Source organism: Lysinibacillus fusiformis (assembly GCF_003049525.1).
Taxonomy (GTDB): Bacteria; Bacillota; Bacilli; order Bacillales_A; family Planococcaceae; genus Lysinibacillus; species Lysinibacillus fusiformis.
Genome location: NZ_PYWL01000002.1, coordinates 519044 through 575847, shown reverse-complemented (window position 1 = coordinate 575847; position 56804 = coordinate 519044). Strand labels below are relative to the sequence as shown.

Genomic DNA, 56804 nt, shown 5'->3' with positions numbered 1-56804 from the left:
AGCATTCCGCTCGCTTTCCGCGGGCGAGCGCCGAGTCTCCTCCTACGCTTCGCTTCGTGCGGGGTCTCGTCTGTCTCGCTTTCCCGCAGGAGTCGAGCGATGCTTCTCCAAACAACGCAATGTATCATTCTATTATTTTAGTCACACTTTCCTTTATAATAAAAGAATGAATATGTAGGTGGTGCCCCAATGATTTCAAATCAGGAAACCAATGGACGTAATGCCATTCCTCCAATTCGCATGTTTAAGTACTTATTATTAAAAGTGATGAATGATGTATCAGACGTCGACCTAGTAGAGCGCTCAAAGTATGATATGTCATTCAACTATTTCTTGGATATGGCAACAGAAGATCCAGTGAGACAGAAATAAGGCACTTCCTGTTCAAAATTGAACAAGAAATGCCTTATTTTTATTTGAAAAAGTTCGCTTTTATGAAAACATAAGTTTTTCAGTGCCCTCGTCTATTCATGGAGGTCGCTTTAAATGATTCTTGTACCGCTCGTTGGATTATTTTCAAGGCAGTCTTTTTGCTCTAAACATACCCTATTGCATGGGCTTATCCGTAGTTTTTCAAAATTTCTTTGGAAAAATTGGTGGGCCAACTGCTCTTTCTCGGGATGAACACCAAGTAAAATAACTGTACTTGGTCCGGCTGATTTGGTCATATGATGAGAACACTCCACTACTTGCTCGCCAAAAAGGCGCACACATTCACCTTGAAGTCCCTTTGATCCGACAGGCCACACTTGCTGAACGATTTCCGCCAGCCATGCCTGATAAACAGGTTGCAACTGCGCCACATCATCAGGCTGTGCTAATAGTTCCTCGCCAACAAGTGGTAAGCCGTATGTGTACCAACTAAGCTGTTCAGGGTCCCATGCTTTTCGCTGTTGTATTTCCCCAAGCATAGTAATTGCTAGACCTGACTGTAATGTTGGCATATTGGATTCCGAACTACCAGCAATAGCTGGACAGGATAGTCCCGTTTCCTCGAACACTTGCTGAATGCCACTTTCATAGCGTGACCATGCCGCATCCCCTGAAAAATTAGCAAGTAGAATTTGAACAGGAAGTGCCTGTGCAGCCAGCTGTTCTAGAAATGTCACACGAGCTGTCATATAGGCTGTCAATTGATCGGATGCCGGCACAATATCTTGTGGCTTTTCCCCGATGGCTGCCGCATTATCCATTGTCGCAATTAATCCGCCCACTTTCATAGCATTTCTCACTAAACTCGACCTGCCTTACGCACAAAAACTTTTGACAGAATGGGCATGACTACCGCGACAATCATTAAATTAATAGCGGTTGCTATGAAAATACTCGCTAAAGCACCCCAGAAAAAGGCAGGACTGATAATAAAATAAAATGGCAGTGGTGCTACGATGCCGTTTAATATGAGGGCAACTGGCCATTTCCATACATGCATGCCTTTTTTATGCATGACCCCAAAAATCCAGACAACGATAAACATTTCTATAGCAATAATTACATGGAGTGGGCCAAGTGGGAAGCCAGCAGTTAATGCGCTAATAAAATGACCAATGAGACCAGCTACCCCAGCTAATAATGGCGATAAAAAGACCACACCTAAAAAGGCAGGTGCTGAATCAAGAGCTGCCGTTGAAATAAAAGCGGGTACTTTAATGGCGGCTCCTACAGCACAAATGGCCGCTACCATAGCCGTTAGTATCCATTTCATTAATTTTTGTCGATCCATTGCATTTCCTCTTTTCCGTTAGTATGTTGACCTCACTTGAGTTGCTCGCCAATCCCGTACCAAATACGCACAACTTGCTCCGCTTCAGCAAATAATGCTTGGTATAGGCGGCCACATGTATCACGTAATAAACGTGCTTGTTTTTCCATCGGTACAACACCGCGGCCCATATCTGTCACAATAAGTGCCAGCGAACAATGTTGGGCAAGGGCTGATAACTTAGTGAGGGCGGATTGTACGACCAGCTCATCTTCCTCAAGGTTTTGTGTCATAAGCCATTTCTCCATATGTTGAATGACTAGGATTTCACAGGCTGGTGCAACATCCGGTAGTTCGCCATCGATAAGTACCACCTCGTGTTGTTCATATAAACGCATTACATAATCGGTTTTTCCGCTATAGGCGCCTCCGATAAAAACATGCATCTAGCTCCCTCCTCCCAAGCCTTTCTAGTAAATGTTAAATTAAATTGATGATCATGTGGCACTTGGTATGACCAAAACGGCTGCTCTATTGGCGCATAGGCAACGAGTAAGGCACGAATCACCCCGCCATGAACGACTAAAACATAGCAATCCTCATTCTTTGGTAAATGGTTGAAGCCTTCTACCACTCTTGCCACAAAATCATCAAAAGCCTCGCCTTGTGGCGGTGGCGAATGAATAGGGTCATCCAACCATGCACGGTAACGAGCATCCTTCTTTAACTCCTCATAGGTTTTCCCCTCAAATTCACCAAAATTGGATTCACGAAACCGTTCATCTGCTTCATAGCTAGCATTCGGAAAATAATGGGCGGCTGTGACTCGACAGCGTTGTAAATCGCTGCCATATACCTTTTCGACACCTGCATCCACTACAGAGAGCTTGGAGATATCAGCTAATGGTGCGTCCGTCCACCCCAAATAACGCTTTTCTAAATTGGCCTTTGTGGGCGCATGCCGCATTAAGCACACAGTAACAATGTCACCCATAGAACAACCTCCACCCCTTCAATCGATGCACCTAGTAGATCACCCGAGACACCGCCAAAATTACGCAATGTAAATTGTCGAAAAATAACGAGCGCAAATGCTAAAACGATCACTAATAGTATTGGTAGCATCGAGAACTTTGTGATGATCAGCACAACCGGCATGACCAATAAAAGAGACAGTAGCATCATTATTTTTAATAATTTCACGTTGATATGCGACTGAAAGAAATAGGCAAGGCCTTTTTCCTTTGAACAGTTAAGTGACATAAAATAAAAGCTCATGCCGACCCTTGTTAAAAAAGGAATGAATACGACCATCCATAGTGCAAATTTATTTTGCACAAAAAGCTCATGTAAAACGACAAATTTCCCAAATAACAAAAAAAGTATTGATAGCACTCCGAAAGCACCAACCCGAGGATCATCTAAAATCTCAAGTCGTTTGTCCCGATCGCGATAAGAAAAATATGCATCTCCCATATCAATAAAGCCATCCAAATGTAAACCGCCTGTCCATAAAGCAAACAGCCCGATAACGATAAAGGCAAGCATGACCTCGCTACTAGCCGTCCATTGTGTAAGGCAGTAAAGAACTCCGGCTACAGTTGTGCCCATCAATGCCCCTAGCCATGGCAAGCAAGCAAACATCCCTGTAATCGTTGACCTTGTTAAAGGTAATTCCTTATGTACGGGCAAAACCGTAAAAAATTGAAATGCCAACAGCAGGCTATGCCAAAAACTTTTCATCGTCTTGCCTTCCTTCTCGATTATTTCCATCTCTTTACGATACCATAATTCATTTCATACGCCACTTGGGCCGACGCTACGAACCATTGGTGGAGCTGTCCTAATGTTCTTCGATACAGCTCCACCTCTTCGTTCTGATAAGGTGGCTCATCAAACAGCTCATTCGACACCACTAATAATGTCACGTTCTTCGTTTGCAGGGATTGAATGGCCTGTTTAACAGTTCGAAGCTTAGATGCTAAACAGCCAGGCTTCGTTACACAGGGTGCTCCACAATCATAACCTTCATAAAAAGCATTCGTCAGCCAAGTAGTGACGCAATCCCATAGCACTACATCCCCATCCTTGAGTGTCTCAAATACGGGTGCGATGTCATAAGGGGCCTCCACTGTTAACCATTTTATTGGCTGGGCTAGTCGATCAGCTTGATGACGATCAATTCGCTTCTCCATTTCATCATCCAAAGCAATACCAGAAGCTATATATATTAAACGTTTTTCTATATTAGGCTGTGCTTGGAAGTGCTGTATGGCGGCTTGTTCTGCAAAATGAGATTTGCCACTACGCACACCACCAGTAATAAAAATGAGGGGCATTCGTAATACCTCCTATTGTAAATGATGTAGAGTACCAATCTCTTGGATTACCCACTGCTGTCCCTGACGTTCAATCACGGTGACACTTGTCCCATGAATATAAGGAGCTGTCCAAAGCTCACTAATATTGCGTTGTAAAATAGCATTAATCATGCATTTAATCGTCACCGCATGGGAAACGATCAAAATAGGCTCATCACGATGTTGCTCCGCTATTTTTTTCAACGTATACATCGCTCTTTCTGTGACAGCGCCAAAACTTTCCGTATGGGTTGCGATAAATTGCGCAGGGTATTTCGTATACAATTCATAATCAAGCCCATTTGTCATCAAAATGTCCTCAATTCGCTTACCTTGCCAATTCCCTAAAAAAATTTCCCGTAAATTATCCTCATAGTAAACCGGTAATTGGCGATGAGCCGTCAGAATATCCATCGTCTCCTTCGCACGACCACTTGAACTACAATAAGCTGCCGCAAATGGGATTAACTGTAGTTGCTGCTGTAATTTAGCAGCCGCTTCCCTACCATTGTCCGTTAACGGAGAGTCCAACCATCCTTGTAGTCTTTGCTCCTGATTCCATTGTGTTTCCCCATGTCTTACTAGATAAAAAGTTGTCACTTTTCTCTCCCCTTATTTGCGTTAAACCACGCCTGCAGACAATTATGTAAATACGTCATGGCCGCAATATCTTTAATCCCAATACGAAACCATTCGCCCTGTAACCCTTTAAAGTTTTTCGTATGACGCAGGACAACTCCTTGTGCTAAACAATACGTAAAAAAGGCATCCGACTGCTGTTCCTTTGGCAAGGAAAAGCACACGTAATTCGTCACACTATTAGTGACAACACAGCCGTTTTCTTGTAAATAACGATGCAACTGCTCTCTTTGCGTTGTCGCATAGGCAATTGCCTGCTGACTATATTGCTGCTCATCCAAACAGCCTGCACCAATGACCAGTGCAAAGGCATTTAAATTCCAATGGGGCAGCATGTCCTTTAGCTCACTGACAATAGAGGCATGAGCAACTAAATAGCCAAGACGTAAGCCAGGTATTGCGTACATTTTAGTCATCGAACGCACAACGAGGACATGTGAATTTTCCATACTTTCATGCATGAGAGAATTCGCCTCATCGACCCAATCCATAAAGGCTTCATCGATGACAAGCTCACATTTGACAGCACGACCATGCTCTAATAACGCTAGTAAAACTTCCTTTTTGGGCAATACACCTGTTGGATTATTCGGTGTACAAATATAAAGTGCATCCGCTTCCACCATTTCTTGTTTAAGTCGTTCCATTGGCAATGTGTATTGGATAAAGTCCGTCACCAAAACCGGAATAATAATAGCTCCTGCGGCTAGCAATGTTCGCTCATATTCTGAAAAAGTAGGATGGACGACAATAACGCGCTTTTGCGCATAACGTCTCGCAATAACACTAAAGAGCTCTGACGCCCCGTTGCCTAGTAAAACCATATCCTTCGCCACTTGATGAAAAGCAGCAACCTTTGATAGAAAAGGCTCTCCATCTGGATCTGGATAGCGTTGAATGAGCGGGTAAAATGTACGCCAACGTGCCTCGACAAAGGATGGTGGTCCTGCCGCATTGACATTTTCACTAAAATCATATACCTCTTCAGGCATCGTTAAACCTAATTGCTGATAAACATTTTGCGGATTTGCTCCGTGATTAGGTAATAGCATAAATGAACACCTCCACTGCTAACATGACAAGCGTAAAGAGCACCATGGCAATACGCATATGAATAATAGATGCCATTATATGTTCCTTTGTTAACGGAACTAATTTTTCTCCCATAATCGCCCGATGCGAAACAACGCCTTGATAAGTATTTTTCCCACCTAGTTGGACGCCAAGCTGCACTGCTGTTGCGGCCTCTAAATAACCACTATTTGGACTAGGATGCTTTTTAGCGTCTTGCGCCCAACGCTTTAATCGTTGTCCAAATGAGTAACTCGTTTCATTTTTTGTACCTAGCACGATAAGAAAGCCCGTAATACGACTTGGAATAAAATTCAGGACATCATCAAGTTTGGCAGAAAACATGCCAAAATCTTTGTATGTTTCATTTTTATAGCCGACCATGGAATCTAACGTATTGACAGCCTTGTAGCCCCATAAACCGATAGCACCAAATAAAAAGGCATAAAATAGTGGGGCGGTCACTCCATCACTTGTATTTTCTGAAACGGTCTCTACTACACCACGCACAATCTCATCTTCCCCCAGCTTTTCTGTATCACGCCCAACAATCCATGATAACTTGACGCGCGCTTCCGCAAAATCACCTTTTACAAGGGGCTCATAAACTGCCAGTGCCGCCTCCTTTAAGCTACGTTGTGCAAGCCCAATACCTATTAGAAGCCCTTCGACTAAAACACCAAAAATCAAGCTTACCTGATAGCTGAGTAGTAAAATAAGTGTGACCACAAACATCGTTGTCCCTACAACGGCAAGTGCCATCACCATACCACGCAGTTTCCGCCATTTGCCTTGATTCCATAAAGCTGTTTGTGATTGAATCAGCTTGCCAATCCATCGCACAGGATGCGGAAGCTTCGGAGGGTCTCCTACTAAAGTATCGAATATAATTCCTATGATACAGGCAATCACTATGGCAATCATAACGCCTTCTCCTCTTTATCCTTTTTGTATTTACGAATAGCCTCACGCATCGTTTCATAGACACCGTAGCCAATGACCTTGCCTAGCATTGTGATAGGACCGGCATATTGATGGTAGTCCCCTTCTTCTGTAGCAGCAATGAGTAAGCTATCAGTGGATGTTCCGGTTGCTTGCGTGCCTGTTGTAGGATCAGTTATACCTTCATCCGCTAACGCCTTCACCTTCGCCTCCGTTGTCGAAATCATAGCCTGAAATAACGCTTCATCAGACAATCTCCCGTTAATAAGCACCCATGTATTAATCGTTCCTGCATGGTATTGCTCCGCACGATGAAAAGCACGTGTAATATCTACGGCATTGCCTAGACCCGCAGTAATCATAATGACTAGATGAATACCTTCATATGTAAAATCACGAATGGTCGCAAATTTGGCTTGGACTGCCGTCATCATCGCCACTGTGTTATCGACTGGAAAATCATGCGCCTGCAAAAAATGCTGTAAATCACGATGTGGCTGTCGATCATCATACGTAATGGGCACAGTCCGATTCATCAGATGAGTAAAATAACCAAAGCCTGGATTATGCATAGCAGAAGATACAACCTTCATAGGTGAAACCGCTTGAAGTGCTACATATTGGTCAGAAATTTGAATATGATCCTTTGAAAGTATGGGCATTCAATCGCCTCCTGACGATAAATAGATTATGAACATAAAAAAACAAATTCTTACAAAGAAGAATTTGTACTGTCGATTCTTTATTAAAATTTGAACCTTCTGAACGTTTGTACAGAATAACAACTTCATAATACTCAAATTATTTATTTTCTTTGAAATTGTATCATAAGTTTGCCTGTTGCCACAATTCCATTTTGACGTGTTGTTACTGCTTTTGTTTAAGATTTTTAAAGCGGATTACGGAGCCAATGATGATAAAGACCCAACCAATAGCTATGTAAACTACTTTCATTGTTTTTGTCGATGACGGTAAAATATCCATAATCGTTAAACAGACAAAAAGTATCCCAACAACCGAAAAAAGCATACCAATCGTTAAATTCTTCACGAAAAACCCTCCCAACTATGTATGCCCTCGATTTTACCGTATTCTTAGCAAAAAGAAAACACTAATCCAAGTATGGAACCCTTGGATTAGTGATAATTGTGTCATTAAGCTTTCGCATGGGCAAAAAATTCTTCATATAACGCCTGTAAAATGCGGTTTTCAAATTCCTGAAGTACTCCAAAAACGAGACTTACTTCAGAAGAGCCTTGATTGATCATTTCAATGTTTGCGCCGGTTCTTGAAATCGCTGTAGCAGCACGCGCAGCTAGACCTGTGTTATGGCGCATACCTTCACCAACAATCACGATCATCGAAAAACCATGACGCATTTCTACATATTCAGCATGTAGCTCTTCTTTCACTCGACTAATAATACGCTCTTCATTATCAGGTGATATCTGATTCGAACGCATAATGACTGAAATATCGTCTAAGCCAGAAGGTGTGTGTTCATAAGAAATATTTTCATCTTCTAAAATTTGTAGTAGCTTTCGTCCAAAGCCTACTTCACGATTCATCAAATATTTAGAGACATATAAAGTTGAAAAACCACTGTCTGCCGAGATACCTGTAACGGGACGACCTGTTGCAGGACGACTTGGTACGATACGAGTACCTGGGGCTGATGGATTATTTGTATTTTTTATGTTAACGGGCACCCCAATCTTGTAGACAGGCATTAATGCTTCATCATGGAACACTGAAAAGCCTGCATATGATAATTCGCGCATTTCGCGATACGTAATTTCTTTAATTTCCACTGGATCATTGACAACCTTCGGATTCGCGGAGAACACACAATCCACATCCGTAAAGTTTTCATATAACTCCGCTTCAACAGCTGCTGCTAAAATGGAGCCAGTAATATCAGAGCCTCCGCGGTCAAATGTCCGCAATACGCCCGCTTTAGTGTAACCGAAGAACCCTGGGAACACAATAATTTCTTTTGTGTGTTTTAAAGGGGCTAAATTAGCATACGCTTCGGGTAAAGCAAATGTTCGTTCAGGTAAATCATTGACCACTAATCCATCCTTAGGACTTACATAGCGTGCGGGCATTCCAATTGCATTAAAATAAGCGGCAATAAGCTTGGCGTTATTATCTTCACCTGCTGCTTTAATGCTATCAATGAATAATTCCACGTTTGTTTTGTCACCTTGTACACGTTCACGTAAATCTTCCGCAATCACGTCACAAATGGCATCATCTAACCCTAAACCATCTGCAATTGCTCGAAAACGATCGACTACAATATGCAATTTGTCTTCGGTATCTTCATGTTGTAACGCGGCAGTTGCTAATTGTATTAATAGATCGGTTACTTTTATATCGTCACCAGATCGTTTACCTGGTGCTGAAACGGCAACGATTTTACGTGCCGGATTAGATTTCACAATATTTGCTACTTTTTGAATTTGTTCTGCGTTTGCTACAGATGTTCCACCAAATTTACACACGATCATATCTATCAAATCCTAACTTTTTCAAATTAATTGTATTCCTCCAAAAAACAATTGACTGTACACAGTGTACAAATTATCGATTCCTACGTCAATACAATTTAAAAAATTCGCGCAATTTACTGAGAAATATGGACAATTTTCGTACTGTTTGATTTATTATACGGATTTCGTATGAAATAGTTAAGGTTTTTATGAATTTTTTTTCGTGATATTCACAGATTCGTGAAATTTTCCGTTTTGACTTTCTTCTATATAAAGAGGAAAACGCTTACTCCCCACTATGATATGCACAAACATCCTCGGTGTTTGTGCTAATTTGCAGGCGAAAGGAGGGTTTTGAGTAGGAGGACGAATGCTTCTGGACAGGTTTTTTTCTAGAAAATAGCTACATCACTTTTTTGCCAGTATGTAAAACTTCATGACGAGTATGCTTGAACTGTGGATGACTTTATCCATCTCTCCCTCACATGCAAAAAAACTAGGATCACATGTAATTAGTGAAACCTAGTTTTTCCAAGCTATTTTCGTTTAAATTGCCGTCCAGCCGCCGTCAATGACTAATTCTGCGCCTGTCATAAAGCGTGATTCGTCAGAGGCAAGGAAGACTACTCCATAGGCTACGTCCTCTGGTGAACCAAAGTACGGTAGCTGTGTATAGGTTTTGTAGAAAGGTAAAGCGCCCCCTTCTTCCATCGTTGGCGCTGTCATAGGCGTAACGATGATGCCTGGGTGAACAGAATTTACACGAATATGATCTTTCCCATACTCTACCGCAGCCGATTTAGATAACACCCGAAGTGCTCCTTTTGCTGCTGTATAAGGACTTGTCCCTGCCATTCCCACGATTCCACCAATGGAAGAAATATTGACAATAGATCCGCCACCAGCCTTTTGCATTTCTGGAATCACATATTTCATACCAATGATACAGCCATTTAAGTTAATATCCATCACTTTATTCCATTCGTCCATTTCCATGTTGGCAATCGTTTTTGGTGATGAAATTCCTGCATTGTTGACTAGTACATCGACTTTACCATATGCCTTCACTGCCTCTGCAATTACGGCTTTCCACTCGTCCTCAGACGTTACATTATGTGAAAGACCAATAATATCTCCACCATTTTCTTTAATTTCTTTCACTAAGTTATTCAATGGCTCGATTTGCACATCTGTTGCAATCACCTTTGCCCCTTCTTGTGCAAATAGCTTTGCCTCAGAAGCTCCCATGCCCATCGCTGCTCCCGTAATAATCGCTACTTTCCCATTTAAACGTCCCATCTATAAAACTCCCTTTCTATTATCAATCCATTTCCTCCGAGCAAATGTCACCAGATGTTTTCAATCCGCTACAGAAGCTAGAGGCTTCATTTTGCTTCAGCAGATGTTTGAACACCCTCTAAAAAGAGCATCACAAGCATACATCCTCCCCCATAGAAAAGGGACATTTCCGTATGTTTGATATAAAATTGCTGAATCAAATAAATGAATAATTCGTGAAAACATTAACAACTAGTTGTATTATCGACACCGTGTCGTTAATATAATTATAACTGTCTGTTCAAAAAGGGCAAACAACATAAGAGCATGAATTGATGTATTGACAACATGTAAGGCTACTATGTTGTGTAAACGATAAATTTAATACAAGGAGCTTAAAAATGTCGAAAAAGATGGACCCTCGTGTCATAAGAACGCGCCAACTATTAAGAGATGCATTAGTGGAGTTAATAGATGAACAAGGCTATGAGAAGATTACTGTGCAAGATATTACTCAACGGGCAACCTTGAACCGTGCCACTTTCTATTTACATTACCGTGACAAATTAGATTTACTGTACCAGAGCTCTGAGGAAATCTTACATGAATTAGTAGGAAGTATTCACCCAACGTTTGAAGAGAAGAGAGATTTTGATTTATTGCCTCATTATGATCAGCCTCATGAGACATTTATGCATTTGTTTGAACAAATTGCGCTGAATAGTAAGCTTTACAAAGTCTACCTCACAGAAAAAGATATCCCTTATTTTTCTGCAGGCTTAAAAAAGATAATTATCGATTTTGTATCAAGTGGTATTCAATTGATGGAGCCTGATGATCAAAAATTAACCGTACCGCGTGAGATGGCTATCCGTTTTTATGCCGCTGCCTTTCTTGAGGTGATCGTCTGGTGGTTAGAAAATGATATGCCCTATACGCCAAAATTTATGGCGACTCAGTTAATGCGTATTACCATTAAAGGACCCTACTTGGATAACCCCTTTCAGCAATCTTAAAAGCTGACATTTCCTATATGCCAGCTTTATTGGTTCACTACGTATTTTTTTGCCTGTACATGTCTTATGCATTGGATGGAGATTTACAAACAACGGACCATACCTGTTCAAATAATGCTTGATGGTCACTGTTGCTCCATCTTTCAGCAAAATACGGGTTGTGGAAGTACGTAAATGCTGTCATAAGGGGTTATTTTGGCTGTACCTCAGCGGATAGGTTTCTCAAAATTCCAGTTCGTATAAATGACAGCCGCCGTTACTGGCTCTGTAGTCTTATCTTCCGTGAAACCGCCTATTAGATTACCTACTCTAAATGTCGGCTCAAAAAATTGTTCTTCCTTAGGGGGTGCGGTTGGACCATCTATCCCCAATTTCGTCTCATCTGTAACGACTACTTTCATGCCGTTATCCAACGTAAAGCTCAGTCCATCTTCTCCAACTTCTGTGATCACTCCTTCGATATTGACTACTGCACTTGCCGCAGGAGCTGAATGATCCACCATAATTCTATCTGTTAAATCGATTGTTGTGTCATTGTTTACATTGACTAAAGAAGCGACTACCGCTATTACTGCACAGGCAACTAAACTTCCCACACTTATTCGTACTTTTTTCATAAAGACCCTCTTTTCTTTTTGTTGAAATTCCATCATCTCGTTTTCCATCTTTATCTTAAATTCTTCGGAAGCATGAATCTGCTTCATCACGTTTTTATAAGCATTCATCAGACCGTACTCCCTTCTTCTAATATGATTTTCAATTTCATTCGTGCCCGTCTTAGCTTTGAGCCGATCGTGTTGACGTTCATTCCTAATAGATTGGCGATTTCTGCAGTTGTATAGCCTTCATAATAATGTAAATAAACAATGACTCTCTCTTTTGGATTCAGCTCAAAAATTTCCGTAAGCACCATTTGCTCCTCTTTGGCGATAAAGGACATTTCTTCGGTAATTGGTACCGTCTTCTTCACAAGGGCAGACTTAAAGTAATCCTTACATTTATTGAAAGTTACTTTGATGAGCCAAGCCTTTAAATGATCTTCATGATCGAAGGGCTTTTTCTGTTTCATAAGAGTCATATAAACCTCTTGGACAATATCCTCCGCCTCAGACATATTTTTTGTCTGATGCACAGCAATACGGATTAAGGTGTCACTATATGTTTGAACAATCTCTTGAACACATAAGCCAGCAAACTTTTTCATATTTCCTATCGAGCCTCCTTCTTTTCATAATACGATTCATCTTTTAAAATTCGTGCAATAGGCCATTTTTTTACTGGTATGAATTATTGGTGACAGTCCAAAACGAAAAAAGAAGGGAAAATAAATCCCCCTCTCCTTAAATTTTCATAACAGATTTCATCACCATCTCAGGAAGGATTTCATAATAAATATCAAATAGATCGACAAAATGTTTGGTATAACCGTTATACTGAATATTAATTTATAATGATATGACAAGAGTTGGAATGATTAGTTACAGGAGAATGATAGATGAAAATAGTAATTGCAGAAAAACCAGATCAGGCTGCCAAGTTAGCTGCTCCCTTTTCTTTTACTAAAAAGACAGGATACTTTGAAGTCAAAGCCAACTCATATTTTCCCAATGGAGCCATTATTACTTGGGCAATTGGGCATTTATGTGAATTAAAAACACCAGAAGAATATGATCCAACATGGAAAAAGTGGAAATTAGAAACATTACCCATTATTCCCGATCGATTTGAATATAAAGTTTCTAAATCTAAGTATAAACAATTTACTATCATAAAAAATCTAGTTAAAAGACCAGACATTCAAGAAATTATAATCGGTGGAGACGCCGGGCGTGAAGGAGAATTAATCATTCGTACCATTTTAAGGGTATGTGGTGTAAACAAACCGATGAAACGATTATGGATATCGTCCTTAACGGAAAACTCGGTCAAAAATGGCTTCTCAAATTTACTGCCCGAAGCGAAAACGAAGGATATTTATTACGAAGCATTAAGTCGTTCCTGCGCAGATTGGTTAATTGGCATGAATACGTCGAGATTATATACGGTCCTACTTAAGAAAAACGGTGTCAAAGATGTCTTTTCCATTGGCAGAGTTCAGACCCCAACCCTTGCGTTAATTGTTCATAGGGAACATGAAATCGCGAATTTCAAATCAGAACCTTTTTGGGAAGTCGAAGCAGTCTTTCATTTCGCAGGTAAAATGCTAAAAGCAAAATGGCATAAAAATAATATGTCAAGAGTATCGGAGGAAAAACAAGCGATAGCCATTGCTAATTTCTGTCTACATAAAAATGTAGAAATAACGAAAATAAATAAAGAGACGAAGGAATACGCACCGCCTCTGTTATTTAATTTGTCCGCGTTACAGGCTACAGCAAATAAGTCTTATAAGTTTTCGCCACAAAAAACTCTTGATATTTTACAAAAGCTTTATGTAAAAGGTTTAGTTTCATACCCAAGATCAGATTCGCAATTTTTAACAAGTGAAGAAGCCAAAACACTACCAACTATATTAAACAATTTTAGCAAAATAGATAAATATAAAAACCTTCTTCCTCCCCCAACAAACTCAATTATGCATAACAAAAGATATGTTAACGAGAAGAAGGTTACGGACCACCATGCAATCATTGTGACAGATCAAGTACCTAACCTGGCTAAGCTAAGCATGGAAGAAGAGAAAATTTACGATTTAGTAGCGAGACAAGTCATTGCAGCACATTATAACCATGCCATTTTTGCTTACACAACCATTCATTCGCTTGTCGATAAACGAGCTGAGTTCATTTCGAAGGGGAAGGAGCAAATCGAGGAGGGTTGGCGTAAAGTCATTTATCTATCTAAAGAAAATGCATCTCAAGAGGAAGAAGAAATGCTTCCGCTTCTTCATGAAAATGAGCTCGGGACTGTGGCTCAAGCTACCGTTAAAAAAGGGGCAACACAGCCACCTAATAGATATACAGAAGGTCATTTAATTACATTAATGAAAACAGCCGGTAAACACCTAGATGATGCTGAGTTAGAAAAGGTTTTATCTAAAACGGAAGGATTAGGAACTGAAGCAACACGAGCCGGCATTATTGGTACACTCAAAGACAGAAACTATATTGAAATAAAGAAAAATCAAGTATTTGCTACATCTAAAGGTATGTTATTAATTGAAGCATTAGGTGAAAACAGCCTACTGACATCACCCTCGATGACCGCAAAATGGGAGCAGCGACTATCTGAAATTGGTGAAGGACATGCTTCTCCTCAAGCATTTATGGAGCAAGTAAAAAAGCTCACCTATAAATTGATTACAGATGCGCATGAACGTGAAAAAGTATGGGCATTCGATCAAAAGGAAGTCAACAAAATCAGTGCCAATAATCCTTATCAAAAGAAATATAAAAAAGAAAAAACTGTTGTCGGAAAGTGTATTCTTTGCGATGGCTCTATCCTAGATCATGGTACTTTTTACGGCTGTTCAAACTATAAAACTGCCAACTGTAAAATCTCAGTTTCAAAGAAAATTCTCAGTAAAACCATTTCACAGACAAATGTAAGAAAGCTACTTGCCACTGGTGAAACAGACATGATCAAAGGGTTTAAAAAGGGACAAAAAACCTTCAATGCGCATCTTATTTGGGATGAAAAAGAACATAAGGTACATTTTAAATTCCCTCAATAATTAGGGCATTTTAGGTGGTACACATCAAAGGGCGATACATAGATACCGCCCTTTTGGTCCCACTTCCTCATAAGAAATAGTTTAAAGCATTGCTCCCAGAAGTAATTAACGCTAATAAACCTGCAACCATCACCCATATTGCATATCGGTTTTCTTCTTGCTTTCTCTTCCCTATCCAAAATAATATGAAGCTGATGCATAATAAAACAACCCCTATTATTGCACCTGTAATAATCCCTATCATCATGCCCATTTCCTATAGCCTCCTTATCTTCTCACCAATCTTTCAATCTATTTTCATTGTAGCTGTCAATCATCACTTTTTTCTTTCTCATTCCTTACATATTCATTAAGTATTAAATACTTCTATGTTCAATCGTACACCGCCATCATAAAAACACCTTAATAGGTAAACTATCAAGGTGTGTCTCGTCTTAAAGCCTTCATTATTTTTATAGTTAATCGATCAAAATACAATACCGATAATGATTGCCGATAAAACACTGACTAGTGAAGCGCCATAGAGCAATTTTAATCCAAAGCGCGCAACCACATTGCCTTGCTTTTCATGTAGCCCTTTTACGGCACCTACGATAGTCCCAATGGAGCCAAAGTTTGCAAAGGATATAAGGAATACAGATACAATGGCTGCCGTACGTTCACTAAAGCTATCTTGGATTTTAACGAAGTCCAGCATAGCAACAAATTCATTGGCCACAAGCTTTGTCGCCATAATACTACCCGCATTAACCGCTTCATGCCAAGGTACACCCATAAGAAAGGCAATTGGCGCAAAAACATACCCTAAGATACCTTGGAACGAGATGCCGAATATGCCATTAAACAGACCATTAATAAGGGCAATTAACCCAACGAAGCCTACTAACATAACGCCAACTATAATGGCTACTTTAAAACCATCCATAATGTATTCGCCTAGCATTTCAAAAAATGTTTGCTTTTCGCCTTCTTGCACTTCGATTATATCTTCCTCCGCCTTCACTTCATACGGGTTAATGATAGAGGCGACAATAAAACCACCGAATAAGTTTAATAATAAGGCGGCGACTACATACTTGGGCTCTAGCATCGTCATATAGGAACCAACAATTGACATCGATACAGTTGACATCGCAGAAGCACATAATGTATAGAGACGGTGCTTCGGTAAAAATCCAATTTGGTTTTTCACCGAGATGAATACTTCATTTTGTCCTACTATAGCTGCAGCGACCGCATTATAAGATTCTAGTTTTCCCATTCCATTGATTTTACTTAGTAATAGACCAATATACTTGATAATAAACGGAAGGATTTTATAATGTTGCAATATTCCGATTATTGCGGACATAAAAACAATGGGCATTAACACATACAGGAAAAAAGTATGCGCTCCTTCATTAGCTATCCCACCGAATACAAAATTGGTCCCTTCGTTTGCATACTCTAGTAATTTGGCAAAACTATCAGCAAATCCTTTAATTAATAATTCTCCGATACTTGTTTTAATCAGAAGAAATCCTAGTATAAGCTGGATGACAATCATCACAATGATTGGACGATACTTAATCTTTTTCTTATTATTACTCGCAACCCATGCTAAAAATAAAACTAACAGTAAACCTACTATAGAAATTAAATAATGCATCTATTCCCCTCCGTAACTTTCCACGTGTACCATCAACATTTAACGAATCCTAGCTTGTCCACTGGATCAGCCTAGACGTTTTTCGGGCGTTAAATTAGCTAAATCTACCATAGCAATGGAGCTACCATTTTCAATACCCTCCACTGCTATCCAGACAAAATGACATTCATCACTTTCTTGCTGTCCTTCTACCCATTTACACGGCACTATTCATCGATAATGGTAGTCAAAGCAACGTCCACCATTTCATAAAAGGACTTTTCGCTTTCCTCATGTGTTAAGCATTCATTTGTGAGTAATTGACTCCCTACCGTCAAAATGGATAATGCCTTTACCCCATATTTAGCAGCTAGCGTATAGAGCGCTGTGCTCTCCATTTCTACCCCTAGCACACCGAATTCCATAAACTTGTGAAGCCTGTCTAATGTTTCACGATAAAATTCATCCGAGTTATATATATTGCCTACAAAGACATTTCCTTTTTTACCTTGTGCCTGCTGATACGCCTTCATTAATAAAGAAAAATCTGCTGTAGGCGCATAATTATTGCCTAAGAAAATTTTCTCCGTCAAATTACTGTCTGAGGATACTGCTTGGGCGAGGATGATATCACGGATATTAATTTCCTTTTGCATCGCACCACATGTGCCGATACGAATCATTTGCTTCACGCCATAATCGTTTACCAGTTCAGTACCATAAATACTCATCGACGGATTGCCCATCCCTGTCCCTTGAACAGATATCGGCACACCTTTGTACATCCCCGTGTAGCCATACATCCCTCTTACTTCGTTATAGCAAAATGCATTTTCTAAAAAATGTTCCGCTACAAACCTTGCACGTAAAGGATCACCAGGAAGTAATACCCTTTCAGCTATTTCTCCCTTTTTTGCACTTAAATGCCTACTCATTTCTATTCCTCCAAGTCATAAAATTTATCTACAATCCATTAGGTAACCGTTTTCATTTACCATCAAAAAATACCCATAGCTATTTCCAAACCGACTCCTCTTAAAAGGAATCCGTCCAGAAACTACTATGAGTATAAGATTTTTTTACGATGATCAACTAGACCAGATTATTACGTTGTGTACGGAAAATATTTGACCAAATTACTGAAGTAATTCTTTCCGTATGTTATCTAAATCTCTTTTGGAAGGAATCGTTGAAATAATGACAACTGGCACAGTCTTTAGGTCAACAGGGAAATTACTAATAACAAAATCAATCTGTTGCTGCTGGACCATTTCGTCAGTAAGTCCTTTCAAAATGGACGTATTAATAATCAGTTGATCCCCTATTTCATTTTTTATTAGATTCGCTATATAATGGCGGATTGAAAACTCCTCACCAATGACCAAAAAAGCACTTTTACTTTTATAATTAAGGCCAGAACGAACAAGTAATGTTAATTTTGTTAGATGATAGTCATTATATCGAACAGAAGGATAGATTAATTGCCACTTGTGCAGACACGTCTCCATATCTTGATAAATTTGCTGACACTCATGGTGAACATACGCGGTTAAATTACTTTTTGAAATCATCATCCATTCAGGAATGGCATTATCGATTAAAAGCTTGTCAAGGAACTCATATACTTCCAAAATAAATCGCTCATTCCTATTTAAATTCGGGTAAGCCTCTGCCAATAAAGCTAATAGCTGCTGGCCCATTTGATCTTCTTCTCTATTCTTGTATAATTCGATTTCTTTCTGTGGTGTCATCTCTGACCCTTCATAATAATGATATTGGCTTAGACTAAATAGCGCTTGCAGGAAAAACAATTCATTATTTGGCAATTCCATTGAAAATCTTTCTTCCAGTGTCTTCGCAAGTTTTTTTACGGGCCCATAGAAAATACCTTTTTCCCACAGGTAATGACCGTCATTCATTTTTACGTAGTTCTCTTTTTTTATTCGTTCCAGAACAATTGCTACTAAAAAGGATAATTTCCTTTTGGAATTGATGAAATAAACAATATTTTTTTCATTCTCTATAGTTGTGATTAATTGATGAATAACATCAAAGTCACTATTCGTAAATGGCCACCCCGTAAACTCGTAAGCATCCCCATAAAATTTCCAATAAAAATAGCGGATATTCAATTCATTTCCCTTTACTGCTGGCGTCGAGTATGAAATTCGTAATTGATATGGCTTTAAATCATCATTATTTAATTGCATAATCAATTTCTTCAAAGAGGAAGTGCTCATAAACATGGCTTCCGCAAGCTCCTCCATTGAGCAGTGATCCTCATTTGTAAACAATACATCCATAAGTTGATAAAAGGTTGTTTGCCTGAACATGCTGGCAATCACTTCACTAACCGTTGTACTGCGCCCATCACGTTGTAGAAAAATGCCCTTTCCTCTAGACACTTCAATGGTCATCGTTGATGGCAATTGCGAACTAATCTCCTCCACTAACTTTCGTATCGTTTTATCAGAAATATGTAAACTTTGTTCAACCTCTGCTAAGGTAAACCATCTTTGCTCAGCATCTAGCAAAGTTAATAATTGGCTAGCTAATTTGAATTCCTTATCCATGCCTTCACCCTTCTCTATCATTCACAAAAAAGGACATACATATCGATATGTATATCCCTTTCTCTTTTATTTCATATACGTATTTAATAATTGGTCCATACGAGCATTGAGCTTCTTCAGATCCACTGCTGATACCGGATGATTCACAAGCTGATATTTTTCTTTCAGCTGAATGATTCGACGGACACTGTCATTAATTTGCTGCTCTGAGATTTTTCCGTTCTTTACGGCTGCCTTCAATGCATCTATGGCCGTTGTGACATTGGCGAATTCATGGGCAATTAAAATAATATCATTTCCCGCCTTCACAGAATCTACAGTAGCTTGCCCGATACTAAAATGATTCGTAATGGCTTTCATCGTCATATCGTCGGTCATTACAACCCCATCAAAGCCAAGCTGATTTCTTAATAGCCCAGTAATAATTTCCTTCGACATCGATGAAGGGAATTGTTGATCGATTTTAGGTAATAAAATATGGCCGACCATCACCACATCAACACCCTTATCAATGGCCACTTTAAATGGAATAAGCTCCAGCTTATTTAAATCGTCAAGACTTTTCGACACTTTAGGAAGCTCTAAGTGAGAATCTACTGATGTATCACCATGACCAGGGAAATGCTTGATGACCGGAATCACCTGCTGACTTTCTAAACCTTGCATGGTCTGAATACCTAATTGACTAACGATATCAGGCTTATTAGAAAACGAACGATCCCCAATAATCGGATTGTTCGGATTGCTGTTCACATCCATGACAGGGGCAAAGTCTAGGTTGAAGCCAAATGCCTTTAATTGTTCCCCTAACAATTTTCCAATCTCATAGGAGAATTGTGGTTGATTGATTTGCCCAATCTTTTGGTTCGTCGGGAAATTTTTTAACGGCCCCGGTAATCTGACTACTTTCCCCCCTTCTTGGTCAGTTCCCAAGAATAGTGGCAGTCGATTAGTCCCATTCGCTGTCATCAAATCATTCATCAGTGAGACCGTTTGCTGTGGTGTTTCAAGATTATTGGCATAAAGAATCAATCCTCCAATCTTGTAATCACGAATCAAACTTTTAGTCTCTTGCTGAAGGGATGTGCCTGAAACACCCGCAAACATCATTTGACCAAGCTTTTCATCCAATGTCATCTGGTTGATCGTCTCTGCTATCTCATCCGTTATTTCTGTATAGACAGAGATGTGATGAACAGCAGGATTGGCCTCATTGTCAGTCGGCTTTGGCAAAATCCACTTTAGTTGATAGTTGGCGTTCACTTGATACACCAAAATAATTTGATCGGTCTTTGTATCCTGATAATAGCGGACCTCATCCGGCTCGCCTAACTTATTTTTAATATCTGCTAAATGAATATTCCTTATATTTGCTTTAAACGAACGGATATCGAAAGCTTTTGTACGTTGAAAGCCAATCGTTATCTCTTGTTGAAGAAAATCTTCGTATTGTGCATTAGCGGTCTCCATTACTTGCTGAGGGTCCCCCCATTGCTGATGAACCGTACGACTATCTGATTCCCCTGCGGTAAATGGCACATCAGGTACTTTCCCTTCTCCCGCTAGGTTGACAATTTCCTGAATGACTACGTCAAGATTTCCGGTATCGCCGCCCTCAGTAGCAGTATCGCTATGCTCTTGGACTGGGGGTGACTCCGAATTTCTAGTCGTTTGTGTGGCTGGTCTCATCTTCATACCGATAAAAAAGAGCAAACCCATTAAAATCAGCACAAGAAATACGAGAAAGCCACGTCTTCTTTTATGCATGAAAAAACCTCCTCAATCCAACCATTAGTAGTAGCATATCATTCTACCAGCTAACGTTATCATATCTAACGAATGAATTCAAAATATGTGAAATCAACAGAAACAACTCTCTCTTTAGAAAATATTATCGTAAGCTAGCAAAAATGCGGAGGAAGATGTTAAAATATTCTCATAAAGGGGGAGGAAAGGTATGGGGAAATTAAGTAAAAGGAATATATTGTGGATTGTACCCATCGGTATTTTAGGGGTGTTTTGGTACTTCTATGGTCCACAAAAGGATATTACAGACAATGAATATATTACATATGTAAAAAACTATTCTTATGAAAATAGTACAAAAACATTAGAAAATGGCTTTGCTGCTGCCTGCGAAAATCCGTATTGGGTTTATTTTGAAACACAGAAAAGACAGGATGTAGTCGAGTTCGAAGGAGATTGCTCCATTGATAATAAAGTTACAAAGGTCAATATGCAATTCCTTGTGGACAATGACAGGACAAAAGTTCAATCAGGTGCGATGTTAGTAGATAGTAAAATGCAGGAAGAAACGGATCGAGACCAGTTTTTACTAGCATTGGTCAAATAATTAGCGAATACCCTCATAATTACAACTATGAGGGTGTTTATCATATATCGGTGGATCTTGCGTCAGAAAACATAATCCAGAATGGGCTAACTATAACAAAAATTTTCAAGTTCATTTCAAATTTATTTTTGTGTATAGATTCTGTCGTTTAAATGGATAGTGGTTATTTGACAACAGTTGTAATAACCATTTTCTCGTTTGTTCATGGGTTTTATATTCTTGAAAAAAATGATGATAGTTTGCTATTTGGCCTTCCAAAAATTCATATTGATTATAGTATTCAAAAAAAGACTTATATAGCATATCAATTTGTCCCTCTGGAATTTGATTTATTACATCGCCTAAAACATAACTTAACGTTCCTGATATGTTCACACAGTAGTAACGAAAATCTTCATAGAAATCTACCACATCAGGTAAATTCAAAAATTCTGTTCGATAATCCTCACATATTTTATTAATATCCTTAGTAGGAAATGGCTTTTTTAATTCATTTTCCAATTCAGCTAGTTTTTTTATTATATTATCCATATTTCGGCCCCTATAAGTGTGTCATTTAACAAATTTATTTTTTAGTCAAAGCACAAACGTTCTTAAGCTTCTTTTGGGAAGGTTCTTGAAATGCTTGCCGCACTAAAGCAGCAATTCGTTAAATAAGTAAATTTGTTTTGCGTAGGATTCCCAATCTTTATTATCAGTATTTATTTCAATTGTAGGAATGATTGAATTTGCTGCTTGACTCCTATACGCTGGTTGTTGTTCTAATAATAATTCACATGCCAATTTCATTTCTTTTGAGGTTTTCCCCTCCCATTCATGAGGATTTCTTCTACATATTATTCTTTGCTCTAAATTCTCTGGTGACACAGTTAATAAAGTACATCTCGCCCGCATTTCAAGTAACTGGGCTTCTAATTCCTTAATTTCATCTGATATTGAATGAGAAAATGCAACCCGATGATTTAAATGAAACCTTTCAAATATAAAGAATAAGCCTTTTGAACGTTGGGTTTGTCCAACTATCCTGCTCCGCTACTTTTAGTAGAAAAAACTCTACTCCATATGGAAGTAAAGCCCCCATAAATCAATTCGCTAATAGATATTTATTAGAAGTTATTAACCATTACATTTAAAAAACTAAACATATTCGGTAATATAAAAATCAAAAATAGCCCTGTAAATGAGAAGGTTATAAATCTTTTCCTATCTATGCCAACTCTTAATTCCCAGAGTCCCAAACAAACTAAATACAAACCTATCAACATACTAACCATTGGTAATAGTACTAAATAAATATTCATATCATTTTCTCCTTTTTTATATGTAGCTCTTCTAACTGACATAGTCCGTTTACTCTAATACGGTCAAAATGAGTATAAGTTCCAATTATAAGTAAATTATCCATTCAAAAAAATAAAAACTCCGCCTTATAGAAGAGACGAAGTTTAAATTCATGGTACTACTCTAAATAGCTTTAGAAAGTTCATTTTGCAGGATTATTATTATCCTCCCTGATAACGATAGCTACTGTTACCTCCTACATTATTCCATACAAATATTCATTGTCGAGTTGGGATATCTTAGGTCTATTTGTTTACTAACTAATATCCGTTCCCTTGCCCTATTAAAGTAGTAGTCTAAGAAACATCACTGATTTCGAGGGAGTCTATTTATCACATACCTAAGCTTACAAATCTATTGGCTTGCCGCCTGTCACCCCATATATCTGACCGGTGATATAGCTTCCTTCATCCGAGGCCAGAAGAACATAAACGGGTGCAAGCTCTACTGGCTGTCCCGCACGGCCGAGAGGAGTATTTTGACCAAACTCAGGTATTTCTCCTTCTAATTTCCCGTTATCCAACTGAAGCGGCGTCCAAATCGGGCCAGGTGCGACACCATTGACACGGACACCTTTAGAAGCAAAGTACGAGGACAGGGATACCATAAAGTTGCTTATCGCACCTTTTGTAGCGGCATAATCCATGAGAGATGAGGATGGATCGAAAGATTGAACTGATGTGGTGGTAATAATTGCACTTCCTGGCTTCAGATGCTCTTCAGCAGCTTTGACGGTCTCGAACATGCTGATGATGTTTACTTTGAAAGTGTCTTGCACTTGGTTGATTGTTAGGTCACTTAGAGATGGCTGTGCGATTTGTTGCGCAGCATTTAATACCAGCAGGTCCAATCCACCAAAGGCTTCCACTGTTTTTGTAACAATCTCTGTCGCAGTACCATCTTCCCGTAAATCATATGGTAGCAGTAGTGCTTTTCTGCCTTCTTTTTCAATTAATGTTTTGACTTCGTTGGCATCTTCCTCTTCGCCCGGGAAGAATTGAATGGCCACATTCGCCCCTTCGCGTGCGTAGGCAATAGCAGCGGCACGACCAATCCCAGAATCGCCTCCGGTAATTAAGGCATTGCGCCCTTCCAGACGATTGTATCCTTTATATGATTCTTCTCCACAGTCAGGTTTGGGGCTCATTTCATTCTGTAGCGCTGGAGTGTTCTGTTCTTGATCTGGGAATTTTCCCGTATGATATTTCTTACGTGGGGTCGGTTAGATGTGGGTTTGCCATTATCAATCATCTCCTATATTAATTATTTTAAAAACACTTTGTGAGCTTGCACTAATTAAATGCGGTTACATTTTTTGAATACCCTGTGATCATTTACTCTAAACAGCTACAGTCATTTACTCTTTTCCTACAAAAGAAAAAACACCCCATGTAAGCGAGCAAACTAGTCCGATTTTGAAATGGATAGTTCGAACACTTACACTGAGTGTTTTAAGTACCTCTATATAGGTAGTAGAGGGAAAGATATTTAATATTGTTTTGTATGTTTAACTAGCTGTTCATACTTAAACTTGTAACGCCTCAATCGTTTGGGCTACTTGTTCTTCTGTTAAATTATGACGCACGATGTAGCGGTTGCGCTCATGCTTTGTACATTCAATTGTACAGCCACCTAAATGCTTGGCTTCATTTTCTTCAGATGCGATAATTTGTTTGTTACATTCAGGATTTGCACAGTTAATGTAACGTTCACAAGGCTCTCCGTCATAATGATCCCGACCGATAATCACATGCTCTACTTGATTGATGGGCACCGTTAAGCGCTCATCAAATACATACATTTGTCCGTCCCATAATTGGCCTTTCGCAACAGGGTCTTTTCCGTATGTTGCAACACCGCCATGTAATTGACCGACATCACCAAAGCCTTCACGTTTCATCCAACCTGAAAACTTCTCACAACGAATGCCACCCGTGCAATATGTTAACACATTTTTCCCTTCGAATAACTCGCGGTTCTCACGTACCCATTCCGGTGTATCCCGGAAGTTTTTTACATCTGGTCGAATCGCACCACGAAAATGGCCGACATCGAATTCATATGTGTTACGCACATCTAATACGACTGTATTTTCATCCTGCATTTCTGCAAGGAATTGTTCTGGTGACAGGTAGCGACCTGTTAATTCATGCGGGTTTACGTCTTCTTCTAAGCCTAAGTTTACTAACTCAGGTCGAGGGCGTACGTGCATTTTTTTGAAGGCATGATCATCCGCCGCATCAATTTTGAAGACAATACCTTCAAATAATGGGTCAGCTTGCATGTTTGCCATGTATTGCTCTGTTTGCTCAATCGTACCTGAAACAGTACCGTTAATGCCTTCATTGGCTACTAAAATACGACCTTTTAAACCGATCTCTTTACACATTTCTAAGTGCGTTGCTGAAAACACAGCTGGATCTTCAATCTTTGTGTAATGGTAATATAATAAAACTTGATAATTCATTGTTTTCCACCTATCATTTCAATATTTGCAGGATATTCCTGATAGTGTCTTTTACGACCTATTAACAATAAAGGAAAATCACTTAAAATGCTATCGGTAATTAGACTGAAATAGTTATAAATATTGTTAATAAATTTGTGAATTGGTCAGCGAACCTTTTTATCAAGAAGTGTTATTGCACAATCTAGCCTGCTTCATAAAGAAAAGATGCTTTCTTATTTCAAAGCATCCGATTGGGGTATAACTATTAAATTTGGTGAGGAGTCGAGAAGCCTCATTACTTTCAGTAAGCTAAGGTTATTTACTTTTCTAAATGCTTTATCGCCAACATCGAGTGATCCTGAATGATGCCTGTATCTACAAAGCCAAAGGAAGCATATAATGTTTTAGCTTTGGCATTGCTTGTATGATAAAAGAGAGTTACATACTTCGCTTCCCCATATGGCATCTGTTCAATTTCCATCAACATTTTTTCAAAGGCAAGTTTGCCATATCCTTTCCTTTGATACCTTTTGTCAATCATCATATGCCATATAAAATAGCTCTTCTTTCCGTAATAATCTTCATTTTCAAATGATTCATGATCTAACGTATCATAAATATACATCATAAACCCAACCACAACTTCATCGAGATAAATGGCAACGGGAGTCGCTGGTATCCCGTCTGTATTCAACATATGAGCATCTGCAAAACTTTTGAGATTCGTAGTTTCTAAAAAGTCCTTCTGTTTTTCTTCAACCTCAAGTGCTATGACTTCTTCTATGTTTTCACCGGTTATTTTTCGTAATTCAATCATTCTTATTTCCCCTTCTTTACATTTTCTCTGTTTTCCTAAAGATAAATTGATCATCAGGATTCCAAATATGCAAGTCGTCAGCAACATAACCACGTAGCCATAGTACGCCGGCAATTTTTCTAAGGTAAAATCCTTTAGGAAAATCATCATCATCACGTATTATCTCTGATGCTATTGTGATGGATCCAGAAGGAGCTTGATGTTGTTGTAGAGAATTCCCTAAATCTCCCTCAGCTTGGTCTAAATATTCAAGTCTTACGTAAGGTCCAACCTCAAGTGGACATAATTCCAAACCAAGTTTATTCGCTTGTTTTATAAGCTGAGGCATAGTAGCTCCATCAGGAAAACCAAGATTCCTAACAGCCAGTTCAACAGTATTTAGGCTGTACTTTGTTTCAGAAGTAATAAATTGATCATCAGATAATAATTGCTCACCATAATGATTCATCGAGATTGAATGTTCTTGTAACTTTTGAATAAGCTGCCATTTTGTTAGTCCACCAATTTCTATTGATTTAACAATAACAGGGCAATCAGGATAAATGCCCATTTGTATCCCTCCTAACATAATAAAAAAAATAACACACCCTAATTATACATATAATGGAAAATGAATAAAAGCTACCATTGACGTTCAAATCCTTTTCCTCTGCTGTTATAGCTTAAGTATATTTGTTCACGGAATCTTTTATATACAGTCTAATCGGTATGAAGAAAAGCACAGTTCTTGTTGCAGAATTGCGCCCTATTCTTGAATAAGGTACAATCCCTAAATAGAATAGTACCCAATTATAGAATAACAACTTACATTGTTTTCTAGTTGTTCATTAGTATTCCATTAGTTATTAATGCCACTCTACATAATTAAAAACTAAAAAAATGTTTTATTCATTCAATTTAGTGGAATAGATTGAATGTGAACATATTTAGGAGGGATAAATAATGACAGTCAAATTGACAGTAGAAAACGTAGTACAGGCGAAACAAGAAGTGGAGAAATTAGAAGCGCAAGGATATCTTCGAGATAACATTTACATCTTTGCGCACTATGAAGAACGTGAAGATGATATTAACGAAGCACTCGGGACAGAAGAAGCTGGCATTGGCGAGCAAGGGTTCCTGACTTTTATGAAGAATCTGGTGAATTCCCGTGGAGATGAACTCCGCAATGAGTTAGCTTCTGTCGGATTAAGTGAATCGGAAGCTGCTCAATTCGAAAAAGAACTGGATACAGGTAAATTGGTCATAGTTGCCAATAAGTAAAAACAAACCCGGGAATCCCATCCCGGGTTTGTTTTTCATTTTACAAGTCCTCCTCGTATTCCGTGAACTCTGTATTCCAGATAGCCTTTCAACCAAGTCAGTAAAAAAACCATCCTTCTTTATTGTCAATGATCTGCTCGAGGAAATTTTCATCTTCTTCATTAAAGAGTCTTCTTCAACAATATGACCCTTTAAAAGGAAAAAACGCGTTCCTAAATAAACGCGCCCGATCGTATTATAAGGTCAGCCAGAAAATATTTCTGGTTGACCATTTTTTTGTTGAAGATCGTTATTGAACTAAAGCACCCTGTTGAAAAAAGAGCTGCATACGCAACTCAATGATTTTTAACTAATCAATAACATATATTTACCCCTAGAATATATGTCAATTCATGCATTGATTTGTTATTTATAGTTTTCAAGATAGTTTCCTTTTTCAAAAATTTCTTTTGCACTTAGCGCTGTCCATTCCTCTGGGGTTACATTTGGGTGCAAATCAAGATAGGATTTTACCATTTTATAGCCCTCACTGTAACCATAACGATTAGGAAGGCCATTACCTCCCAGAATAATTTCTCCCTTATAATTGTTGTATGGTACTATATTATTCCGCATGTTCTTTCATTAATTTATCAAGTGCTTTACCATAAGCATCTTTGTTTTCCTTACTTAACTCATATAGTGCACTTTTCCAATTTTCCCTATCTACACCTGATAAATGTGGAGTACTTTTTAGTACAGCTTCTTGCATATTCGGTTTATCCTCTTTATTAGCGTCTTTAATAAGCTTTGTTGCTTTTCTTGCATCTGTTACCCCTACTTGTATGTCTTTGTGAATGTCTTTGTATTTATCAGGAACTTTTATATATTCCATATTGTCTAAAATCTTATCCATCTTGATTGCTGTTTCTAAAATATCTTTTTCTTTGTCTTTGTCTTCCATAGCTTTCATCGAGTTTACTATGAATAAATCCTTCATGTATTGAAACTCTACTAATTGTTCACAAATATAATAGGGATACTGTTTCTCTGATATTACTGTTTTCATTGTTGATTTGCTTAACTGCTCAGTCTTAGGAGTAGACTCTTTCATTGCACAAATTGGATAAAGTGATTCCAGCTATTGAAGGCCTCGGGTTTCAAGGTCCAGACTATACTAATAAGTAGATCGGCATACTCTTTTCGGATGAAACGAAAAAGCATGCTCTTTATTTATATACTGCTACTCCAATTGAAATGGCTACCTTTTAAAAAATGAATTGGACCGTTTCTTTGAGCTGCAAAATTTAATAAAACAAAGTGGCGCTCCCATTACCTATGTGGTCGTCGAAGACATGCGGGAACCTGCCGATAGCAGCTCCATTTTGTTCTATATGAAAGATGTACAAAGTACTAACACGAAAGAAGATTTCTTGTTACAGTTAAAAAAAGCTAACCACGGTTTGAAGTGAGGTAAATACTATTTTACAACAGTCCTTTTCAGAAAAAGATATTAACAACCACATACGATTGTTTACTAAATAGACATACTCACGAAATGCATTACCTAAGTTTCTTCTAAGAAGTTACTTGGTAATGCATTTTATCAAACGTTGGTTAGCTTAGTATGTAAGCTAGACTGTCCTTTAAACATAATTATCTAGGCCGGTCCATAAGACTATTTCTTGGGTGGTATTGCTCCACAATATGGCCCTTTAATGAAAACGAGCGCTGATTCTTGTGACAGAATCGCGCCCTTATATGGAAGACTTGATTTCAAGATAATACAATTACAATTTCCATTGTTCCCCTGTTACTTAAAAAGGGGTTGGGGTTGGTTTAAAAAGTTAGCGTAATCTATTTTAAGTGACAAGGTCATCTACCCGTCTGGTAAACGAGACCTATGGCTCCAGAATCAAATGTCTTGTTTTCGATAAGTTTAAGATTGACCTTCTCCTTGAGACCTTGGAATAACGGCAACCCGCTGCCGACCAGGACGGGAGAAACCGTAATTTTATATTCATCAATTAAATCAAGCTGCATAAGGTAGTGTGCGAATCTAGGACTTCCTAGGATGACCATGTCCTTGCCTTGCTCCTGTTTGAGGTTCTTGATCTCTTCCTCGACATCTTCTTTCACCAGTCTGGAATTGTTCCATTCGACTTTCTCCAGCGTCGTGGAAAAAACGATTTTGGCTGTCTTTTCGATCCACTCGGCATGATTCCGTTCGTACTGCGAAGCTGATGGGTTCGAAGGCACAGATGGCCAGTAACTGTGCATCATCTGATAAGTCCCACGTCCCCAAATGACAGTGTCGGCAGTACTCAGAATCTCTTTCGCGTGTTTCTCCAAATCAGAATCGTAGGAAACCCAGCCAATGTCCATTTCACCGTTTGGCCCTTCTACAAAACCGTCAAGCGATGCGTGCAGAAATAGAACAAGTTTTCTCATTTTCAGTTCTCCTTTGTTCATGAGGGATGTCTCATTATACTTTGCAGTTTTCATTAATGTTATGTGCAGAGTCAAGTATAGCACACATAAGAATCAATAATTTCTTCTAGATTGCAAAATTTCTTTATTAAACAATTTGGCCCTATAATAAAAAAACACCCATTTCTACATGAGTGTCTTAATTGAATGAAAGTTCTTTAAACGTATATACTGGGACAACGCCTTAATCCTTTAACTGATAGAAAACCTGTTTAATTTTGCCTCAGTGCCAAGTATTGCAGTATTAAGCTCATTCTCCTGGCTATCTTGTCTCCTTCTGAAATAGAGACTGCGTAAAAAATTCTTGCTGTTCACACGAGCAATCACCTGACTGCGACTTCTCGGCAAATCGCAGCATTGCGCTAAGCAGCTAATCCAATCAGCAATTTCTTGATGTGGAAGTAACTCTTTGTCAATCATCGTATCCACGATATTGACCAACCGCTCATCATCCTCATCACTAAAAATATGTATTCCATTATGTAGCATGCCAGAAATAGCGACAAGAACCTCACGTAACATTGCAATGCTGCTCTCCTCGCACTGCACCAACTCAACAAAAACATCTGCACCGTGAGACGCGCTGTGAGCCCAGCCTCCTACTGAAAGGTAACCTCGCAGATCCTTCTCCTCATTGTAATAACGGAGCATTGCTTGCATTAATTGCTCAATTTCTTCTTGATTTAAAAATGGATTCTGTCTGTGGCGTTGTATAATCAAAGCGATAGGCAAAGCAGAAAACGTCCTTGTAAAGACTGACTGATCATCCTTGCTGCCAATATTATAGAACAAATGGTTCTCATCCGTCAGAACAGTTAAGAGACTACGCAACTCCTCTTCACTGAACCTATTCTCTTCCTTAATCCACATATAAAACATCGGATATATCAAGTTATCCCGCAATTCTGGCTGAGGATCGCCGATATATTGAAGTAACAAAGGTAAGAAATCTTGATGCTGCTCACCTTCGCCTAACTGATACTCATTCTCCTCAATTCTTTGCAAATCCTTCATAAGTTTCATCCTTATTTCGCTCACTTTCCCATCTCCTTTAACATTAATAAAATCTCTTCTATTACAATATCAGGCTCATCATGATGTATATAATGTCCACTACGACTAGCAATCCGGAACTTACTTGACGTTGACAGCCATTGGAATTCTGCTTGTAGACTTTGTTCAATTTCTAATATTTCTTGTGAGGGCCATCCATCTTCATTATTATCGGGTAAACCTCTTGTAATAATTGAGAGAGGAATGTCACTTTGTTTTGAATAATCAACAATTTGCTTATAACTCTGTATTTTATCAATTTTCTCACTATTCAACATAGGATTCTTGAAATATTCCCTATTTCCTGCAAGTAGATTTTCTGGTAGAACCTTTTCATAGGCAAGTTCTTTATATTCCGGTGCAGCGTCAACCAAAACCATACCACAGATGTCCAGCGGATAAAGACTAGTATACAATCTGGCGACCAATCCACCAAAGGAATGGCCTACTAATATATAAGGCTTCTCCACGTCAAGCGCTAGCACCAATGCGGAGAGCTCCTCAACAAGATCACAGCAAGTTCGCGGGACAGCTACGTCTTGACTCCTGCCAATACCCGCCCTGTCATAGGACAAGGTTGACGTTTCATCCGATATTCGGTCTTGGACCTTTTTCCATGTTTCATGGCTATCGCCTAACCCTGCAATAAAGATTACGCTGGGTGTATTTTTACGATATTTATTGAACAGTATACGCCTATCATAGAAATTGATTATCTTTTCATGTTGTATCGTCACTTTTAATCACCTATTTCTACAATATAAAAAAAGGGCCGTTTATGCAACTCAGTAATAATTTGCTAAAGTTCTCCGTTAGTTAAAGTGAGATCTTCACAATCTTATTCTATATTTCAACAATAATAACCATTTTATGTAAAATGTTCCTCAACAATCTGGCCCGTTTGTTGAATAAACAACTTTATTGTTATTTAAAATCTCCATAGAGATTATAATTCGGCTATCTATATCAAAATGAAACAATTCAATAATTAGTATTGGCATAGATGACAGACAAATAATTTTTGGAACAAGGGAGTTGCTTGGCTGTCTTAGGAATAATTCGTTAGCTATCAAAAGTAACAACTCTGAGAAAAATAATAAGAGTTTCAAAACAGGAATTTACATTTACTATACTTGTAAAAAATGAGTAAAATTATATTGTAAATAGAATTATGTAACTATTTTTGGGAGGTACATTAATAAAAGGGAAAATTGACAATGACTAATTATAAAAAAATATTTATTTCTGGGCTTACAGCTTTCACAATTCTTAAAAATAGAATAAAGTTACATTTCAATTGAAATGCCTAATTAATTGAAGAAGATCATACGAACATTGTAATCCCTTATATGCCCAAAGCGTCGTTTGGTACGTGTCATAAAAAATGTTATTCAATAATCTGGCCCTTTATAAAAAACACTTTCCTTATTCAAGGAAAGCACCCGATTGTTGAGAGTTGTAGCCTTTTGACATTCTTTATAAACTCTTTATTATCAATTATTGCTACCTCTACAAACCTATTCATCCACATCACAATCCCAACGACGAAGAATCACCTTCTAAATTGAGTTAGTATTAAAATAATGAAAACTAGCGTCAATCCGATAATACTGATGAAAGATGCCACTTTTATATAACGAATAGCACCATCTGCTATTTGTGGTTCTTCTTTGTACATCCATCGCTTTCCCCATAATAAGCTTTCTTGAGGGTAGAAATAGCTCCAAATTAATACTCCATATAATGGCATCGCTAAAATAATGACTACGATTGTATCAAACATTTTTAGCATCACCCCCAAAAATCGTTACATATCAATCCCTATTTGAAGTATTCATTTGTATTCCATGAAACATCCAATAGATGAACAAACTTTTCTTTCGATTTCTCACTGATTCTAATTTAATTGAAGTTATTGTGGCTGTTCTTTTTTAACAAAGAATAGATAAACGTATCATATGCCTTTTCCTTTTGCACCATATAGTCTCTTAGAATTCCCTCTTGCTGAAACCCTAGCTTTAGCAGTAGCTGATTGGATGCTTCGTTTTCTACATACACGACAGCTCCAATACGTTGTAAATTCATGTGTTCAAAGCCATAGTTGATTACTTGCTGGATTGCTTCTTTTGTGTACCCCTTACGCCAGTAATCTGGATGGATTTCATAGCCGATTTCCGCTCGTTTATGGGGAGCAGACCATAAATGATAGCCAATCGTACCCATGACCTCTCCTGTTTCTTTAAGCTCAATACCCCACCGTATACCTCTTTTTTCCTCGTAGTTTTTGTCAAAATGCTTGATTAACTGTTCAGCCTGTTGTTTTTCTATAAAAGGTTCCTGCCCATAATAGCGTGTGACCTCCTCATTTGAAAGGCAATGAAAAATTGCAGCTATATCAGCCTGCGTCAGTTCTCTTAACTTAAGTCGGTCCGTTTCTAACATTGGAAACATCGGTCTTCCCCCTTCATCATTTCTTATCCTTAACCATCAAGCATAATGGCGTCTTGCTCACTGGTCATGATGTGCTTTCCCATCTCATCTACCTATTGGAGAAAACATATTTATTCCATCTTATGAAATTTCCATTTTCTGTACAAGTTATTTCTCTTAAATTTTAATAGAAATAGCAATTATTACTATATAAAAATTATAAAATAGTTTATAATAGAAAGCTGACTATGCACTCCTACTTAAAGCATATAAAGGTGATTTCAACATGCTATCTTATGAACGTATTCTAATAATGGTCCCGCCGGTTCCCTAGCTACGCTTTCTACTTGTAACGAACAAAGTAGAATTTGCTTGTAGGAGGGCAATATGTTGAAAAAACAGGCAGTACCATCTTTATTGTTAATGATTGTTCTTGTGGCGTTCCCACAAATTAGTGAAACCATTTATACACCATCTCTACCGGACATTGCAGATGCACTTGGTGTATCCAATAGCTCTGTCCAATTAACCTTAAGCATCTATTTTATTGGATTTGCATTAGGTGTTTTTTGCTGGGGATGGATTTCTGATATTATTGGTCGTAGACCTGCCATGTTAGGCGGTTTAGTTTTTTATGGAGTAGGGAGCGCATTATGTTTTTATGCGGACACTATCTCCATTCTAATCATCAGTCGTTTTATTCAAGCATTCGGTGCTGCTACTGGCTCTATTATTACGCAAACCATTTTGCGCGAAAGTGTAACCGGTAATAAACGACATGGTATGTTCGCACAAATTTCCGCAGTCATTGCGTTTACTCCTGCGGTAGGACCTTTAATTGGAGGCTGGGTGGATCAAGCACTCGGCTTTCGGGCAGTATTTTTTGTCCTTGTGGTCATGAGTATAGGGTTGTTCATCTATGCCTATGCCAGACTACCTGAAACAACGCAACCAGCTACTAGGCAAAGAATAGCGATTTGGCCAGTCGTCAAACGCATTTTTGCTTCACCGACCGTTCTTGTCTATGGTTTGCTCATTGGGGGCATTAACGGTGTGCTATTTAGCTATTATGCGGAGGCACCTTTTATTTTCATTGGTCACTTTCAGATGACGCCTGGACTCTATGGATTTCTTGGCATCATCGTAGCATTGGCCTCGATTTTAGGAGCGATGATCTCTAAGCGACTTATCGCCACGCATCCACCTCAACAAATTATTTATATAGGTTGTTCCGTGATGTTGATGGGCGCCTTCCTTTTAATGATTGTCTGTACTTTACCATTGCCTATTAGTATGCTAGCCATGAGCATCATGGTTACCATTTTTATCTTGCTGTTAGGCTCGGGCATTGCCCTTCCTAATTGTTTAAGTCTAGCATTGGTAGACTTTCAGGACGTCATTGGGACAGCAGGTGCCATCTTTAGTCTCGGCTATTACTTGCTTGTCAGTGTAATCACATCTGGTATGAGTTTGCTTCACAATGAATCCTTGCTGACGATGCCTCTTTATTTCTTGGTGTTAACGATCATGATGTGGTTTAGTGCAAAAAAATATATTCGATAATGGATGCTAGCGGGCATCTTATCTAATTAAACAAAAATGCCACCCTGTTTGCTGAGGGTGGCTTCTTCTTTTATTGAAAATAGTGTTCCACCACTTCCTGTGCGGATTGAAACACTTTATTACTTTGTGTTTTATAAAGGAATTTAGGATTCGTACAGGCTTTCTCCAGACTTTTAGCTTGCTTTAGCTTATCCGTCATTTGCTCAATAATATCCGTATAGCCATCTAGCTGATTTGAAATTTTAGGCAGCATAATAGGTGAGATGTCTAACACAATTGACACCTGATCCTCTGCGTAGCTATTTAAATTGATAAAAAAGCATTGTTCCAAATGCTTAGAATGTTTATCGACATTAATGACCGCCTTTTGAAAATGGGCAACTAGGCCTGTAGAAGTTTGTGTAATGTTAAAGCCTTGCTCTGTCAAATGTTGTTCAATGAGCTGTAGAAACTGATCGACCTCAGCATCTAGTTTCGGCGTGACCGTTGATTGGATTAAATCATCACAATTTTGATAAATTGTATCAATTTCAGTCTGTTTTTCAACAAGTATTTTAAAATTGGACATTGAATACACGCTTCATCTCCCCTTTTTATTAAGGTAGACATTCATGAAGCGTTTTAGTCATAATCATAAAAAATTAACAAACCTAGGGAGGTTCCTATGATAAGAAACTCTGTCAAAGCCATCATCCTCGTGGATGGTGAAATATTGCTGATCAAAAATAAAATTACAGAGGAATATTTTTATATTTGTCCTGGAGGCGGACAGGAGCATGGTGAAACATTTCATGCGACACTTCAACGAGAATGCCTTGAGGAAATTGGTGCTTCTGTCCATATTGGAAAACTTCTTTTTATCCGCGAATATATTGGAAAAAATCATGAGCATGCTGCCTTTGACGCAGATGTTCATCAAGTAGAGTATTATTTTCTATGTCAGCTCCATGAACAATTGCACCAACCCTCTAATCCAGATAGTCACCAAATTGGGACTGAATGGGTCTCAGTGGCAAGGCTCCATGAGTTCCAACTTTATCCGAAAGCATTAATTCCACAACTTCAGCGATATGTGCAAGGGCTAGAAACAACTATTTATTTAGGTGATATCAATTAGCAAAGGCTGCCTATTTTTATAGACAGCCTTCTTCAGCCTCAAATGGTTTTACCATCGTATAATAGCTACTGCCAGGCGGATAATCTTTTATTTCTCCCACCATTTGATAGCCTCTTTCCTCATAAAACGTACGAGCTTGGAACGAATAGGTGGTAAGCAACGCCTTGTTAGCGCCCATTTCCTGTGCAGCTATTTCGGCTTGTGCCAGTAATTTACTGCCCAAGCCTTTTCCTCGATACTCTTCTTGAAACCAAAATTTATGTATTTCCATCCATCCCCAATACACTTCTGCGGTCAAACCCCCAACCCATTGCTGGTGTTGATCAGTAACGATCAAATGGAGAGGACGAACGGCTCCCTTCTGCCTACTTTCTCGATGATGAAGAGAATGCTCGTTATTAAAGCTACGAATTTTTTCACTTAAAAAATTCGCAAAATCATCATGCTGTTCATATAAAATTGAAATATGCGTATCGATATGGGGTTCCTCCTAATCCTGATAACGCTTCAAAAGTTTGTCTTGATGCGCCACGAAAATTTCCTCAAGTGGTATATCATATTGATTGGCAATGACAATAATATTCCCTATAACATCACCTAGCTCTTCCATAAGCTCTTGCTTATTTTCCTCATAGGATTGTGTTATTTCATCAGGTCGATCTCGGCCAATTTCTAATGCTCGTATAGCTCTAGCAACCTCGCCTGTTTCTTCTGCTAAAAAGCCAATTCGTGTAAATATGTTGAGCTCTGACCACCCACGGCTTTCATAGTAGTCCTTCACCCAATGTTGGAACTCATTTAATTCCATTTTTGCTCTTCCTCCATTTCTTTCCTATTCAAATTAAATTATACTATAAAAGAATCTCATCAGATATGGAGGAATCAATAATGAACAGTATCGCAGTATTTTGCGGATCTAGTATCGGCGCTTCAGACGCCTATCGTGAAGGCGCAATTCAACTTGGGAAAGAGCTAGCCAAACGTCAAATTACCCTTATTTATGGTGGGGCAAGCGTTGGCATTATGGCAACAGTAGCCGATACTGTGCTACAAGAAGGTGGAAAAGTTATTGGCGTGATTCCAACCTTGTTAGAGGCGCGTGAAATTGCGCATCAGCAGTTAACAGAACTGATCGTTGTCAATACGATGCATGAACGCAAAAGTAAAATGATGGAACTAGCAGATGGCTTTATTGCCCTACCTGGTGGTCCTGGTACATTAGAGGAATTTTTCGAAGTGTTTACTTGGAATCAAATCGGCCTCATCCAAAAACCTTGTGCCATTTTCAATATTGAACAGTATTTCGATTTATTAATTTCATTTTTTGATCATATGCAACAGGAACAATTTTTAAAAGCACAATTTCGAGAAGCATTAATCGTTGACGCAGATGCGGTAGCGCTTTTAGATAAATGTCAAAGCTTTGTTCCTCCAGCTATAAAAACCTACGAGCTAAGCAAATAATCAGTTGGTAAGGTTAGTCATAGTCATACTCGACTGATCTTACCACCGCTTCTTTTTATCTCGTCGCATCTCGTTTTTTTACCACAAGTACAGCTACCAATACCATGATGAGCTTCACCACAATTATGATTATATACAAGCTAAATGATAATATGGCTGGTAGTAAAACAAGCCACCATGACCAAGCAATAATATCCGTTAGCTTTAATAGGACCAAAACAACAGTTAATACTTCTACAATGCCCATCTCTTCACCACCTTTGTCTGTAGACTATGTACCTACGTATAGGGAAATAATAAAGGTAAATCATACAACAGTAGAAAGTTCAATGTATCCTATTTCTGCAAAAAGTGAGTTTGCACCTTTAATAAAAGCAGAATTTGCTTTTCCAGCCGAAGCTTAAAGATGTTGAATTGTTAACAGACGAATCATTAGCAACCATTATGAAGAGAGGATTTCTCTTTAGAATGGTTTTTTACTTTTTCAGTCATTAGCCACCTTCAAAAAAATAATATGAATAATGCGCAACATGAAATGGCACATTACTTGTAGGAGGTGGACAAATTATGTCGAGAATTATTGGTGTTGAAGAATCATTATCTAATATTGAAGAGGCTTTAAAAGCGAAAGGCTATGAAGTCATCCAGCTTCGCAATGAAGAGGATGCCAAAAAATGTGATGCCTGCATCATTACGGGTCAGGACAGAGACGTCATGGGGATTAGTGACCCAGTTATAGAAGGTCCTGTCATTGATGCGAATGGGCTTTCAGCTAACGACGTCGTTCAACGTGTCGAAAAATATTTTCATTAATCATGAAGTGCTGTCGCGAAAATATGGCGAGCAGCACTTTCTTATTGGTTCTCCTTACATACTTATAATATCTACTTATAATACACCTAATAGTTGTACAAAATAAATAATAGGAACTTTAAAAAGTAGGGAGATATATGAGCCAAAAAAATATCATGCTTGTAATTTTAATGCTTACAACTACACTCCTCATGTCAGGCTGTTGGGATGTAACAGAACCCCAACGGATGTATTATGTGCAAGGTGTTGGTGTTGATTATAAGGATAATGAATATATAGCGTACATCCAACTTATGAACTTTGCCAATGTAGCAAAAACAGAACAATCGAATCCACAAGCTGCACCAACTGAAGTCGGGAAAGCTACAGGAAAAACAATTGAAGAAGCAATCTATAAATTGTATCGTTCAATGGACCAAGAAGTCTTTTGGGGACATATGACCTATCTCCTTTTCTCAGAAAAAGCGATGGAAAGTGAGCATGCTATTCCCATTATCGACACGTTTCTACGCTTTCGAGAAACAAGATATCATATTTGGGTCTATTGTACACAAGACCCCATCGAGGAAGTTTTATTAGTATCTCCTATTCTTGAAAAATCACCGACTGCGACCAAGCTGAGTAATCCTAAAAATACTTCGAGACAAGAATCATTTGTAGAGCCGGTGAACTTGAGACAGCTAGTCATTGGTTTAAATGAGCCGAATCATGAAATGAAGGTCCCATTCATTTCCATCAATCAAGACTGGGAAACAGCCAAGGAATCTCGCACTGAAACTGTTTTTGCAGGTGTCGGTATCCTGTCAAAGAACACCTTTAAAGGCTTTATTAAAGGCAATACAGCACGAGGAATTGAATGGATGAATAATGAAACGAAGCAAGGAGAAATCACGATCAAATTAAACAATACGGAGGAGCGCGACTACTTAACTGTTGATATTAAAAAATTAGATGTCAATGTCAAACCAATTGTTGAAAACAATCAAGTAAAATTTGAAGTGTATTTAAAATTTAACACCATTTTGAATGGCTTTAAAGGAAAAGTGACAGCGAGCCAGGTCAGAAAAAAAGTAGAAAGTGAAGTCAAAAAGGAAATTATGGCTACGTTCCAGGAAGGTTTAAACATGGATGCGGATGTCTATCGATTGTCAGAATATCTCTATCGCGATAATGTAAAGGTATGGAAAAACATACAGAAGGATGGCAAAATCCCTTTAACCAAGGATTCCATTAGTAAAATCGATATTCATATTAACAAAGTAAGCCCTGGGCGAAAATCATTTGAAGAAACAATTACCGAATAATAAAAACGACCACCCCTATTAGGAGTGGTCTCTTGTTTATGATAATACTTGATGAAGCTGATCAAGGACAGCTCCTCTACTTATTCCTCCGTGATAGCATACAACCGTTTCGATATCGAGGTCTAGGTATTTCTGTAAAGACTCCTGAGCTTCCGCTAAATCTAATACAGACGGTTCATGGATACCCGCAATATGGCCTTCTACACTGTATAGGGAGTCACCGGCAATTAATATTTTGCTTTGTGTCAAATAAAGACTGAGATGGCCTGGCGTATGTCCAGGTGTATGGATGATTTGAATGCCTCCGCAAAAAGGCAATTCTTCACCATCACTCAAGGTCACATCCACTCGTCCCTTTGGTGGATTTTCTAAATGCGCATCTTTTAATAATGGTAGCTCCCCTTGAATATACGGTTGCTCCAGTGCATGCGCATATACTCGTATATGCTGTCCACATGTCTGTATTAATTCCGGCAAGCACCCAATATGATCCACATCCTGATGCGTGAGAATGACCGCACTTAGCTGGTCCAAAGAAACACCAACCTGTGCCATCGCCTCTCGCAATTCCTCCATTTGTCCAGGAAAACCTGTGTCTATTAACACAGCCATATCTTGATTCCACAAAAGCGTTGGATGAATAATGAATCCTTGATAGCTCAGTTTCAGTACCTTTACACCTTTTGATATTTCTATAGCATTTGCCCCCTTTGCCAAACATGAAAAGATAATGGTGATCCTCTTTTAGTTTCTGCTTTCAGCCTAAAATTTCCTGCCATCCCTATCATGGACTTAAAATTTTATTGGCTACATATGATTATTTTTTCTCGTTCTCTTAGCATCTTTATAAACAAACAGAGCAACAAGAAGAAAGCTTATACTAACAACACGGAAAATCATCTCTAAACTAATCCATTCAGCTAAAAGCCCTAAGGTGAATGCGCTAATGCCAACTCCAATATCAAAACTAGAAAGAAATGTGGCATTCGCTGCACCACTTTTTGCCTCACTTACTTTTTGAACTGTCCATGTTTGTAAACAAGGCATAACGGTTCCATAGCCCGCTCCGAATAGGATAGCTGCGATAATAAGCATCCCATTATTTGTCGCGTAGGATAACACAATCAATGATAAAAAACCTAGCACTGCTGACACAATGATAATCGACCACGGCCCCGTTTTATCAAACCATTTTCCTGTAAATGGACGTAGTAAAGTGGAAACCATCGCATTGATTAGGAAAAATAAAAAAATTTGATCTAACCCTCTTTGTTCGCCATATAGCACAAGGAAGGTAATAATTGCACCAAAGCCAAGCGTTGTCATAACAGTCAGTAATGCTTGAAACCATACTTCTCGTTCGAAAATCGCTTCTATAAATCGAAATGGCTGCTTCTCATGTTTAACCGGTTCAGCAGAATAAACAAATTGAAGAGCTATCACTGCCAAAAGGCAAAGAATGACGGAAGAATAGATTAATAGTTGGAAAGAAAAAGAATGATAGATTAGGATGCCTAAGCTAGGGGCAATGATAGCTCCCACTGTTGTTGAAATAGAAAAATAGCCTATCCCTTCACCTAATCTTGTTTTTGGAATTAAATCCACCGCCATTGTACTATTCGCAGTTGTTGACACTCCCCATGTTACTCCATGGAAAAACCGTAATAGTAGGAAGAGCCAGATTGTGCTCAAAAAGGGATACATAATTGTAATCATTAATAACATAACCCCCGCACCAATTGCTAAACCTTTTCTATTGTTATCGACTAAATAATAGCCTACAAAAGGTCTAATGATAATAGCCCCTATTGTAAATACTGTAGTAACCAACCCTACCTGAAAAGGAGAAGCATGTATGCTAATTAAATAGGCTGGTAAAATAGGTAGTAACATTTCAAATCCTATAAAAGTTAAAAAGTTACTAATAAATAAAAAAAGAAATGCTGAAGTAAAAATTCTTTGTTTTTGCATGTTAAAATTCCTCGCTTCTAATTAATCTTTTTTAAATTAGAAGCGCTTGGCACACTGAAACATTCCTAAATTGCCTTAACTTTTTAAGCAATCGTCTCACCCTTTCAAAAGCTTTATTTTTAATAATTCTTCTTTAACAACACAAAAAGACGCCAGCTAACCGGCGTCATAACATGTATACAGTATTTAAAAAGAACAATCATAAAGGATCTTCTTTATCTATTAAATACACAGGCAAAAAGCTTTCGGTTGCTGAATTCTATATGAAGTTTTTCTAAAAAACGACAGACTGGTCCCGTTGAATTGAAATCAGCTAATTGTAAAAATGTTTTAACTTCAATTGCAGCCATTCTGAAAACAGTTTCCATCACTTTTTGCCTCCTCTCGAAATATCAATACAATATAATTTAATACAAAATAATCAAAAAAGCAAATTCAGTTTTCCGCTCTCACATTCTTTTAGGGCTACTTGATACAACCTTATCATGTGAAGTTAGGTGAATTGTCCTTTATCTGTGTACAATATACCCTACCTTACGTGGTGCCACTACGTTTTGCTTTTCAACACTTTTCATACGATCATCTGGCGTTTTTTTCATAGGAGTTATCAAAAGTTCAAACATGGTTAATTGTTTATCCATTTTCATCCCCCTTTATGATTCTTAAAAGGTATTGTACACTCTATTGGCTGCTTATCTTATATATGTTTAATAACTAGATTTTATACTAGAGGAAAAAATAGAGACATCTTTATACCTAGTACTTTCATTTGAATAAGAAAAAGCAACCTGTATCTCGACTGAATAAAAGGAATATACCCGTTCATTACTCTAGTAAGTAAAATAGCGGAAGTAACATGAACCCTACTAGCAAAAGCACTGGAATCAAGGAAACAATTAAAGCCAATATTCTTAGCTTCCCCTTTTGACTAAAAAGAGCAGCTAGAAATGACCACAATATCCCCTATTTCAGAGGTTCCATTCACTACAATGGGGGTAATAAAAGCAAAGACCATGAACAAAGAAAATAATAACAATGAAATCATACTCAAATATTTTCTCAACACAATTACTTCACCCCTCCTGGTTTTTTCTTCCATTATTTTAACATAAAACATTTCATATCTTATGCAACTAAACGGCTCAGAAGTTCAATAAAAAAAGAGCTGCGAATGCAACTCATAAGCTACTACCTTCACTTCAACTGTTTTAAAGCTCTCCTTCTTGAATACCTTTTTATAAAATTCGTGCAGTCTCCCCGTCGATTATTTTAATATGTATAAACGACGAACCGCCTCCTTGAATATGATTGGGCACGTCAGATAAATCAAGTAATTCCTTTATATGAATGAACTTTTTACGATTAGGCTCAATCTTCACATAATAAGGGCCAGCTACATTCATCAGAGACGCGATACGCTGTCCGTTATCCGTTAAATGATCATCTAAAAACTCTAGCTCAAATGACACCGCTTCATTACTTCGATTTTGTAATTCAAGATGACATTCTCCTTGTAATACATCTTTGCTTACTACATCAAATTGGCATTCGCCATTCTCAGTATAAGAAATCGCCATAATGCCACGAGCGAATGTCTCTTGATAGATGGTCATCAGAAGAATGGGTAATAAGGCAAAGGTGATTAGCACTACACCCATTGATAGGAGGTGAAATTTTTTCAGACCCTTGACAAGAAAAATCAAAGCAAGGATAAAGAGAGCTGAACCAAGTAACCCAAGCAGCACATAGCCCTCATCAGTGAGGATTGGGAACGACATAAAGGAAACTCGTGCATTCACCATTTGATAGTTAGGAAATGGGAAAAATAAACACATACAAATTCCTAAAAGGATGATGGACGTAACAAGCGCCCCTTTATTTCTTATCATATTCTCCCTCCTCTAGTAGAAATTCAAATAGGCGATGCTCCATTTCTACTTTTGCGCACATAATTCTCTAAAATTACATCCACGACAATGCCATTTTTCTTGTGTTTGTTCGAAATCTTCCAAGTCCACAGGCTCGTTAGAAAAAATATCAGCTTGATACTTTTTCATTTCTAACACACTATACTGAAATGTATGTAAAATATTTTCCATATCGAAATCGGTGAAGCTATATTTCTTCCGTTTTCCGGTTAGTAAATATTCATTATAGACCTCGATTTGCTCAAGTGGCACCCGATATTTTTGCTGGACATAATAGGCATAGAGGGCTAATTGCTGGCGATCATCATCTGACTCGCCCCCCGTCTTCCAGTCCACAATTACCCATTTATCTGTTAGTTCATTAAAGTAATGAAAATCCATTACAACGAACACTTGGATATCATTGATTTTCATTGAGCGAAACTGTTCGGGCTCTCCAATTCGCAAAGAGCCTCTTTGTGACGTAATTTGTTGAAATGTTTCACTCCTCAAAAAATGCTCAAAAACAAGCTTAATTCGTTCTTTATAGTCCTGTACTAGATCGGTAGGAAGTTTGCCAGTATAGTAAATTTCCTGCATCATATAGTATTTATTTGGTTTTTGCCTCCATGATTCAAGATGGCGAGTAGAATCAATAAAAGCCGCATTCAGCTGTCCTCGAGCCCAATGAATCAGCTCCTCTAATGTGGGAGGCTTCCCTGTTTGTAAATAATCATTAATAGCCTGTTCAATAAAACGGTGAACAATTTGCCCAAATAAAATAGGCATGGGTTGAAGTTTTTTTAAACGATACACAAGTTGATGATAAGGCTCCACATTGTAGCTTAGCCATCCGTTATGGGAAAAATAATATTCATAGCCATATTTACGGGCACAGCTTGTTAGCGTTTTATGACGTGATAATGACCATGAAAACGTAGGGTACGGTGTAATTTCAAACACGACAATCGCCTCCTATAGCTGCTGGATAAAATCATAGACAAGCTGTACAATCAGAACAATGGTTACAATACGAAGTAGCAGTTTGACTTGATTTGCGTTCACCTTTCTTGCTAAAACAATACCAATTTGCGCACCAATCGTAGACCCTACCATTAAAATCAATGTCAGTGGCCATTCAATTTTCCCCGTAGCAATATAGGTAATCGCTGCTCCTGAGCACATGGCGAATACCCCTACCCTTGAGAGTCCTACTGCTTTAATATAAGATATTTTCTCATGCGCATATGTATAAAGGGCTAGTGTACTACTGCCAGGCCCAAACATACCATCATAAAAACCAACTCCAAGGAGGATTGGACCATTTTTTCGATTCATAATAAAGAGTTCCTTATCGCCAAAATCTGCCCCACCCATAAAGGACATCATTAACGCAAATCCTAGTAAAATGATGGCAATAAACGTCAATGCTTGACTACTCATAAATGAAGCAAAAAGTCCACCCAATGTTCCACCAATTAGGGATACCAATAAGACCGGTCTCATTTCTGACCATGCTAATTCCTTACGTTTATAAATCGTATAAAAGCTCGAAAATGCACTTACCATATTGGATACTTTATTAGCCCCAATTGCTGAATGGACAGGCACCCCCATTAACATCATCGTTGGCAAGGTGATTAAACCACCGCCACCCACTAACGTTCCAATGACATTCCCAATGATGCCAATGAATAAAAATAACAAGTATTCCATCATATCCTTCTTTCTCTCTCACAAAAGCAATCATTCTATGATACAGTATAACAGATTGTAATTTTGAATGATGATGGAAATGAGGGGCAAGGATGCAGACACAACAAAAAACACCAACACCACGCTTTTGTCACCAGCTGACGGTCATCGTGGCCACCATTTTTTTAGCTGGCTTCACAGCTACACTAATTCAATATCGAAAGCTTCCTGCAACGATTCCCGTTTTACAAAGCTTTACAAGTGACCATGCACAGTTTGGGCCAAAAATTGCTATTTTTTATTTACCATTTATCGCACTCATGCTATTTTTACTTTTACACTATTTAGAGATGAAAGCAGCCTATCCTATGATGAGAAAAAATAAACCGCCGCTGTCCCATAGCCAGCGTCAAAATGGCATCATGACATTTTGTCTCATAAAAAATAGTATTTTACTGTACTTTACTTACTCCCTTTTCAACGACCTTACGATTGCATTGGGACGCGTTCGCATTTTACAACAATGGCATGCATATCTTTTTCTTTTCTTGCTCTGTGGTATTTTCAGTATGGGGATCGTACGAGGCATTTTATTGAATAAAAAGCGTTAAAAAAGACGTATTAAAGAGTTGCTCTTTAATACGTCTTACAAACATGAAACGACTATATAGATTGCATAAATAGAATAAGTTGATCCTCTTGTGTGCAATCCACGGCTACTTTATTGCGTGACTGGTGACCACATTTTGTACATTGATGTACAAGTTGATACCCTTTTTTAGATGAATAATCAATAGTAATAGGTTTCATTAACCCTTTACATGGATTGGCTCTATCACCAGGTACAATATCTAGTTGCTTTGAATATAAACAATGTGGGCAATGATTGCGGAAACTGCCATTGTTTAATGGTGTCACGTCTAACCCACATTGTTCACAATGAAATGCTGTATTTTTAGTTTTTCTACTCAATTGTTCTTCCTCCAAGACGAATTTTTCATCTTTAGAGAAAGGGTTCCGTTTTGTTTTTCTATATAAATAGTATTAGGCTTTGATCATGATTTAACCCATTCACCGTTTTGCTCTACAAAACGATTACTTCTAATTCCACCTTCAAAAGAGCCTATTTCATCTCTTTATCCGAACCACGATTGACTTTAGGAAATTGTATCAATCACTGTAAGACGGACCTCTCCACCTTCCACTAGTCGGTGCTCATTGATCATCACTAACTTAGGCATTCGTCCCCTTATGAACAATTGTAGGAAATCTATTTACCTTCAAATGAACGACTCCTCATAAGTTTCATGTTTTGTTTAGTAAACCAAATAGTTATTCACGATCCAATTCTCTTTCCATTTGTCTAAAATTATGTATTAAACCATACTTTTGTACACCACGCGCTTGTTCGATGCTAGCATCAGCCCATTGGCGAAATAATTCTTGATTTTTTTGACTATGGGCGTATACCGCCTCTACAGCGGGTTGCATCCAAGGCTGTGTCAGCTTGTCGCTTCTCATAGCAGCCGTTCGACCTTCCATCGCTGCAATATAGCATAGGGCATAGCTTGACAATGGCTCCTTGTTAATTTGCTGGGCAGCAGCCTTTGCCGCTCCAAGATTTTTCTCCATAATTGCTTTCGTAAATAGATAATTATATTTGATGGCTGGTTGCTTATAATGGTGGATGATGACATCGATAGCACGAATCTGTTCATCTACCGTCCCATAAGCGGATGCATAGAGAGCCGCAAATATTGGTTCTTTTTGACGGCGCTTCACCCATTTATCTACAAGTTCCATATTGTTTGATCGATATAAAATATGTACATGACGGTAAATAATAGCTACCACGAACACTGCAATTATACCGAGTGAAAAGGATAGCCGAACACCTGATAAAGATAGCACCATAGCCAGCAAAATAATGGCTAAATAAATGACTGTTAATTGAACAATTTTCATAATGCCTCCTACTGCAATTTCCTGCGCATTTTACGTGAAAAGATGAAACCCGCTCCTATAAAGAAGACAAGTGCCATTACTTTCATGATAGGAATGATAAAAAGCTTACTGATGAGGAAAACAACGACTATATAATAGACCACCATTGCCAGTAAAAATAATGTCAGCTTATTCACGAGGCTCCCTACTTTCCTTTAATGCCGCCTCAATCGCAGCAAGCGCTTTTGGTCCCATTCCATGTAAATGAGCTAAAGTGGAAAGGTCAACGTTTTCCAGCTGTTTCAATTGTGTATAGCCTGCTGCCTGTAATGCACGAATTGCAGGTTTGGCTACTCCCTTTGGCCATTCTGTCATGTTTGCACTTCCCTTCAAGAAAAATCTTCTCTGCCCTATTATGCAAGTGACGGCAAAGAAATGCAAATAAGTCAAAAAGATAGAATTTGAAACATGGATAAGCAAGCAGTCATTAAATTAGTCAAACTATGAATACTCCAGCTCGTCATGATGGAGCCCCCGCTAACTCGCTCATTCATCCATCCCATCACATAGCCTGCTAGCCCCGTAGATAGTACAACTAACAAGATGATTGGAAATGGTAATACCGTCCATAACATAGCCCCATGGATACAGCCAAAAACGAGGCTTTGTAGCAAATTTCCGACCTGGAAACCAAATGACTTTGCCAGCCTTTTCAGTAAAAAGCCACGGAACAAAATCTCCTCTGATAAGCCGGTCTGAATCATAGCATACAGAAGAGCGGGTATGACCCCCGCTAAGCCAAGACCAGTAAATTGATTGGACGCTAATATGGAACCATCCATGTAAAAAAAGACGAGAGCGAAATTAGGCACCACTAATACGACAATAGCAAGCATATAAAACATGGCATATTTCCCCTTATCGACAATAACTGGCCTATGAAATCCTAACCATTCGAGGAATAGTTGTTTCTTTTTAGCTGTAAAACTCCACCAAACAAACGGTATGACTGAAAATAACACCACTTGCACAATTGCATTAATCATATTTCCCCCCCTATTCATTACGTTAAGTGTAGAAGAAAGACCTATTAAATTCAATAACAATTTAATGATAATCGTTAAATTATTAATCCTTTAAATTAAATATTAATCGTTTTACTTTAATTATAATAGGGTAAGATTTCATTATTGTGCTTCGGTTAAATTTCATATATACTCAATTACAGACAAACAAGGTCTTTAATATACGCAATATACATTGGAGGTAATGACTATGAAGACACATTTATTAGAGAAGGCTCGCATTTATGAACAAAGTACTCGTATCTCTGTACCAACTTATGACACTCTGTTCGCCATGGCACAAGCCTATTTCCGAGCTCATTTAGGTGAGCAAGAAACTTCCCTGCTAGTTGTAGGAGCTGGGGGCGGTAATGAGCTGTCCGCATGGGGACCCTCTAATCCAAGCTGGACATTTACAGGTATAGACCCGTCTGAAGAGATGCTGCAAATTGCTCAGTATAAAGCACAGCAATTAGCTATTGAAAGCCGAGTTCAGCTTCTCCAAGGAACCATTGATACCTTGCCCTCCTCTCCATTAACCTATGATGCGGCTAGCTGTATCCTTGTGCTGCATTTTATGGAAGATAGACAGCAAAAACTTAACTTACTGCACAATATTCATGAGCAATTAAAGCCTGGCAAACCTTTTGTCCTTGCTTGTGCCTACGGTGATCGTAATAGTGACGAACTGCAAGATCGCATTAAAATCTGGCAAAGCTTCTTTTTAGAGGCAGGATATAAAAAAGCAAAAGTTGAAGATATGGGACAAGTCATTATGAATATCTCTTTCCTATCCGATCAAGACATTCAAGAATTATTGAAGGAGGCTGGATTTAAGCAGATTACGCGCTTTTTCAGTTCAGGTCTTTTTGCTGGCTGGATGAGTCACGCCTAACCGTAAGACCCCGCCATTTAGCTCAAATGGGGGGTCTTTCAACAGGTGGATTATAGATTTCATACAAATAAAGGCTTATAAAAACTACAGCCCTGTTTTTCACCAATAAATACTGTAATAATAAACATGATCATCTATGGTCATCCCTACTTTTTCATAGAGCTTTTGTGCATTGACATTGTCCTTTGCTGTTTCGAGCATCATGTAACGAGCGTTCTCCTGCTGGCAATAGACGTAGCATTGATCGATTAATGCTTTGGCCACCCCTTGTTTTCTGGCATGCCCAGCCACAAATAAATCATTTAAAATAAACGCCCTTTTCATAGATACGGATGAAAAGATAGGAAATAACTGCGCAAAGCCTACTGCTTCCCCATCTAAATATGCGAGAAACATAATGGATTGCTCCTTTTCCACACGTTCTTGGATAAACTGCTCGGCTTGTATTAAATCAGTCGCTTGTCCATAAAACTCACGATAGGCATTAAATAACGGGACCACTTCCCCAATTGTTGCCTGTGTCACAGTACAAATATTCATATTCCACTCCCCCATTTCAATTTATTTGTCATTCTAGTATGATGGTAGTAGATTATCTGACATTTCAAAAGAGACAGTATCAAACATTTCAACATGTCGAAGAGGTGCGTTATGGACGATTTCATCTTTTTATTAACCGACAAAGAGGCCAAATATAAACAAATCTATCAGCAAATGAAAACCCTCATTATGGAGGGCACATTGCAAAAAAATGATTCTCTGCCTTCTATTCGGAAGCTGGCAGAAACATTGCAGGTGAGCCGCAATACGACCTTAACGGCCTATGATCAGCTTGTGGCTGAGGGGTACATTCGTGGTGAAGGTCGGAAAGGGTATTTTGTGAATGCGCTGGAGCAAGTTTTCTTTCACGAGCAGCCACAGCCCATTCGATCGAAGCCACTAAAGGATACTACAGCATTCCTTGTAAACTTCAAAGCAGGGGCTGTCGATCAACAGCACTTTCCCATCAAGACGTGGCGTCAAATCGCCAATCAGGTTTTACAGGATTCCACTTGCTATCAATATGGTGAACTGTTTGGAGAACCTATGCTAAAAGAGCAGCTTGCCCAATATTTACTGCAGGCAAGAGGCCTATATACCAATAATGAAAATATCATTATTGGGAGTAGTACACAGCAAATGCTTCTGTATCTTGGGTTTTTATTGAAGGAAAATTTCCCTAGCATATTGCTGGAGGACCCAGGCTATGATGGGGCTCGAGAGGCATTTCAATTACATAACTTTGACATTGAGGCCTTACCTGTTTTCGAAGCAGGTGCACAGCTTGATATTTTAACAACTTGTCGCTCACGGCTATTGTATGTCACACCATCACACCATTTTCCATATGGTGCCTCCATGAACATTCAACAGCGGCAAGCACTAATACGATGGGCTCAAAAAGTGAATGGCTATATTCTTGAGGATGATTATGATGGTGAATTTCGTTATACACAACAGCCATTCCCTGCTCTTGCCTCTATCGATCCCTCTCGGGTCATTTATTTAGGCACATTTTCGAAATCCTTTTTACCAGGCATACGAATAAGCTATATGGTGTTACCAGATGCCCTTATGCAGCCTTATAAAGAAAAATTTGCTCATTTTGAACAAAATGCATCCACCCTACATCAACGCACAATGGCTCATTTTATGGCCCAAGGCGAATGGACCCGCCATATTAAAAGAATGCGCCTAACCTATAAACAAAAAATGCATTGCCTTGTGCAGGAGCTACAACAACAATTTGGGGAGCAAATCACGGTTTTAGGTGAACAATCAGGACTCTATATTTTGGTGAAAATAAAGTCATCCCTCTCGGAACAACAGCTAATCCAACAAGCTGAGGCCCACGGGGTAAAAGTTTATCCAACCAGCCCGTTTTTTCTCCATCAAGCCCGGATAGAACCGATGCTACAGCTAGGCTTTAGCACATTAACAATGGAAGAAATTAAATTAGGTGTCCAATTACTTAAAAAAGCATGGTCCTCATAAATAACACCAAGTTCGTACATTGTGTTCAATAAAAAAGGACCATCAAAATCGATGGTCCTACTTCTTCTTTAATTTTATGGTTTCAAAACATTTCTAACAAACAATTGCTTATTTTTGTGTGCGATTACACTGACTGTCGCCAGTAATAGCCCCGAAATCACGAAAACCATTCTAATTCCTACTAAATCTGCTATTACCCCCATAACGAGAGAGCCAATGCCGAAAATTCCAGTTCCGATAGCACCTAATGAGGTATAAACAGTTGACAACTGTTCTTTTGATACACTGGTTTGTATTACAGTTTGTTGAGGAATTTGTTTAATTTGTCCAAAAAGCCCTACACAAAATGATAAAAGTAAGGAAATCATCGGAATGCTATTTATGCTAAATACTATTGTAAATATGAAACTTGCAAAGGAGCCGACAAAAATATAGGTTCCTATTTTCTTTTCTACAACAGAAGAAAATTTTATACAATAAGCACTTCCTAAAATCAGACCTAAAAAGTTGGCTCCATTAATAAAGCCCCACCACTTTTCATCAACGTTCAACGCGTCGTTGACAAACACATATAAAATAGCGGCTATCCAAACTGTTGCAGCGATGGTATCTAAAAATTCTATCCAAGCAATCCTTTTTAAAACTGGCGTATTTGATAAAGTTTGCCAACCCTCTTTCATCTTTTCTAGTTTCCCTTTTGTCTCCGTCGATTCATGGCTGTTTACATTTTCTAAAAGGCTAAGTAATAGACTTGCCAATACAAATAGACATCCAACTAACCAAATCAGTTGCTGAGAGCTCATAATCAGTAATAATGAACTTCCTACGAACCACATACCTGCTTGAATGACCTGCGTAATAGTTTGGGAAATTCCATTAGCTTGAAGTAGCTGTTCAGGTTTAACGTAGTGTGGAGTCAATGTCTGTCTTATTGGATTTGCACATCCATCAAAAAAAGCAATAAACCCTATTATTAAAAAGATAAAATAATAATTAGCTGCTGATAATCCCATTACCAGAAACCCTAGAATAAAGAGTAAAATGGTTTTTGCGATTTGTGACCCAGCAAGTAACCATTTAAGATTTAGTTTCTCCACTAAAAGAGGTGTCAGCATACTGGATATGAACATAGAGGAAGCAATCGTAAATGGCACAAACGATGCTGAAATTGCAGAATCCGTCAACAAAAAAATCGTACTTATAACACTGACTATATATAATACATCGCCTATATTAGCGAGTGATTGACCTAATAGTAATAAAGAAAAATTTCTATTCAATTTCATTATATATCCCCCGATATTTCATTTGAATTTTGGCTTCATGGGGAAAATTAGATTGGACTATTCATTAAACTTTGACTCCTTTCATCTAGCGGATAAATCTGGGGGATATCGATTTATCACAAGTTTTTTATCATCCATACAAATTTAATTGAATTATAGCATTGTTTGTTTTAATATTACACATCCACAGTAAATTATTACCATACCCTAAGTTTATTCCATAACTAATCCTTCTTAAGCTAAGCCGATTCATTGTTCAATATAAAAAAAGAGCTGTGTAAACAGCTCTCAGACTATAGACAAACTCGATGAATTTTGAGTTTGTCTATAGTCTTTTTTCTTTTACAATGAAATAAAGTAAAGCCGTTGATTTCCACTACGGGCGGACGCTTTCCGCGGGCGGGGTCAAGCTGCTTCCCTCGCTGCGCTCAGTCCAGGATCTCGACTTTCCCGCTTTTCCCGCAGGAGTCGCCGCCCTTTGTTCCAATCAACTTCTACATAAAGAGCTCCTTATTCATCTATTGATAAAAAGTAAACTTTTGAGGTGATCAACCATGATGACGTTTATAATATTCCATTCTTCATCTGCAATTGCTTTGTTTGATAGCTTATGATAGTCGTAGGTGATTAAAGCCTTCCATAAAGCCCAACCCCTAGCTCTATTCCCGACTAATAAATCCATTTCTATTCCCCTTCTATATCCATGTTTGTCTATGTATATAAAGTTACTCCCTTGTTCAAATATGCAGTGTCTTGATGATCATTAAAAGCTGAACTAATGTAAAAATTAGTTCAGCTCCAAAACTGTTTCCACGCGCTTAGAAATAATCAATGAATGTCGGTATGCCTACAGGTAATACGTCCTCTAGTAAGGCAATTTCCTCCGCACGTCCCTGTAACCGTTCAATTTTCTCTAAATACCTTGGGCGTTTATAGCCTAGCAGCATAGTGGCCAAGGTTTGCACCGTTAAATGGACAGCATTATCATTTAATGTCTCGCTCACCTTTTGGACAGACAGCTTACCATCCACCATTTTGATGATGAATGTACCATTATTCCAAGCGACAATCCGATCCGTTACGGCTAGCTGAAGCTCAAAGTTTTGACTGACAAATGGATAGCGTAATAAAAACTCTTTAACATCAACAATTCTCGCCATAAAATAAGGAGAGACCTTTTGAATAATCTCACTATCCTCTAATAGAAATGCTACAGCTTCATTACCTGTCGTTTTCCCATAGACATTATAAATCATGGAACTATGGGCAGAGACAAAATTCCATAACCCTTTACGTGCTTCTTCCTGTAAATAGACGATTTCATCAATATAATAATTTTCCTCCATAATACGATAAAACATGTAGCCCTGCGCCACATCTCCTTCATCGTAGTAGACGGCAGCCTGAAGGTTAACATCACTGTCAATGAATTTCTCTTCCCAGAAATCCTCCTGAAATTTCTCATTCCATGCAATACTATTTCGCACCATTACACCATGTGTTTTTTCGGCATATCGGGCGTAGATATCCACAACATCCTGATGTTTCGGATCAACACGCCGAATTTTCCCATTGAGTCCGGAATAATGCGGAAGCTGTGTATCCTTCACCTGAAATTCTACGATATCACTCATAATTTCCCATCCCTTTTTTCGGTAATAAGGAATTGAATATGGGAATAAATAGGATATACATTGTCCCTCGTTGCGCATACTTTGTAGGCTTTCAATAATCAAGCTTTCCATCAAGCCATGGCCCGAATACTCTGGGTAGGTGCCAACTGCTGTAATCCCCCCCATTTCATAAATCTTCCCATGGACATTGACCTCAAAAGGCAAACTTAAAATTTGCGATACTAAATGTGAGCCATCAAACCATCCGATAGCATGTCCCTCATTAAATTGTCTACTTTTTGCATTCACAAAACGACGGTCCTTATGAATAGACATCGACATTTGAAAGACATAATTCAATAAATCAATGGATTGTGCCATTTCATCCAATCGAATTTCTCGCATGACTAAGCCTTTTCGTTGATTCATGATTCCCTCTCCTCATCAAATAACTCACTTAAAATTGTTTGTGGTGCATCTAAAAACCGCTTGGTGACAATGTAATGAATGGAATCCTTATAGCGGATCGTTTCAATTTCTCCATTGTCAAAGCTATAAATCGTTGCATTTGGATAACCGAGTAAAATAGGTGAATGTGTAGCAATAATAAATTGTGCCTCATGCTCAAGGTCCTTCATAATTTTTAACAAGCTTAACTGCCTTGTTGGAGACAATGCTGCCTCAGGCTCATCCAATAAATAAATGGCTTTACCTTTAAAGCGATTCATAAATAAAGCAAGAAAAGACTCCCCATGGGATTGGTGATGTAGAGATTTTCCACCAAAAGCGTTATATCTCCTTGGATCTTCTATCAAATCAATATGACTGGCAAATTGATAAAATGTTTCGGATCGAAGAAAAAAACCATTTGAAATTTTCGGCATCCACGACAAACGGATATATTCACCCAGTGAAGATTCTGCCTTATGTACTTCATACAGATTTTGGCGGCCACCACCTGCCGTATTAAAATCGCACCGATCTGCAATAGCTTCCAGTAATGTTGATTTTCCCGAACCATTTTCCCCAACGAAGAATGTCACATTTGTCGGAAACTCCAACTCCTGTAAATCCTGCAAGCTCGGGATATTAAAAGGATACATTTGTTTATTAGGAATAGTGTCCTGTAGCACTTTACATGATTTTAAATACATTTCATTTCCTCCTTTCTCTTATTATAACGAACAACTCCTCTGCTGAAACGTCATCGCACTACCTCTTTTACGAAAAAGAATTAAGAATAGTCAAACAAATCATAAAGTCATTATTTTTTCAATGAAAGTTCACAGCAGGAGTAGTGTAAAATCGAGTGCTAGTAGTCCCACTCAATACCACCATTGTGTAATAGATATTTCCCGAGAAATAAATAAAAAACATGTCGAAAGTTGCAATTTTATTCCGTAAAATTATGTCATATTTTTGATTTCCATAAAATTAAGTGGCAGCACGATTTTCGTATGAATGATATTTTTCAATTGTGAAGATTATAATTTCCCAGCAATATTCAAAGGAGTTCTATGATTATGCCCAATATAATCAGCATTCTTACAGGTAAGGTCCCTTACATGCAGTTTGAGTAACAATTTTTCTCCGTGCACCTATTTCCACCCATAAAAGTTCTATAAACTAGGCTCCCCTCATAAATTGAGTAACAATCAAATGTTAGAAGGTGAAGAACAATGTTTGTTACTCATTATTATGAAAATAAAACGTCCGTCTTAAGTCAATTGCTCGTCAAGCTCCCTGCCATCGAAGAGGATATTCGAATTAAAGGGCGTAAAGCCAAAGTAACGGAAGTGCTTCAAATTGACGACAACCACTATCATGTGAAGATTATTTTTGAAAAAATCCCTAAAAAGCAACCTCTTAAAGATTTAGGAAAGAAAAAGAGATAATCCATAACGTTTATTTCCACCAAATTCGGGAATATTCATACTACTATTGCGAATTATTCTCACCTCATTATTTCTTCAAAGAAATTGGTTGACATTTTAATTGATAACAATTATCATTATCAATAGATTATTTCTTTTCTCCAAATTGCTTATTTCAGAATCCCCCTCTTTTTTGAATAAGCATGTATCAAACGGATATTCTTACATCAGACTAAGAGTATCCGTTTTTATCTGTATATATGGAGGATTTTTACATACTAAAGGAGCTGTTTGACATGGATTATCGTATTGAAAAAGACACTATGGGTGAAATTAAAGTACCTGCTGATAAAATTTGGGGTGCGCAAACACAGCGCAGTAAAGAAAATTTCCAAATTGGTACGGAACATATGCCAATTGAGCTTGTGCAGGCCATGGCTATTTTAAAGAAAAGTGCAGCAATCGCGAACAACAAACTAGATAAGCTTTCAGCTATTAAAGCGAATGCAATCGTACAGGCTGCAGATGAAGTTTTAAATGGACAATGGGACGATCAATTCCCATTAGTTGTTTGGCAAACTGGTAGTGGTACACAATCAAACATGAACGTTAATGAGGTCATTGCACACCGTGCGAACCAACTATTACAGGATGCTGGCGAGGCAGACCGCATTCATCCAAATGATGATGTCAATAAATCACAAAGCTC

General features: G+C 38.4%; 67 protein-coding genes and 3 pseudogenes (1 of these 70 cut by a window edge). 15 read left to right on the top strand and 55 right to left on the bottom strand.

The features are described 5' to 3' along the window. Positions 1–210: 210 nt before the first annotated feature. A pseudogene (locus C9J29_RS25110) lies at positions 211–360 on the top strand (transposase); the annotation flags it as partial. A gap of 122 nt (positions 361–482) precedes the next feature. Here the strand turns inward: C9J29_RS25110 and C9J29_RS07730 are convergent. From C9J29_RS07730 to C9J29_RS07670, 13 genes are all read right to left on the bottom strand, one after another. Beyond that, complete coding sequence (locus C9J29_RS07730; protein ID WP_237068773.1) at positions 483–1232, bottom strand: hypothetical protein; 750 nt, start codon at positions 1230–1232, stop codon at positions 483–485. Next, complete coding sequence (locus C9J29_RS07725; protein WP_089984778.1) at positions 1232–1723, bottom strand: ECF transporter S component; 492 nt, start codon at positions 1721–1723, stop codon at positions 1232–1234. Before C9J29_RS07725 ends, C9J29_RS07730 begins: the two co-directional genes overlap by 1 nt. 32 nt (positions 1724–1755) lie before the next feature. Continuing rightward, positions 1756–2148 carry a bifunctional adenosylcobinamide kinase/adenosylcobinamide-phosphate guanylyltransferase gene (locus C9J29_RS07720; protein ID WP_043990657.1) on the bottom strand — a complete coding sequence of 131 codons (393 nt, stop codon included), beginning with the start codon at positions 2146–2148 and terminating at the stop codon, positions 1756–1758. Then, a complete protein-coding gene (locus tag C9J29_RS07715; RefSeq protein WP_107921893.1) occupies positions 2100–2696 on the bottom strand; it encodes a histidine phosphatase family protein in 597 nt (198 codons plus the stop codon). The genes C9J29_RS07720 and C9J29_RS07715 overlap by 49 nt, the downstream gene beginning before the upstream one ends. Then, positions 2669–3445 carry an adenosylcobinamide-GDP ribazoletransferase gene (gene cobS, locus C9J29_RS07710; protein WP_089985163.1) on the bottom strand — a complete coding sequence of 259 codons (777 nt, stop codon included), beginning with the start codon at positions 3443–3445 and terminating at the stop codon, positions 2669–2671. Before cobS ends, C9J29_RS07715 begins: the two co-directional genes overlap by 28 nt. Before the next feature lie 20 nt (positions 3446–3465). Continuing rightward, complete coding sequence (locus C9J29_RS07705) at positions 3466–4041, bottom strand: bifunctional adenosylcobinamide kinase/adenosylcobinamide-phosphate guanylyltransferase (protein ID WP_107921892.1); 576 nt, start codon at positions 4039–4041, stop codon at positions 3466–3468. A gap of 12 nt (positions 4042–4053) precedes the next feature. Continuing rightward, positions 4054–4662: a histidine phosphatase family protein gene (locus C9J29_RS07700; RefSeq protein WP_008179843.1), complete on the bottom strand. Its 609-nt coding sequence runs from the start codon at positions 4660–4662 to the stop codon at positions 4054–4056. Continuing rightward, a complete protein-coding gene (locus tag C9J29_RS07695; RefSeq protein WP_107921891.1) occupies positions 4659–5753 on the bottom strand; it encodes a pyridoxal phosphate-dependent aminotransferase in 1095 nt (364 codons plus the stop codon). The genes C9J29_RS07700 and C9J29_RS07695 overlap by 4 nt, the downstream gene beginning before the upstream one ends. Next, positions 5740–6696, bottom strand: a complete 957-nt coding sequence (gene cbiB, locus C9J29_RS07690) for an adenosylcobinamide-phosphate synthase CbiB (RefSeq protein WP_107921890.1) — start codon at positions 6694–6696, stop codon at positions 5740–5742. The genes C9J29_RS07695 and cbiB overlap by 14 nt, the downstream gene beginning before the upstream one ends. Further along, the gene (locus tag C9J29_RS07685; RefSeq protein WP_089984787.1) at positions 6693–7376 is read right to left on the bottom strand and encodes an adenosylcobinamide amidohydrolase; all 684 of its coding nucleotides are present in this window, start codon (positions 7374–7376) and stop codon (positions 6693–6695) included. The genes cbiB and C9J29_RS07685 overlap by 4 nt, the downstream gene beginning before the upstream one ends. 205 nt (positions 7377–7581) lie before the next feature. Next, on the bottom strand, positions 7582–7764 hold the full coding sequence (locus C9J29_RS07680; RefSeq protein ID WP_025115645.1) for a hypothetical protein: 183 nt from the start codon (positions 7762–7764) through the stop codon (positions 7582–7584). 104 nt (positions 7765–7868) lie between these two features. Next, positions 7869–9227: an aspartate kinase gene (locus C9J29_RS07675; protein WP_089984789.1), complete on the bottom strand. Its 1359-nt coding sequence runs from the start codon at positions 9225–9227 to the stop codon at positions 7869–7871. Between the two features lie 528 nt (positions 9228–9755). Then, the gene (locus tag C9J29_RS07670; protein WP_008175990.1) at positions 9756–10508 is read right to left on the bottom strand and encodes an SDR family NAD(P)-dependent oxidoreductase; all 753 of its coding nucleotides are present in this window, start codon (positions 10506–10508) and stop codon (positions 9756–9758) included. Positions 10509–10888: 380 nt separating this feature from the next. Between C9J29_RS07670 and C9J29_RS07665 the strand changes: the two genes are divergently transcribed. Further along, on the top strand, positions 10889–11503 hold the full coding sequence (locus C9J29_RS07665; protein ID WP_008175985.1) for a TetR/AcrR family transcriptional regulator: 615 nt from the start codon (positions 10889–10891) through the stop codon (positions 11501–11503). Positions 11504–11567: 64 nt separating this feature from the next. On the opposite strand, the pseudogene C9J29_RS24585 reads toward C9J29_RS07665, so the two are convergent. The 3 genes and pseudogenes from C9J29_RS24585 to C9J29_RS07655 form a co-directional block, all read right to left on the bottom strand. Beyond that, a pseudogene (locus tag C9J29_RS24585) lies at positions 11568–11690 on the bottom strand (hypothetical protein); the annotation flags it as partial. A gap of 19 nt (positions 11691–11709) precedes the next feature. Continuing rightward, positions 11710–12120: a YbhB/YbcL family Raf kinase inhibitor-like protein gene (locus C9J29_RS07660; protein WP_237068772.1), complete on the bottom strand. Its 411-nt coding sequence runs from the start codon at positions 12118–12120 to the stop codon at positions 11710–11712. A gap of 107 nt (positions 12121–12227) precedes the next feature. Beyond that, positions 12228–12707, bottom strand: coding sequence for an RNA polymerase sigma factor (locus tag C9J29_RS07655; protein ID WP_107921889.1), 480 nt, complete (start codon positions 12705–12707; stop codon positions 12228–12230). A 291-nt stretch (positions 12708–12998) separates the two neighbouring features. Between C9J29_RS07655 and C9J29_RS07650 the strand changes: the two genes are divergently transcribed. Further along, positions 12999–15176, top strand: a complete 2178-nt coding sequence (locus C9J29_RS07650; RefSeq protein WP_107921888.1) for a DNA topoisomerase III — start codon at positions 12999–13001, stop codon at positions 15174–15176. 67 nt (positions 15177–15243) lie between these two features. Here the strand turns inward: C9J29_RS07650 and C9J29_RS07645 are convergent, their stop codons facing one another. The 6 genes from C9J29_RS07645 to nagZ all read right to left on the bottom strand — a co-directional run bounded on the left by C9J29_RS07645 (position 15244) and on the right by nagZ (position 21143). Beyond that, positions 15244–15429, bottom strand: coding sequence for a hypothetical protein (locus C9J29_RS07645; RefSeq protein ID WP_008175977.1), 186 nt, complete (start codon positions 15427–15429; stop codon positions 15244–15246). 213 nt (positions 15430–15642) lie between these two features. Then, the gene (locus C9J29_RS07640; protein ID WP_107921887.1) at positions 15643–16824 is read right to left on the bottom strand and encodes a NupC/NupG family nucleoside CNT transporter; all 1182 of its coding nucleotides are present in this window, start codon (positions 16822–16824) and stop codon (positions 15643–15645) included. 66 nt (positions 16825–16890) lie between these two features. Then, positions 16891–17031: a hypothetical protein gene (locus tag C9J29_RS24255; RefSeq protein ID WP_164908691.1), complete on the bottom strand. Its 141-nt coding sequence runs from the start codon at positions 17029–17031 to the stop codon at positions 16891–16893. After that, the gene (gene deoD, locus C9J29_RS07635; protein ID WP_008175971.1) at positions 17031–17738 is read right to left on the bottom strand and encodes a purine-nucleoside phosphorylase; all 708 of its coding nucleotides are present in this window, start codon (positions 17736–17738) and stop codon (positions 17031–17033) included. The genes C9J29_RS24255 and deoD overlap by 1 nt, the downstream gene beginning before the upstream one ends. A gap of 201 nt (positions 17739–17939) precedes the next feature. Beyond that, complete coding sequence (locus tag C9J29_RS07630) at positions 17940–19376, bottom strand: AcpB/EbpR/MafR family transcriptional regulator (RefSeq protein WP_237068771.1); 1437 nt, start codon at positions 19374–19376, stop codon at positions 17940–17942. A 66-nt stretch (positions 19377–19442) separates the two neighbouring features. Beyond that, the gene (gene nagZ / locus C9J29_RS07625; protein ID WP_107921885.1) at positions 19443–21143 is read right to left on the bottom strand and encodes a beta-N-acetylhexosaminidase; all 1701 of its coding nucleotides are present in this window, start codon (positions 21141–21143) and stop codon (positions 19443–19445) included. Positions 21144–21333: 190 nt separating this feature from the next. Here nagZ and C9J29_RS07620 point away from each other — a divergent pair, with 190 nt between their 5' ends. Continuing rightward, positions 21334–21729: a hypothetical protein gene (locus C9J29_RS07620; RefSeq protein WP_008175965.1), complete on the top strand. Its 396-nt coding sequence runs from the start codon at positions 21334–21336 to the stop codon at positions 21727–21729. A 111-nt stretch (positions 21730–21840) separates the two neighbouring features. On the opposite strand, the gene C9J29_RS07615 is transcribed toward C9J29_RS07620, so the two are convergent. The 5 genes from C9J29_RS07615 to C9J29_RS07590 all read right to left on the bottom strand — a co-directional run bounded on the left by C9J29_RS07615 (position 21841) and on the right by C9J29_RS07590 (position 26886). Then, positions 21841–22260 (bottom strand): YxiJ family protein, encoded by a 420-nt coding sequence (locus C9J29_RS07615; protein ID WP_089984797.1) that lies wholly within the window; start codon positions 22258–22260, stop codon positions 21841–21843. A gap of 1156 nt (positions 22261–23416) precedes the next feature. Beyond that, the gene (locus C9J29_RS07605) at positions 23417–24217 is read right to left on the bottom strand and encodes an SDR family oxidoreductase (RefSeq protein WP_107921884.1); all 801 of its coding nucleotides are present in this window, start codon (positions 24215–24217) and stop codon (positions 23417–23419) included. Positions 24218–24595: 378 nt separating this feature from the next. Further along, on the bottom strand, positions 24596–25537 hold the full coding sequence (gene trhO / locus C9J29_RS07600; RefSeq protein WP_008175955.1) for an oxygen-dependent tRNA uridine(34) hydroxylase TrhO: 942 nt from the start codon (positions 25535–25537) through the stop codon (positions 24596–24598). 301 nt (positions 25538–25838) lie between these two features. After that, complete coding sequence (locus C9J29_RS07595) at positions 25839–26336, bottom strand: GNAT family N-acetyltransferase (protein ID WP_139150586.1); 498 nt, start codon at positions 26334–26336, stop codon at positions 25839–25841. A 16-nt stretch (positions 26337–26352) separates the two neighbouring features. Then, entirely contained in the window at positions 26353–26886 is a 534-nt protein-coding gene (locus tag C9J29_RS07590) for a helicase (RefSeq protein WP_090003164.1), read from the bottom strand. 392 nt (positions 26887–27278) lie between these two features. Here C9J29_RS07590 and C9J29_RS07585 point away from each other — a divergent pair, with 392 nt between their 5' ends. Continuing rightward, the gene (locus C9J29_RS07585; RefSeq protein ID WP_089984804.1) at positions 27279–27599 is read left to right on the top strand and encodes a YflT domain-containing protein; all 321 of its coding nucleotides are present in this window, start codon (positions 27279–27281) and stop codon (positions 27597–27599) included. A gap of 405 nt (positions 27600–28004) precedes the next feature. Here C9J29_RS07585 and C9J29_RS07580 read toward each other — a convergent pair. From C9J29_RS07580 to C9J29_RS07550, 7 genes and pseudogenes are all read right to left on the bottom strand, one after another. Continuing rightward, a pseudogene (locus C9J29_RS07580) lies at positions 28005–28175 on the bottom strand (DUF2268 domain-containing putative Zn-dependent protease); the annotation flags it as partial. Positions 28176–28203: 28 nt separating this feature from the next. Continuing rightward, entirely contained in the window at positions 28204–28692 is a 489-nt protein-coding gene (locus C9J29_RS07575) for a hypothetical protein (protein WP_107921882.1), read from the bottom strand. Between the two features lie 761 nt (positions 28693–29453). After that, entirely contained in the window at positions 29454–30029 is a 576-nt protein-coding gene (locus C9J29_RS07570; RefSeq protein WP_089984807.1) for a dihydrofolate reductase family protein, read from the bottom strand. Between the two features lie 231 nt (positions 30030–30260). After that, complete coding sequence (locus C9J29_RS07565; protein ID WP_107921881.1) at positions 30261–31106, bottom strand: DUF2785 domain-containing protein; 846 nt, start codon at positions 31104–31106, stop codon at positions 30261–30263. Continuing rightward, on the bottom strand, positions 31103–31858 hold the full coding sequence (locus C9J29_RS07560; RefSeq protein WP_107921880.1) for an alpha/beta fold hydrolase: 756 nt from the start codon (positions 31856–31858) through the stop codon (positions 31103–31105). Before C9J29_RS07560 ends, C9J29_RS07565 begins: the two co-directional genes overlap by 4 nt. A gap of 815 nt (positions 31859–32673) precedes the next feature. Next, the gene (locus tag C9J29_RS07555; RefSeq protein WP_237068770.1) at positions 32674–32904 is read right to left on the bottom strand and encodes a hypothetical protein; all 231 of its coding nucleotides are present in this window, start codon (positions 32902–32904) and stop codon (positions 32674–32676) included. A gap of 119 nt (positions 32905–33023) precedes the next feature. Continuing rightward, positions 33024–33572 (bottom strand): GNAT family N-acetyltransferase, encoded by a 549-nt coding sequence (locus C9J29_RS07550; protein ID WP_107921878.1) that lies wholly within the window; start codon positions 33570–33572, stop codon positions 33024–33026. A gap of 369 nt (positions 33573–33941) precedes the next feature. On the opposite strand from C9J29_RS07550, the gene C9J29_RS07545 reads away from it, so the two are divergent. Continuing rightward, the gene (locus tag C9J29_RS07545; RefSeq protein ID WP_043990054.1) at positions 33942–35114 is read left to right on the top strand and encodes a multidrug effflux MFS transporter; all 1173 of its coding nucleotides are present in this window, start codon (positions 33942–33944) and stop codon (positions 35112–35114) included. A 70-nt stretch (positions 35115–35184) separates the two neighbouring features. On the opposite strand, the gene C9J29_RS07540 is transcribed toward C9J29_RS07545, so the two are convergent. Next, positions 35185–35682 carry a hypothetical protein gene (locus C9J29_RS07540; protein ID WP_008175908.1) on the bottom strand — a complete coding sequence of 166 codons (498 nt, stop codon included), beginning with the start codon at positions 35680–35682 and terminating at the stop codon, positions 35185–35187. A 96-nt stretch (positions 35683–35778) separates the two neighbouring features. Between C9J29_RS07540 and C9J29_RS07535 the strand changes: the two genes are divergently transcribed. Further along, positions 35779–36231, top strand: coding sequence for an NUDIX domain-containing protein (locus C9J29_RS07535; RefSeq protein ID WP_008175907.1), 453 nt, complete (start codon positions 35779–35781; stop codon positions 36229–36231). A gap of 16 nt (positions 36232–36247) precedes the next feature. Here C9J29_RS07535 and C9J29_RS07530 read toward each other — a convergent pair whose 3' ends face one another. Together C9J29_RS07530 and C9J29_RS07525 are read right to left on the bottom strand one after the other, a co-directional pair. Then, entirely contained in the window at positions 36248–36643 is a 396-nt protein-coding gene (locus C9J29_RS07530; protein ID WP_237068788.1) for a GNAT family N-acetyltransferase, read from the bottom strand. Between the two features lie 78 nt (positions 36644–36721). Next, entirely contained in the window at positions 36722–37039 is a 318-nt protein-coding gene (locus tag C9J29_RS07525; protein ID WP_008175899.1) for a MazG nucleotide pyrophosphohydrolase domain-containing protein, read from the bottom strand. An 80-nt stretch (positions 37040–37119) separates the two neighbouring features. Here C9J29_RS07525 and C9J29_RS07520 point away from each other — a divergent pair, with 80 nt between their 5' ends. Beyond that, the gene (locus tag C9J29_RS07520; RefSeq protein ID WP_107921876.1) at positions 37120–37695 is read left to right on the top strand and encodes an LOG family protein; all 576 of its coding nucleotides are present in this window, start codon (positions 37120–37122) and stop codon (positions 37693–37695) included. Positions 37696–37750: 55 nt separating this feature from the next. Here C9J29_RS07520 and C9J29_RS07515 read toward each other — a convergent pair whose 3' ends face one another. After that, a complete protein-coding gene (locus C9J29_RS07515; RefSeq protein ID WP_089984824.1) occupies positions 37751–37942 on the bottom strand; it encodes a transmembrane Fragile-X-F protein in 192 nt (63 codons plus the stop codon). Positions 37943–38262: 320 nt separating this feature from the next. Between C9J29_RS07515 and C9J29_RS07510 the strand changes: the two genes are divergently transcribed. After that, complete coding sequence (locus C9J29_RS07510; protein ID WP_008175890.1) at positions 38263–38508, top strand: YkuS family protein; 246 nt, start codon at positions 38263–38265, stop codon at positions 38506–38508. Positions 38509–38645: 137 nt separating this feature from the next. Then, entirely contained in the window at positions 38646–39812 is a 1167-nt protein-coding gene (locus tag C9J29_RS07505) for a Ger(x)C family spore germination protein (RefSeq protein WP_107921875.1), read from the top strand. Between the two features lie 36 nt (positions 39813–39848). Here the strand turns inward: C9J29_RS07505 and C9J29_RS07500 are convergent, their stop codons facing one another. The 7 genes from C9J29_RS07500 to C9J29_RS07480 all read right to left on the bottom strand — a co-directional run bounded on the left by C9J29_RS07500 (position 39849) and on the right by C9J29_RS07480 (position 45406). Beyond that, complete coding sequence (locus C9J29_RS07500) at positions 39849–40508, bottom strand: MBL fold metallo-hydrolase (RefSeq protein WP_107922010.1); 660 nt, start codon at positions 40506–40508, stop codon at positions 39849–39851. 111 nt (positions 40509–40619) lie between these two features. Then, complete coding sequence (locus C9J29_RS07495; RefSeq protein WP_089984829.1) at positions 40620–41783, bottom strand: MFS transporter; 1164 nt, start codon at positions 41781–41783, stop codon at positions 40620–40622. 215 nt (positions 41784–41998) lie between these two features. Then, positions 41999–42151: a hypothetical protein gene (locus tag C9J29_RS24250; protein WP_008175886.1), complete on the bottom strand. Its 153-nt coding sequence runs from the start codon at positions 42149–42151 to the stop codon at positions 41999–42001. Positions 42152–42292: 141 nt separating this feature from the next. Continuing rightward, positions 42293–42424, bottom strand: coding sequence for a hypothetical protein (locus tag C9J29_RS24925; RefSeq protein WP_255250286.1), 132 nt, complete (start codon positions 42422–42424; stop codon positions 42293–42295). A gap of 594 nt (positions 42425–43018) precedes the next feature. Next, complete coding sequence (locus C9J29_RS07490) at positions 43019–43672, bottom strand: hypothetical protein (protein ID WP_089984831.1); 654 nt, start codon at positions 43670–43672, stop codon at positions 43019–43021. Between the two features lie 45 nt (positions 43673–43717). Further along, positions 43718–44653 (bottom strand): PD-(D/E)XK nuclease family protein, encoded by a 936-nt coding sequence (locus C9J29_RS07485; RefSeq protein WP_008175883.1) that lies wholly within the window; start codon positions 44651–44653, stop codon positions 43718–43720. 12 nt (positions 44654–44665) lie between these two features. Next, on the bottom strand, positions 44666–45406 hold the full coding sequence (locus C9J29_RS07480) for a sulfite exporter TauE/SafE family protein (protein WP_008175882.1): 741 nt from the start codon (positions 45404–45406) through the stop codon (positions 44666–44668). A gap of 92 nt (positions 45407–45498) precedes the next feature. Here C9J29_RS07480 and C9J29_RS07475 point away from each other — a divergent pair, with 92 nt between their 5' ends. Next, positions 45499–45996: a hypothetical protein gene (locus C9J29_RS07475; RefSeq protein ID WP_008175881.1), complete on the top strand. Its 498-nt coding sequence runs from the start codon at positions 45499–45501 to the stop codon at positions 45994–45996. A 52-nt stretch (positions 45997–46048) separates the two neighbouring features. Here C9J29_RS07475 and C9J29_RS07470 read toward each other — a convergent pair whose 3' ends face one another. The 5 genes from C9J29_RS07470 to C9J29_RS07455 form a co-directional block, all read right to left on the bottom strand. Next, positions 46049–46357, bottom strand: a complete 309-nt coding sequence (locus C9J29_RS07470; RefSeq protein ID WP_043990023.1) for an RNHCP domain-containing protein — start codon at positions 46355–46357, stop codon at positions 46049–46051. Between the two features lie 360 nt (positions 46358–46717). Then, positions 46718–47350, bottom strand: coding sequence for a hypothetical protein (locus tag C9J29_RS07465; RefSeq protein WP_008175878.1), 633 nt, complete (start codon positions 47348–47350; stop codon positions 46718–46720). Positions 47351–47358: 8 nt separating this feature from the next. Next, positions 47359–47526: a hypothetical protein gene (locus C9J29_RS24245; RefSeq protein WP_008175876.1), complete on the bottom strand. Its 168-nt coding sequence runs from the start codon at positions 47524–47526 to the stop codon at positions 47359–47361. After that, positions 47519–47704, bottom strand: a complete 186-nt coding sequence (locus C9J29_RS07460) for a helix-hairpin-helix domain-containing protein (RefSeq protein ID WP_008175871.1) — start codon at positions 47702–47704, stop codon at positions 47519–47521. The genes C9J29_RS24245 and C9J29_RS07460 overlap by 8 nt, the downstream gene beginning before the upstream one ends. A 71-nt stretch (positions 47705–47775) precedes the next feature. Continuing rightward, positions 47776–48375 carry a CPBP family intramembrane glutamic endopeptidase gene (locus tag C9J29_RS07455; RefSeq protein ID WP_171365391.1) on the bottom strand — a complete coding sequence of 200 codons (600 nt, stop codon included), beginning with the start codon at positions 48373–48375 and terminating at the stop codon, positions 47776–47778. A 229-nt stretch (positions 48376–48604) separates the two neighbouring features. Here C9J29_RS07455 and C9J29_RS07450 point away from each other — a divergent pair, with 229 nt between their 5' ends. Further along, complete coding sequence (locus C9J29_RS07450) at positions 48605–49288, top strand: class I SAM-dependent methyltransferase (protein ID WP_107921873.1); 684 nt, start codon at positions 48605–48607, stop codon at positions 49286–49288. Positions 49289–49387: 99 nt separating this feature from the next. Here C9J29_RS07450 and C9J29_RS07445 read toward each other — a convergent pair whose 3' ends face one another. Then, on the bottom strand, positions 49388–49828 hold the full coding sequence (locus C9J29_RS07445) for a GNAT family N-acetyltransferase (RefSeq protein WP_107921872.1): 441 nt from the start codon (positions 49826–49828) through the stop codon (positions 49388–49390). Positions 49829–49939: 111 nt separating this feature from the next. Between C9J29_RS07445 and pdxR the strand changes: the two genes are divergently transcribed. After that, positions 49940–51322 (top strand): MocR-like pyridoxine biosynthesis transcription factor PdxR, encoded by a 1383-nt coding sequence (gene pdxR, locus C9J29_RS07440; protein WP_107921871.1) that lies wholly within the window; start codon positions 49940–49942, stop codon positions 51320–51322. Positions 51323–51396: 74 nt separating this feature from the next. Here pdxR and C9J29_RS07435 read toward each other — a convergent pair whose 3' ends face one another. From C9J29_RS07435 to C9J29_RS07425, 4 genes are all read right to left on the bottom strand, one after another. Beyond that, positions 51397–52608: an MFS transporter gene (locus C9J29_RS07435; protein ID WP_107921870.1), complete on the bottom strand. Its 1212-nt coding sequence runs from the start codon at positions 52606–52608 to the stop codon at positions 51397–51399. A gap of 514 nt (positions 52609–53122) precedes the next feature. After that, positions 53123–53290 (bottom strand): hypothetical protein, encoded by a 168-nt coding sequence (locus C9J29_RS24240; protein WP_164908690.1) that lies wholly within the window; start codon positions 53288–53290, stop codon positions 53123–53125. Between the two features lie 136 nt (positions 53291–53426). Further along, positions 53427–54650, bottom strand: coding sequence for a GNAT family N-acetyltransferase (locus C9J29_RS07430; protein WP_008175849.1), 1224 nt, complete (start codon positions 54648–54650; stop codon positions 53427–53429). Beyond that, on the bottom strand, positions 54647–55375 hold the full coding sequence (locus tag C9J29_RS07425; RefSeq protein ID WP_107921869.1) for an AAA family ATPase: 729 nt from the start codon (positions 55373–55375) through the stop codon (positions 54647–54649). Before C9J29_RS07425 ends, C9J29_RS07430 begins: the two co-directional genes overlap by 4 nt. Before the next feature lie 525 nt (positions 55376–55900). Here C9J29_RS07425 and C9J29_RS07420 point away from each other — a divergent pair. After that, positions 55901–56116: a hypothetical protein gene (locus tag C9J29_RS07420; RefSeq protein WP_008175845.1), complete on the top strand. Its 216-nt coding sequence runs from the start codon at positions 55901–55903 to the stop codon at positions 56114–56116. A gap of 275 nt (positions 56117–56391) precedes the next feature. Further along, positions 56392–56804, top strand: partial view of a class II fumarate hydratase gene (gene fumC, locus C9J29_RS07415; RefSeq protein ID WP_107921868.1) — the 5' end (the start) only. The gene runs 979 nt beyond the window's last position; the window shows 413 of its 1392 coding nt (coding positions 1–413); the start codon lies at positions 56392–56394; the stop codon falls past the right edge of the window.

Coding starts and splice junctions, on each gene's coding strand:
- C9J29_RS07725 (WP_089984778.1), bottom strand. CDS start 1,723: ATGGATCGACAAAAATTAATGAAATGGATACTAACGGCTATGGTAGCG.
- C9J29_RS07720 (WP_043990657.1), bottom strand. CDS start 2,148: ATGCATGTTTTTATCGGAGGCGCCTATAGCGGAAAAACCGATTATGTA.
- C9J29_RS07715 (WP_107921893.1), bottom strand. CDS start 2,696: ATGGGTGACATTGTTACTGTGTGCTTAATGCGGCATGCGCCCACAAAG.
- cobS (WP_089985163.1), bottom strand. CDS start 3,445: ATGAAAAGTTTTTGGCATAGCCTGCTGTTGGCATTTCAATTTTTTACG.
- C9J29_RS07705 (WP_107921892.1), bottom strand. CDS start 4,041: ATGCCCCTCATTTTTATTACTGGTGGTGTGCGTAGTGGCAAATCTCAT.
- C9J29_RS07695 (WP_107921891.1), bottom strand. CDS start 5,753: ATGCTATTACCTAATCACGGAGCAAATCCGCAAAATGTTTATCAGCAA.
- cbiB (WP_107921890.1), bottom strand. CDS start 6,696: ATGATTGCCATAGTGATTGCCTGTATCATAGGAATTATATTCGATACT.
- C9J29_RS07685 (WP_089984787.1), bottom strand. CDS start 7,376: ATGCCCATACTTTCAAAGGATCATATTCAAATTTCTGACCAATATGTA.
- C9J29_RS07675 (WP_089984789.1), bottom strand. CDS start 9,227: ATGATCGTGTGTAAATTTGGTGGAACATCTGTAGCAAACGCAGAACAA.
- C9J29_RS07670 (WP_008175990.1), bottom strand. CDS start 10,508: ATGGGACGTTTAAATGGGAAAGTAGCGATTATTACGGGAGCAGCGATG.
- C9J29_RS07665 (WP_008175985.1), top strand. CDS start 10,889: ATGTCGAAAAAGATGGACCCTCGTGTCATAAGAACGCGCCAACTATTA.
- C9J29_RS07660 (WP_237068772.1), bottom strand. CDS start 12,120: ATGAAAAAAGTACGAATAAGTGTGGGAAGTTTAGTTGCCTGTGCAGTA.
- C9J29_RS07655 (WP_107921889.1), bottom strand. CDS start 12,707: ATGAAAAAGTTTGCTGGCTTATGTGTTCAAGAGATTGTTCAAACATAT.
- C9J29_RS07650 (WP_107921888.1), top strand. CDS start 12,999: ATGAAAATAGTAATTGCAGAAAAACCAGATCAGGCTGCCAAGTTAGCT.
- C9J29_RS07645 (WP_008175977.1), bottom strand. CDS start 15,429: ATGGGCATGATGATAGGGATTATTACAGGTGCAATAATAGGGGTTGTT.
- C9J29_RS07640 (WP_107921887.1), bottom strand. CDS start 16,824: ATGCATTATTTAATTTCTATAGTAGGTTTACTGTTAGTTTTATTTTTA.
- deoD (WP_008175971.1), bottom strand. CDS start 17,738: ATGAGTAGGCATTTAAGTGCAAAAAAGGGAGAAATAGCTGAAAGGGTA.
- C9J29_RS07630 (WP_237068771.1), bottom strand. CDS start 19,376: ATGGATAAGGAATTCAAATTAGCTAGCCAATTATTAACTTTGCTAGAT.
- nagZ (WP_107921885.1), bottom strand. CDS start 21,143: ATGCATAAAAGAAGACGTGGCTTTCTCGTATTTCTTGTGCTGATTTTA.
- C9J29_RS07620 (WP_008175965.1), top strand. CDS start 21,334: ATGGGGAAATTAAGTAAAAGGAATATATTGTGGATTGTACCCATCGGT.
- C9J29_RS07615 (WP_089984797.1), bottom strand. CDS start 22,260: ATGGATAATATAATAAAAAAACTAGCTGAATTGGAAAATGAATTAAAA.
- C9J29_RS07605 (WP_107921884.1), bottom strand. CDS start 24,217: ATGAGCCCCAAACCTGACTGTGGAGAAGAATCATATAAAGGATACAAT.
- trhO (WP_008175955.1), bottom strand. CDS start 25,537: ATGAATTATCAAGTTTTATTATATTACCATTACACAAAGATTGAAGAT.
- C9J29_RS07595 (WP_139150586.1), bottom strand. CDS start 26,336: ATGATTGAATTACGAAAAATAACCGGTGAAAACATAGAAGAAGTCATA.
- C9J29_RS07590 (WP_090003164.1), bottom strand. CDS start 26,886: ATGGGCATTTATCCTGATTGCCCTGTTATTGTTAAATCAATAGAAATT.
- C9J29_RS07585 (WP_089984804.1), top strand. CDS start 27,279: ATGACAGTCAAATTGACAGTAGAAAACGTAGTACAGGCGAAACAAGAA.
- C9J29_RS07575 (WP_107921882.1), bottom strand. CDS start 28,692: ATGAAAGAGTCTACTCCTAAGACTGAGCAGTTAAGCAAATCAACAATG.
- C9J29_RS07570 (WP_089984807.1), bottom strand. CDS start 30,029: ATGAGAAAACTTGTTCTATTTCTGCACGCATCGCTTGACGGTTTTGTA.
- C9J29_RS07555 (WP_237068770.1), bottom strand. CDS start 32,904: ATGTTTGATACAATCGTAGTCATTATTTTAGCGATGCCATTATATGGA.
- C9J29_RS07550 (WP_107921878.1), bottom strand. CDS start 33,572: ATGTTTCCAATGTTAGAAACGGACCGACTTAAGTTAAGAGAACTGACG.
- C9J29_RS07540 (WP_008175908.1), bottom strand. CDS start 35,682: ATGTCCAATTTTAAAATACTTGTTGAAAAACAGACTGAAATTGATACA.
- C9J29_RS07535 (WP_008175907.1), top strand. CDS start 35,779: ATGATAAGAAACTCTGTCAAAGCCATCATCCTCGTGGATGGTGAAATA.
- C9J29_RS07525 (WP_008175899.1), bottom strand. CDS start 37,039: ATGGAATTAAATGAGTTCCAACATTGGGTGAAGGACTACTATGAAAGC.
- C9J29_RS07520 (WP_107921876.1), top strand. CDS start 37,120: ATGAACAGTATCGCAGTATTTTGCGGATCTAGTATCGGCGCTTCAGAC.
- C9J29_RS07515 (WP_089984824.1), bottom strand. CDS start 37,942: ATGGGCATTGTAGAAGTATTAACTGTTGTTTTGGTCCTATTAAAGCTA.
- C9J29_RS07510 (WP_008175890.1), top strand. CDS start 38,263: ATGTCGAGAATTATTGGTGTTGAAGAATCATTATCTAATATTGAAGAG.
- C9J29_RS07505 (WP_107921875.1), top strand. CDS start 38,646: ATGAGCCAAAAAAATATCATGCTTGTAATTTTAATGCTTACAACTACA.
- C9J29_RS07495 (WP_089984829.1), bottom strand. CDS start 41,783: ATGCAAAAACAAAGAATTTTTACTTCAGCATTTCTTTTTTTATTTATT.
- C9J29_RS24250 (WP_008175886.1), bottom strand. CDS start 42,151: ATGGAAACTGTTTTCAGAATGGCTGCAATTGAAGTTAAAACATTTTTA.
- C9J29_RS24925 (WP_255250286.1), bottom strand. CDS start 42,424: ATGGATAAACAATTAACCATGTTTGAACTTTTGATAACTCCTATGAAA.
- C9J29_RS07490 (WP_089984831.1), bottom strand. CDS start 43,672: ATGATAAGAAATAAAGGGGCGCTTGTTACGTCCATCATCCTTTTAGGA.
- C9J29_RS07480 (WP_008175882.1), bottom strand. CDS start 45,406: ATGGAATACTTGTTATTTTTATTCATTGGCATCATTGGGAATGTCATT.
- C9J29_RS07475 (WP_008175881.1), top strand. CDS start 45,499: ATGCAGACACAACAAAAAACACCAACACCACGCTTTTGTCACCAGCTG.
- C9J29_RS07465 (WP_008175878.1), bottom strand. CDS start 47,350: ATGAAAATTGTTCAATTAACAGTCATTTATTTAGCCATTATTTTGCTG.
- C9J29_RS07460 (WP_008175871.1), bottom strand. CDS start 47,704: ATGACAGAATGGCCAAAGGGAGTAGCCAAACCTGCAATTCGTGCATTA.
- C9J29_RS07455 (WP_171365391.1), bottom strand. CDS start 48,375: ATGATTAATGCAATTGTGCAAGTGGTGTTATTTTCAGTCATACCGTTT.
- C9J29_RS07450 (WP_107921873.1), top strand. CDS start 48,605: ATGAAGACACATTTATTAGAGAAGGCTCGCATTTATGAACAAAGTACT.
- C9J29_RS07445 (WP_107921872.1), bottom strand. CDS start 49,828: ATGAATATTTGTACTGTGACACAGGCAACAATTGGGGAAGTGGTCCCG.
- pdxR (WP_107921871.1), top strand. CDS start 49,940: ATGGACGATTTCATCTTTTTATTAACCGACAAAGAGGCCAAATATAAA.
- C9J29_RS07435 (WP_107921870.1), bottom strand. CDS start 52,608: ATGAAATTGAATAGAAATTTTTCTTTATTACTATTAGGTCAATCACTC.
- C9J29_RS24240 (WP_164908690.1), bottom strand. CDS start 53,290: ATGGATTTATTAGTCGGGAATAGAGCTAGGGGTTGGGCTTTATGGAAG.
- C9J29_RS07430 (WP_008175849.1), bottom strand. CDS start 54,650: ATGAATCAACGAAAAGGCTTAGTCATGCGAGAAATTCGATTGGATGAA.
- C9J29_RS07425 (WP_107921869.1), bottom strand. CDS start 55,375: ATGTATTTAAAATCATGTAAAGTGCTACAGGACACTATTCCTAATAAA.
- C9J29_RS07420 (WP_008175845.1), top strand. CDS start 55,901: ATGTTTGTTACTCATTATTATGAAAATAAAACGTCCGTCTTAAGTCAA.